At 73.5% G+C, this 55,215-nt stretch carries 55 protein-coding genes and 1 riboswitch (1 of these 56 only partly in view); of the genes, 25 read left to right on the forward strand and 30 right to left on the reverse strand.

The window, feature by feature from the left end; all coding sequences use genetic code 11:
* Positions 1-92: 92 nt before the first annotated feature.
* The 3 genes from ABZY44_RS22200 to ABZY44_RS22210 form a co-directional block, all read right to left on the reverse strand.
* A complete protein-coding gene (locus ABZY44_RS22200) occupies positions 93-743 on the reverse strand; it encodes a nuclear transport factor 2 family protein (protein ID WP_356656403.1) in 651 nt (216 codons plus the stop codon).
* Positions 744-970: 227 nt separating this feature from the next.
* Positions 971-1,591: a response regulator transcription factor gene (locus tag ABZY44_RS22205; protein WP_356656405.1), complete on the reverse strand. Its 621-nt coding sequence runs from the start codon at positions 1,589-1,591 to the stop codon at positions 971-973.
* Positions 1,588-3,012 carry a sensor histidine kinase gene (locus ABZY44_RS22210; protein WP_356656495.1) on the reverse strand — a complete coding sequence of 475 codons (1,425 nt, stop codon included), beginning with the start codon at positions 3,010-3,012 and terminating at the stop codon, positions 1,588-1,590. The genes ABZY44_RS22205 and ABZY44_RS22210 overlap by 4 nt, the downstream gene beginning before the upstream one ends.
* Positions 3,013-3,845: 833 nt before the next feature.
* Here ABZY44_RS22210 and ABZY44_RS22215 point away from each other — a divergent pair.
* Both ABZY44_RS22215 and ABZY44_RS22220 read left to right on the forward strand, forming a co-directional pair.
* Positions 3,846-4,397 carry a heme-binding protein gene (locus tag ABZY44_RS22215; protein WP_356656407.1) on the forward strand — a complete coding sequence of 184 codons (552 nt, stop codon included), beginning with the start codon at positions 3,846-3,848 and terminating at the stop codon, positions 4,395-4,397.
* 169 nt (positions 4,398-4,566) lie between these two features.
* On the forward strand, positions 4,567-6,108 hold the full coding sequence (locus ABZY44_RS22220; RefSeq protein WP_356656409.1) for a M1 family metallopeptidase: 1,542 nt from the start codon (positions 4,567-4,569) through the stop codon (positions 6,106-6,108).
* 42 nt (positions 6,109-6,150) lie between these two features.
* Here the strand turns inward: ABZY44_RS22220 and ABZY44_RS22225 are convergent, their stop codons facing one another.
* Together ABZY44_RS22225 and ABZY44_RS22230 are read right to left on the reverse strand one after the other, a co-directional pair.
* Positions 6,151-6,660 carry a GNAT family N-acetyltransferase gene (locus ABZY44_RS22225; protein WP_356656497.1) on the reverse strand — a complete coding sequence of 170 codons (510 nt, stop codon included), beginning with the start codon at positions 6,658-6,660 and terminating at the stop codon, positions 6,151-6,153.
* A gap of 147 nt (positions 6,661-6,807) precedes the next feature.
* Complete coding sequence (locus ABZY44_RS22230; RefSeq protein ID WP_356656411.1) at positions 6,808-7,383, reverse strand: TerD family protein; 576 nt, start codon at positions 7,381-7,383, stop codon at positions 6,808-6,810.
* 165 nt (positions 7,384-7,548) lie between these two features.
* Between ABZY44_RS22230 and arfB the strand changes: the two genes are divergently transcribed.
* Positions 7,549-7,974, forward strand: a complete 426-nt coding sequence (arfB, locus tag ABZY44_RS22235) for an alternative ribosome rescue aminoacyl-tRNA hydrolase ArfB (RefSeq protein WP_215023025.1) — start codon at positions 7,549-7,551, stop codon at positions 7,972-7,974.
* A 22-nt stretch (positions 7,975-7,996) separates the two neighbouring features.
* Here arfB and ABZY44_RS22240 read toward each other — a convergent pair whose 3' ends face one another.
* A complete protein-coding gene (locus ABZY44_RS22240; protein WP_356656499.1) occupies positions 7,997-8,482 on the reverse strand; it encodes a flavin reductase family protein in 486 nt (161 codons plus the stop codon).
* A gap of 420 nt (positions 8,483-8,902) precedes the next feature.
* On the opposite strand from ABZY44_RS22240, the gene cdgB reads away from it, so the two are divergent.
* Both cdgB and ABZY44_RS22250 read left to right on the forward strand, forming a co-directional pair.
* Positions 8,903-10,615: a diguanylate cyclase CdgB gene (gene cdgB / locus ABZY44_RS22245; protein ID WP_356656413.1), complete on the forward strand. Its 1,713-nt coding sequence runs from the start codon at positions 8,903-8,905 to the stop codon at positions 10,613-10,615.
* A 68-nt stretch (positions 10,616-10,683) separates the two neighbouring features.
* On the forward strand, positions 10,684-11,712 hold the full coding sequence (locus tag ABZY44_RS22250; protein WP_356656415.1) for a CBM35 domain-containing protein: 1,029 nt from the start codon (positions 10,684-10,686) through the stop codon (positions 11,710-11,712).
* A gap of 15 nt (positions 11,713-11,727) precedes the next feature.
* On the opposite strand, the gene ABZY44_RS22255 is transcribed toward ABZY44_RS22250, so the two are convergent.
* The 3 genes from ABZY44_RS22255 to ABZY44_RS22265 form a co-directional block, all read right to left on the reverse strand.
* On the reverse strand, positions 11,728-12,648 hold the full coding sequence (locus tag ABZY44_RS22255) for a 1-phosphofructokinase family hexose kinase (RefSeq protein ID WP_356656417.1): 921 nt from the start codon (positions 12,646-12,648) through the stop codon (positions 11,728-11,730).
* A 106-nt stretch (positions 12,649-12,754) separates the two neighbouring features.
* Entirely contained in the window at positions 12,755-13,924 is a 1,170-nt protein-coding gene (gene nagA, locus ABZY44_RS22260; protein WP_356656419.1) for an N-acetylglucosamine-6-phosphate deacetylase, read from the reverse strand.
* Positions 13,924-14,856 (reverse strand): ROK family protein, encoded by a 933-nt coding sequence (locus tag ABZY44_RS22265; RefSeq protein WP_356656501.1) that lies wholly within the window; start codon positions 14,854-14,856, stop codon positions 13,924-13,926. The genes nagA and ABZY44_RS22265 overlap by 1 nt, the downstream gene beginning before the upstream one ends.
* A 249-nt stretch (positions 14,857-15,105) precedes the next feature.
* Here ABZY44_RS22265 and ABZY44_RS22270 point away from each other — a divergent pair, with 249 nt between their 5' ends.
* From ABZY44_RS22270 to otsB, 3 genes are all read left to right on the forward strand, one after another.
* Positions 15,106-16,407 carry an extracellular solute-binding protein gene (locus tag ABZY44_RS22270; RefSeq protein WP_356656421.1) on the forward strand — a complete coding sequence of 434 codons (1,302 nt, stop codon included), beginning with the start codon at positions 15,106-15,108 and terminating at the stop codon, positions 16,405-16,407.
* Between the two features lie 69 nt (positions 16,408-16,476).
* On the forward strand, positions 16,477-16,725 hold the full coding sequence (locus tag ABZY44_RS22275; protein WP_356656423.1) for a DUF3263 domain-containing protein: 249 nt from the start codon (positions 16,477-16,479) through the stop codon (positions 16,723-16,725).
* Between the two features lie 53 nt (positions 16,726-16,778).
* On the forward strand, positions 16,779-17,630 hold the full coding sequence (otsB, locus tag ABZY44_RS22280; RefSeq protein WP_356656425.1) for a trehalose-phosphatase: 852 nt from the start codon (positions 16,779-16,781) through the stop codon (positions 17,628-17,630).
* A 44-nt stretch (positions 17,631-17,674) separates the two neighbouring features.
* Here otsB and ABZY44_RS22285 read toward each other — a convergent pair whose 3' ends face one another.
* Together ABZY44_RS22285 and ABZY44_RS22290 are read right to left on the reverse strand one after the other, a co-directional pair.
* The gene (locus tag ABZY44_RS22285) at positions 17,675-19,024 is read right to left on the reverse strand and encodes a trehalose-6-phosphate synthase (protein ID WP_356656427.1); all 1,350 of its coding nucleotides are present in this window, start codon (positions 19,022-19,024) and stop codon (positions 17,675-17,677) included.
* Between the two features lie 131 nt (positions 19,025-19,155).
* Complete coding sequence (locus ABZY44_RS22290) at positions 19,156-20,133, reverse strand: glucosyl-3-phosphoglycerate synthase (RefSeq protein ID WP_356656429.1); 978 nt, start codon at positions 20,131-20,133, stop codon at positions 19,156-19,158.
* 197 nt (positions 20,134-20,330) lie between these two features.
* A riboswitch (SAM riboswitch) is annotated at positions 20,331-20,488 on the forward strand.
* 17 nt (positions 20,489-20,505) lie between these two features.
* Between ABZY44_RS22290 and thrC the strand changes: the two genes are divergently transcribed.
* The 5 genes from thrC to ABZY44_RS22315 all read left to right on the forward strand — a co-directional run bounded on the left by thrC (position 20,506) and on the right by ABZY44_RS22315 (position 25,503).
* On the forward strand, positions 20,506-21,795 hold the full coding sequence (thrC, locus tag ABZY44_RS22295) for a threonine synthase (RefSeq protein ID WP_356656431.1): 1,290 nt from the start codon (positions 20,506-20,508) through the stop codon (positions 21,793-21,795).
* Positions 21,796-21,830: 35 nt separating this feature from the next.
* Positions 21,831-22,109: a MoaD/ThiS family protein gene (locus ABZY44_RS22300; protein ID WP_356656433.1), complete on the forward strand. Its 279-nt coding sequence runs from the start codon at positions 21,831-21,833 to the stop codon at positions 22,107-22,109.
* A 424-nt stretch (positions 22,110-22,533) separates the two neighbouring features.
* Complete coding sequence (locus ABZY44_RS22305; protein WP_003967346.1) at positions 22,534-22,740, forward strand: cold-shock protein; 207 nt, start codon at positions 22,534-22,536, stop codon at positions 22,738-22,740.
* 329 nt (positions 22,741-23,069) lie between these two features.
* Complete coding sequence (groL, locus tag ABZY44_RS22310) at positions 23,070-24,692, forward strand: chaperonin GroEL (protein ID WP_356656435.1); 1,623 nt, start codon at positions 23,070-23,072, stop codon at positions 24,690-24,692.
* 202 nt (positions 24,693-24,894) lie between these two features.
* Positions 24,895-25,503: a phosphoribosylanthranilate isomerase gene (locus tag ABZY44_RS22315; RefSeq protein ID WP_356656437.1), complete on the forward strand. Its 609-nt coding sequence runs from the start codon at positions 24,895-24,897 to the stop codon at positions 25,501-25,503.
* A gap of 94 nt (positions 25,504-25,597) precedes the next feature.
* On the opposite strand, the gene ABZY44_RS22320 is transcribed toward ABZY44_RS22315, so the two are convergent.
* Entirely contained in the window at positions 25,598-26,203 is a 606-nt protein-coding gene (locus ABZY44_RS22320) for a TetR/AcrR family transcriptional regulator (RefSeq protein ID WP_356656439.1), read from the reverse strand.
* A 96-nt stretch (positions 26,204-26,299) separates the two neighbouring features.
* On the opposite strand from ABZY44_RS22320, the gene ABZY44_RS22325 reads away from it, so the two are divergent.
* The 3 genes from ABZY44_RS22325 (at position 26,300) to ABZY44_RS22335 (ending at position 28,982) form a co-directional block, all read left to right on the forward strand.
* The gene (locus ABZY44_RS22325) at positions 26,300-27,121 is read left to right on the forward strand and encodes an NAD(P)H-binding protein (protein ID WP_356656441.1); all 822 of its coding nucleotides are present in this window, start codon (positions 26,300-26,302) and stop codon (positions 27,119-27,121) included.
* A 113-nt stretch (positions 27,122-27,234) separates the two neighbouring features.
* The gene (locus tag ABZY44_RS22330) at positions 27,235-28,137 is read left to right on the forward strand and encodes a haloalkane dehalogenase (RefSeq protein ID WP_356656443.1); all 903 of its coding nucleotides are present in this window, start codon (positions 27,235-27,237) and stop codon (positions 28,135-28,137) included.
* A gap of 242 nt (positions 28,138-28,379) precedes the next feature.
* Entirely contained in the window at positions 28,380-28,982 is a 603-nt protein-coding gene (locus ABZY44_RS22335; RefSeq protein ID WP_356656445.1) for a hypothetical protein, read from the forward strand.
* Between the two features lie 7 nt (positions 28,983-28,989).
* Here ABZY44_RS22335 and ABZY44_RS22340 read toward each other — a convergent pair whose 3' ends face one another.
* From ABZY44_RS22340 to ABZY44_RS22355, 4 genes are all read right to left on the reverse strand, one after another.
* A complete protein-coding gene (locus tag ABZY44_RS22340; protein ID WP_356656447.1) occupies positions 28,990-29,955 on the reverse strand; it encodes a GNAT family protein in 966 nt (321 codons plus the stop codon).
* A 234-nt stretch (positions 29,956-30,189) separates the two neighbouring features.
* Complete coding sequence (locus tag ABZY44_RS22345) at positions 30,190-31,746, reverse strand: PTS transporter subunit EIIC (protein ID WP_356656449.1); 1,557 nt, start codon at positions 31,744-31,746, stop codon at positions 30,190-30,192.
* Positions 31,747-31,815: 69 nt separating this feature from the next.
* Entirely contained in the window at positions 31,816-32,742 is a 927-nt protein-coding gene (gene murQ / locus ABZY44_RS22350) for an N-acetylmuramic acid 6-phosphate etherase (protein WP_356656451.1), read from the reverse strand.
* Between the two features lie 19 nt (positions 32,743-32,761).
* The gene (locus ABZY44_RS22355) at positions 32,762-33,757 is read right to left on the reverse strand and encodes a MurR/RpiR family transcriptional regulator (RefSeq protein WP_356656453.1); all 996 of its coding nucleotides are present in this window, start codon (positions 33,755-33,757) and stop codon (positions 32,762-32,764) included.
* A gap of 124 nt (positions 33,758-33,881) precedes the next feature.
* On the opposite strand from ABZY44_RS22355, the gene ABZY44_RS22360 reads away from it, so the two are divergent.
* Both ABZY44_RS22360 and ABZY44_RS22365 read left to right on the forward strand, forming a co-directional pair.
* Entirely contained in the window at positions 33,882-34,262 is a 381-nt protein-coding gene (locus ABZY44_RS22360) for a hypothetical protein (protein WP_356656455.1), read from the forward strand.
* Positions 34,263-34,269: 7 nt separating this feature from the next.
* A complete protein-coding gene (locus ABZY44_RS22365) occupies positions 34,270-34,536 on the forward strand; it encodes a DUF4031 domain-containing protein (protein ID WP_356656457.1) in 267 nt (88 codons plus the stop codon).
* A gap of 93 nt (positions 34,537-34,629) precedes the next feature.
* Here ABZY44_RS22365 and ABZY44_RS22370 read toward each other — a convergent pair whose 3' ends face one another.
* On the reverse strand, positions 34,630-35,880 hold the full coding sequence (locus ABZY44_RS22370) for a Cmx/CmrA family chloramphenicol efflux MFS transporter (protein WP_356656503.1): 1,251 nt from the start codon (positions 35,878-35,880) through the stop codon (positions 34,630-34,632).
* 81 nt (positions 35,881-35,961) lie between these two features.
* Positions 35,962-36,666, reverse strand: a complete 705-nt coding sequence (locus ABZY44_RS22375) for a hypothetical protein (protein ID WP_356656459.1) — start codon at positions 36,664-36,666, stop codon at positions 35,962-35,964.
* A gap of 109 nt (positions 36,667-36,775) precedes the next feature.
* Between ABZY44_RS22375 and ABZY44_RS22380 the strand changes: the two genes are divergently transcribed.
* Positions 36,776-37,471, forward strand: a complete 696-nt coding sequence (locus ABZY44_RS22380) for a copper homeostasis protein CutC (protein ID WP_356656461.1) — start codon at positions 36,776-36,778, stop codon at positions 37,469-37,471.
* Positions 37,472-37,559: 88 nt separating this feature from the next.
* Here the strand turns inward: ABZY44_RS22380 and ABZY44_RS22385 are convergent, their stop codons facing one another.
* Positions 37,560-39,650, reverse strand: coding sequence for an AAA family ATPase (locus tag ABZY44_RS22385; protein WP_356656463.1), 2,091 nt, complete (start codon positions 39,648-39,650; stop codon positions 37,560-37,562).
* Between the two features lie 368 nt (positions 39,651-40,018).
* On the opposite strand from ABZY44_RS22385, the gene ABZY44_RS22390 reads away from it, so the two are divergent.
* Positions 40,019-40,228, forward strand: a complete 210-nt coding sequence (locus ABZY44_RS22390) for a hypothetical protein (protein ID WP_356656465.1) — start codon at positions 40,019-40,021, stop codon at positions 40,226-40,228.
* A gap of 68 nt (positions 40,229-40,296) precedes the next feature.
* On the forward strand, positions 40,297-41,208 hold the full coding sequence (locus ABZY44_RS22395) for a glycosyltransferase family 87 protein (protein WP_356656467.1): 912 nt from the start codon (positions 40,297-40,299) through the stop codon (positions 41,206-41,208).
* Here ABZY44_RS22395 and ABZY44_RS22400 read toward each other — a convergent pair.
* The 3 genes from ABZY44_RS22400 to ABZY44_RS22410 form a co-directional block, all read right to left on the reverse strand.
* Positions 41,166-42,809, reverse strand: coding sequence for a DNA repair helicase XPB (locus ABZY44_RS22400; protein ID WP_356656469.1), 1,644 nt, complete (start codon positions 42,807-42,809; stop codon positions 41,166-41,168). The genes ABZY44_RS22395 and ABZY44_RS22400 overlap by 43 nt on opposite strands.
* A 179-nt stretch (positions 42,810-42,988) precedes the next feature.
* A complete protein-coding gene (locus tag ABZY44_RS22405) occupies positions 42,989-43,678 on the reverse strand; it encodes an HAD-IA family hydrolase (protein WP_356656505.1) in 690 nt (229 codons plus the stop codon).
* A gap of 94 nt (positions 43,679-43,772) precedes the next feature.
* Positions 43,773-44,381 (reverse strand): TetR/AcrR family transcriptional regulator C-terminal domain-containing protein, encoded by a 609-nt coding sequence (locus ABZY44_RS22410; RefSeq protein WP_356656471.1) that lies wholly within the window; start codon positions 44,379-44,381, stop codon positions 43,773-43,775.
* A gap of 85 nt (positions 44,382-44,466) precedes the next feature.
* Between ABZY44_RS22410 and ABZY44_RS22415 the strand changes: the two genes are divergently transcribed.
* Positions 44,467-45,045: a peroxiredoxin-like family protein gene (locus ABZY44_RS22415; protein WP_356656473.1), complete on the forward strand. Its 579-nt coding sequence runs from the start codon at positions 44,467-44,469 to the stop codon at positions 45,043-45,045.
* Positions 45,046-45,233: 188 nt separating this feature from the next.
* On the opposite strand, the gene ABZY44_RS22420 is transcribed toward ABZY44_RS22415, so the two are convergent.
* The 3 genes from ABZY44_RS22420 to ABZY44_RS22430 form a co-directional block, all read right to left on the reverse strand.
* On the reverse strand, positions 45,234-46,496 hold the full coding sequence (locus ABZY44_RS22420) for an LPXTG cell wall anchor domain-containing protein (protein ID WP_356656475.1): 1,263 nt from the start codon (positions 46,494-46,496) through the stop codon (positions 45,234-45,236).
* A 355-nt stretch (positions 46,497-46,851) separates the two neighbouring features.
* Entirely contained in the window at positions 46,852-47,478 is a 627-nt protein-coding gene (locus tag ABZY44_RS22425) for a DUF4291 domain-containing protein (RefSeq protein ID WP_356656477.1), read from the reverse strand.
* Positions 47,479-47,588: 110 nt separating this feature from the next.
* Positions 47,589-50,099 (reverse strand): helicase C-terminal domain-containing protein, encoded by a 2,511-nt coding sequence (locus ABZY44_RS22430; protein ID WP_356656479.1) that lies wholly within the window; start codon positions 50,097-50,099, stop codon positions 47,589-47,591.
* An 85-nt stretch (positions 50,100-50,184) separates the two neighbouring features.
* On the opposite strand from ABZY44_RS22430, the gene ABZY44_RS22435 reads away from it, so the two are divergent.
* Together ABZY44_RS22435 and ABZY44_RS22440 are read left to right on the forward strand one after the other, a co-directional pair.
* Entirely contained in the window at positions 50,185-51,165 is a 981-nt protein-coding gene (locus ABZY44_RS22435; protein WP_356656481.1) for a hypothetical protein, read from the forward strand.
* Between the two features lie 41 nt (positions 51,166-51,206).
* Positions 51,207-51,836: an HAD family hydrolase gene (locus ABZY44_RS22440; RefSeq protein WP_356656483.1), complete on the forward strand. Its 630-nt coding sequence runs from the start codon at positions 51,207-51,209 to the stop codon at positions 51,834-51,836.
* 79 nt (positions 51,837-51,915) lie between these two features.
* Here the strand turns inward: ABZY44_RS22440 and ABZY44_RS22445 are convergent, their stop codons facing one another.
* Positions 51,916-52,188 (reverse strand): hypothetical protein, encoded by a 273-nt coding sequence (locus tag ABZY44_RS22445; protein WP_356656485.1) that lies wholly within the window; start codon positions 52,186-52,188, stop codon positions 51,916-51,918.
* 142 nt (positions 52,189-52,330) lie between these two features.
* Here ABZY44_RS22445 and ABZY44_RS22450 point away from each other — a divergent pair, with 142 nt between their 5' ends.
* Positions 52,331-52,714, forward strand: coding sequence for a cold-shock protein (locus ABZY44_RS22450; protein ID WP_356656487.1), 384 nt, complete (start codon positions 52,331-52,333; stop codon positions 52,712-52,714).
* A gap of 55 nt (positions 52,715-52,769) precedes the next feature.
* On the opposite strand, the gene ABZY44_RS22455 is transcribed toward ABZY44_RS22450, so the two are convergent.
* The 4 genes from ABZY44_RS22455 to ABZY44_RS22470 all read right to left on the reverse strand — a co-directional run.
* Positions 52,770-53,660: a 1,4-dihydroxy-6-naphthoate synthase gene (locus ABZY44_RS22455; RefSeq protein ID WP_356656508.1), complete on the reverse strand. Its 891-nt coding sequence runs from the start codon at positions 53,658-53,660 to the stop codon at positions 52,770-52,772.
* Between the two features lie 5 nt (positions 53,661-53,665).
* Positions 53,666-54,430 (reverse strand): futalosine hydrolase, encoded by a 765-nt coding sequence (locus tag ABZY44_RS22460; RefSeq protein ID WP_356656489.1) that lies wholly within the window; start codon positions 54,428-54,430, stop codon positions 53,666-53,668.
* A 13-nt stretch (positions 54,431-54,443) separates the two neighbouring features.
* Positions 54,444-54,932, reverse strand: coding sequence for a DUF2771 domain-containing protein (locus tag ABZY44_RS22465; RefSeq protein WP_356656491.1), 489 nt, complete (start codon positions 54,930-54,932; stop codon positions 54,444-54,446).
* A gap of 221 nt (positions 54,933-55,153) precedes the next feature.
* A protein-coding gene (locus ABZY44_RS22470; protein WP_356656510.1) for an MFS transporter crosses the window boundary here: on the reverse strand, positions 55,154-55,215 show its 3' portion. It continues 1,309 nt past the right edge of the window; the window shows 62 of its 1,371 coding nt (coding positions 1,310-1,371); its start codon lies beyond the right edge, outside the window; the stop codon is at positions 55,154-55,156.

Consider the following 55,215-nt stretch of genomic DNA (forward strand, 5'->3'; position numbering starts at 1 on the left):
GATGTCCACACAGTCCGCAAAACCGACACCGCAAAACCGAAAACGAAGAAGTCCACGACCCCTCGCCCACGCCGCACGGGTTAAAGATCAAGCTAGTTCGGGTAGGCGATCTGCACGGCGGTGCCGTTGTACTGCCAGAGCGGGGAGAAGACGCGCTTGCGGATCTTCCAGACGCCCGCGGACTTCACGTACTCGTCGCGGTAGCGGATGCCGCGTACGACGACGGTCTCCGGCGCGGTCGCGGTGGCCGGGTACACGAGCTGCGCGGTGGCGTGGCTGTCGCCGGTCGCCGTCGTCCTGCCGGTGACGCGGACGTAGGCGTTGGCGGTGACGTGGGTGGAGTAGCCCCAGGCCGCGGCGCCGTCGAGGTTGGCGACGACCGCCTCGATGCCGGACTTGACGATGCCGGCGGTGCCGTCGGGGTGGGCCATCACCGTGAGGGTGGCGTCGTCGGTGAAGAGGGTCCGGAAGACCGTCTTGTCCTTGGTGTCGACGGCGAAGAGGTAGGTCTCCAGCAGGCGGTGGATCGCCAGCTCGTCCTCGGCGGAGCCGGTGGGCCCGTAGGAGGCGGTGGTGGCGGTGACGTCATCGGTGGCGGTGGCGGTGGCGGTGGCGGTGGCGGTGGCGGTGGCGGCGTTGGCGGGCGTCGCGGAGGCGATCGCGCCGAACCCGGCGGCGGCCGCACCGGCGCCCAGCATCGTGAGCATGCGGCGACGTTCGGGGGTGAACTCGGTGGACGGCATGGCGGGTTCCTCTCGACACGGCGGGTGGCGCCCTGGGCCGTGCGGGCGGTCCGGGGCACTCACGAGCCTCCCGTCCGGGCGTCGGCGGCGGATCGGCGCGGCGTACGAGTGCGATCTCGTACGGATGGACGATGTGCCCGGCCGCCGTCGGCTCGTCTCCCCCTCCGCTGCCCGCTGCGCGTCTGCCCGCTGCGCGTCTGCCCGCGCCGCGTCTCCCCGCGCCTTGCTCAGGGCAGGAGGCGTTGTTCCTTGGCCACCGCGACCGCGCCCGCGCGCGTGTCGACACCGAGCTTGTCGTAGATGCGGCCCAGGTGGGTCTTGACCGTGGCCTCGCTGATGAACAGCGCGCGGGCGATGTCGCGGTTGCCGAGGCCGCGGGCGAGCTGGCCGAGGATGTCGAGCTCACGGTCCGTCAGGGTGGGCCGCGCGCCGCGCATGTGCGCCATCACGCGGCTCGCCACCGGCGCGGACAGCGTGGTGCGTCCCTGGGCCGCCGAGTGGATCGCCGCGAAGAGTTCCTCCGGGCGTTCGGCCTTGAGGAGGTAGCCGGTGGCGCCCGCACCGATGGCCCGGGTGATGTCGGCGTCCGTGTCGTACGTGGTCAGGACCAGGACGTGCGGGGGGCGCGGGGCGGCCGTGATGCGGCGCGTGGCCTCGACCCCGTCGATGCCCTCGCCCAGCTGGAGGTCCATCAGGACCACGTCGGGGCGGAGTTTGGCCGCGAGCGCGACCGCCTCCTCGCCGCTGCCCGCCTCGCCCAGCACCTCGATGTCCGGCTCGCTGCCGAGGAGCGCGAGCAGGCCGGCGCGGACGACCACGTGGTCGTCGCACAGGAGGATCGTCGTCATGGTGTGGGCTCCAGGGGGATCGAGGCCGAGAGGACGGTGCCCTCGCCCGGGGTGGATTCGATGGTCAGGGTGCCACCGAGCTGGCGGACGCGGGCGCGCATCGCGGGGAGGCCGTGGCCCCGGTTGCCGACCCCGCTTCCGCTCCCGGTCCCGGTCCCGGTTCCGCCCCTGCCCCCTTCTTCGCCCCCGATCCCGTCTTCGGTCTGGTTGCCGGTTCCGGATCCGGTTCCGGTTCCGGTTCCGGTTCCTGATCGGGTCCCGGTCCCGGTCCCGGTCGCCGTTCCGCCGTCCGGTCGTGCGGTCTGGACGAAGCCGTGGCCGTCGTCCGCGATGTCCAGGACCACCTGGTCGCCGAGGAAGCTGAGCGTGAGGGCGGCGGTACGGGCCCCCGCGTGCTCCCGTACGTTCGCCAGCGCGCCCTGCGCGATGCGCAGCAGCGCCGACTCGGCGCGGTCGGGCAGCGCGACCGGCGTGCCCTCGAGGTGGAAGCGGACCTCGATGTCCGGGCCCGCGCCCAGCGCGCGCAGGGCGTCCGGGAGGCCTGCTCCGCCGGCGAGTTCGGGCGGGGCGAGGTCGTGGACCAGTCGGCGGGCCTCGGCGAGGCCGCGCGCGGTGATGTCGGTGGCGGTACGGACGTGCGCGCGGGCGGTGGCCGGGTCCGTGTCCCAGGTGCGTTCGGCGGCCTGCAGCAGCATCTGCTGACTGGACAGGTGCTGGGCCAGGGTGTCGTGGATCTCCATGGACAGCCGCTGCCGTTCGCCGAGGGTGCCTTCGCGGCGTTCGGTGGCGGCGAGTTCACGGCGGGTGCGGATGAGGTCGTCGATCAGCGTGCGCTGCGCGGTGGCCTGCCGCTCCATGTGGATGAAGACGGCGGTCGCGAGCGCGGCGACGGCGGGCGGGGCGAGGAGGAGGTTCGGGTCGAAGGGTTCGCCGCCGCCGGCGGTCTGCGAGAGCTTCAGCTGCGCGGCGACGACGAACACCGTCAGCAGGGCCACGAGCACGACGGCGGCGCGGGGCGGGAGGGTGCGCAGGGCGGTGTAGAAGAGCGGGACGGCGCACCAGGCGAAGCTCGGCGCGAGGACGACGAGGACGACCCAGACGGCGACGACGAGGCCGAGCCAGAGGAGGCGGCGGGGGCGGGCGGGGCCGCCTGTCCTGACGGGGTCGTAGGGGTTGGTGGGGCCGCCCTTCGTGACGGGGCCGCCTAGGCTGGTGGGGCCGTCTGTCCTGGCGGGGCCGCCTGGGCTGGTGGGTCGGGGCCCGGTGGGGCTGGAGGTGGCGCCCACGGCGGGGCCGAGGACGTACAGCACGGCCAGAGTGAGGCTGAGGGCGATGATCCACGGGGTACGGGGTTCTCCGGGGTGACGGAGGAGGAAGCGGGCCACCGAGGCGCCGAGGAGGAGGAAGAACGCGGTGTGCATGACCGTGGCCAGGGCGCGGGTGCCCTGAGGAGGTGGGGTGGGGGTCACGCTGGTCACTTGGGCTCCTGGTCGGCGTGGTGCGTCGGTGCTCGGTGCTCGGTGGTGGGTGTTGCGGTGCGGGTCCCGGCTGGGCTGGGGTGGTGGTGGGTGCCGCTGCGCGGGCCGGTCCCCTCCCCACCCTTCCACCGTTCCCCGGGCTCCGCCCGGACCCGGACACCGTGGGCTCGTCCGGGCTCCGGGCCCGTGGGTTTCGCCCGGACCCCGGCCCCTGGGCTGCGCTCGGCTCCCGGTCCACAGGCTTCGCCTGGGCTCCGGCCGCCGGGGTTTCGTCTGGGCTTCGGCCCTCTGGGCTTCGCCTGGACTCCGGTCCACCAGGCTTCGCCTGCCCCCTGGCTCCGTCGGCCCGTGCCCGCGTGCCTGTGGGCGCGTGGACCCCGGTTCGTGGGTGGCGCCCGAGGCCTGCCGGCTTCGCCCGGACCCCGGACCCCGGACCCCGGATCCGTGGCCCGTGCCCAAGTGCCCGGGGGCTCCGCCCGGACCACGTCGGCCGTGCCCCGGCAGCTGGGGTCGGGACCCGGACCTCCGGGCTACGCCGAGCCCCCGGCGCCGGGACGGCGGCGGTGGTGCCGACGGTGCCGGCAGTGGCGGTGGTGCCGGAACCAGGTAAGCCGCCGCCGGAACCATGCCGCATCAGCCGATCGGTCGACCCCGGGGTCAACCGGCGGGGTGGGCGTGAGGAGCCGGTACGGGGACGGGTGGGCGGGGGTGGCGGGGAGAGGGTGGGAACACACGGCAGGAGAGCCCGCCGCGTCGACGTCACAGGAGCAGCAGACATGAACACCCGCACGCGCGTCCTCACCGGTACCGCCCTCGCCGTAGCCCTCGGAGCCGGAACCTTCGGCGCCGTCACCGCCAACGCCGCGTCGGCTCCCGCGTCCGCCCCGGCGGCGGCCTCCGCGAAGCGGGACAGCGACCGGAACTTCACCACCTCCACCCACCTCACCGTGGACGCCGCCACCCGCGCCGCCCAGGCAGCGCTGGACGCCGCCGCGAAGGAGAACCAGAAGGTGACCGTCGCGGTCGTCGACCGCAACGGCAACACCATCGTCACCCTGCGCGGCGACGGCGCGGGCCCGCAGTCCTACGAGTCGGCGCAGCGCAAGGCCTACACGGCCGTGTCCTGGAACGCTCCGACCTCCGTCCTCGCGGGCCGCCTCGCGCAGACCCCGAACCTGAAGGACATCCCCGGCACCCTCTTCCTCGGCGGCGGCACCCCCGTGCAGGCCAAGGGCGCGCCGGTGGCGGGCATCGGCGTGGCCGGTGCCCCGAGCGGTGACCTGGACGAGAAGTACGCCAAGGCCGGCGTCGACTCCCTCGACAAGTAGCGGGGGGAGGGACGAGGCGCCGGCGCACGGGCCGCGCGAAGCCGTCGCGAGTCGGCGCCAGGACTTCGCCGCGCAGCCGTGCCCCGTCGCGAGGAGTTCGCCAGGCCGTCGCGAGGCCGTCGCGAGGCCGTCCACCGCCGGTGAGGGGCGCGGCACGTAGGCTCGGCGCGTGGATCATCGTGTTCTGCGGCGGCTCGCCGCCCTCGCCGTCGCCGTCCTGTTCGCCCTCACCACGGGGTGTACGGGCGGTTCCGTGCAGGGGCGGCCGGGTGCGTCGGGGGTGCGCGACCCCTTCTTCCCGAAGGCCGGGAACGGCGGCTACCAGGTCGACCACTACGGCCTCGATCTGGACTTCGACCCCGTCAAGGGTCAGTTGCACGGCACCGCCGTCATCACCGCTCGCGCCGAACACACGCTCAGCTCCTTCAACCTCGACCTCAGCGGCCTCGAGGTCGAGAGCGTCACCGTGCAGGGCGCCGATGCGCGCTTCAACCGGACCGGCAACGAGCTGACCATCCGGCCCGCCGAGGACGTGCGCCGCGGCGAGGTCTTCCGCACGGAGATCGACTACGGCGGCAAGCCCAAGCCCGTGACCGATCCGGACGGCTCCCAGGAGGGCTGGATCCCGCTCGCGGGCGCGAAGGGCGCGGTCGGCGTCGGGGAGCCGGTCGGGTCGATGGCCTGGTTCCCGGGCAATCACCACCCGAGTGACAAGGCCACGTACGACATCACCGTCACCGTCCCCCAGGGCTACGAGGCCGTGTCGAACGGGGAGCTGCGTTCGCGGAGCGACGCTCCGGCCGAAGGCCAGGGCCAGGGCCACGGCGACAGCCAGGAGCAGGGCCAGGAGCAGGGCCAGGGCGAAGGAGCGGGAAGCGGCGGGCGGACCGTGTTCGCCTGGCACAGCCCCGAGCCGATGGCGAGCTACCTGGCGACCGTCGCCGTCGGGAAGCTGAAGGTGACCACCGGCCGCACCCCCTCCGGGATCCCCGTCTACGACGCGGTCGCGCCCGGGGAGGCGGCCGCGAGTGCGCCCGTGCTCGGGCGGCTGCCGGAGATGGTGGAGTGGGGCAGCGGCAGGTTCGGCCCGTACCCCTTCTCCTCGACCGGCCTGATCGTGCTGCCCGAGGGGACGCTCGGCTACGCGCTGGAGACGCAGACCAGGCCCGTGGTCTCGGGGGCCCCCACCGGCGTGGAGGGCACGCTGCTGGTCGTGCACGAGCTGGCCCACCAGTGGTTCGGGGACTCGGTGTCGCCGAAGTCCTGGAAGGACATGTGGCTCAACGAGGGCTTCGCGACGTACGCCGAGTGGCTGTGGTCCGAGGACCACGGCGGGCCCAGTGCGCAGCAGCACTTCGACGCCTACCTGGCCGGGGACACCGCCGTCGACGCGGAGGCCGGTTCCGACTGGGACGCGTTCCCGCCGGCCGCCCCGCCGGGACCCGAGGACATCTCCGAGGCCCCGGTGTACGCGCGCGGCGCGATGGTCCTGCAGCGGATCCGGCAGGAGGTCGGCGACGAGAAGTTCTTCGCCCTGGTGCGGGGCTGGGCCGCCGACCACCGGCACGGGAACGCGAGCACGGCCGAATTCACCGCCTACGCGCAGGAGAAGACGGGCCACGACCTGAAGAAGGTCTGGGACGTGTGGCTGTACGGCAAGGCGCGGCCCAAGGCCCCACAGGGCGTCCGGTCACCGGCCCTGACGCCCTGACGCGCCGACGCCCCGTCGCGACGACACCCCGCAGCCGGCCGCCTACAGCGCCTTGCGCAGGACCGTGCAGGGGCGGCCGGCCTCGCGGTCGGCGCCCCGGCGCAGGGCCGTGTACCCCTGGGACCGCCAGAACGCCAGACCCTTGGGGTTGTTGTCGAGTACGGCGATCCGTACGCCCGAGCGGCCGGCGGCGCGGAAGCGGTCCTCGACCTGGGTGGCCACGGCGCGCCCGTGCCCCTGGCGGTGCGCGGTGGCGTCGACGAGCAGCAGGCCGATCCACGGGTCCGGGTCTTCGGCGGTCGGGTCCGGGTGGTGCGCGAGGGTGGCGGCCAGGCCTACGAGGCGGCCGGCGGAGCGGGCGAGGAGGATCTCGGCGCCCTCGTGGGCGAGCTCGTCGGCGAGGGCGGCCGCGACCTGTTCGACCGTGATGCGGCCGGGGTCGGGGAAATCGCCGGTGAGCTCGAAGAACGCGTGGTTGGTCGCGTAGAGCGTGGCGATCTCGGTGAGGACCGGGCCCGGCAGGGCGCCGTCCTCGACGGGGGCGAGCGGCATGAGGATCACGTGGGGAACGGTAGCGAAGCCCCCTCCCCGGACGGCCGTGAGGGGGAGGGGGCTTGGCCGCGGTGACGCCCCCGGGCCGGTGCCCGGGCCGGTGCCCGGGCCGGTTGAGAGTCGGCCCGTCGGGACGTCGGCGCCGGACTAGACGTTGACGCCGAAGTCCTGGGCGATGCCGGTCAGGCCCGAGGCGTAGCCCTGGCCGACGGCGCGGAACTTCCACTCGGCGCCGTTGCGGTAGAGCTCGCCGAAGACCATCGCGGTCTCGGTCGCGGCGTCCTCGGAGAGGTCGTAGCGGGCGATCTCGGCGCCGCCGGCCTGGTTGATCACGCGGATGTACGCGTTGCGGACCTGGCCGAAGTTCTGGCTGCGGGTGCCGGCGTCGTAGATCGAGACGGGGAAGACGATCTTGTCCACGTCGGCCGAGAGGCCGGCCAGGTTGACGTTGATCGACTCGTCGTCGCCCGAGCCCTCGCCGGTGCGGTTGTCACCGGTGTGGACGATGGTCTGGTCCGGGGTGGACTTGTTGTTGAAGAAGACGAAGTGGCCGTCGGAGACGACCTTGCCCATGGGGTTGACCGCGATGGCGGACGCGTCGAGGTCGAAGTCGACACCCGTCGTCGTGCGGACGTCCCAGCCGAGGCCGACCGTGACGGCCGTGAGGCCCGGGGCCTCCTTGCTGAGCGAGACGTTTCCGCCCTTGGAGAGGCTTACTGCCATGGTGACTGGTGTCCCTTCCTAGTCTCACTTGGACCGTGAGATGCCCAAGCCAAGTTACCGCTGACCTCCCTAACGCGGGGAGGGGGCCGGTAGGTTCCGCCGGCCGTGGATCGTCCCTCCGAAATGCGGGTGACGGGGCCGTGGCGGGGCGGGATCATAGGGGGCATGCCTGGTCCCCATGTCATCCGCGGTTCCGTCGTGCTCCCCGAGGGCGAGCTCGCCTGGCGCTTCTCGCGGTCCTCCGGGCCGGGCGGGCAGCACGTGAACACCTCCGACTCCCGCGTGGAGCTCCTCTTCGACCTGGCGGCGACGAAGTCGCTGCCGGACGTGTGGAAGGAGCGGGCGCTGGAGCGCCTCGCGTCGCGTCTGGTCGACGGGGTGGTGACGGTGCGGGCCTCCGAGCACCGCTCGCAGCTGCGCAACCGGGAGATGGCGCTGGTCCGGCTGACCTCGCTGCTGGCGGAGGCGACGGCGCCGCCGCCGAAGGCGCGGCGGGCGACGAAGATCCCGCGGGGGATCAACGAGCGGCGGCTGCGCGAGAAGAAGGCCCGCGGCGAGACGAAGCGGGGACGCACCGCGCGGGACTGGTGACCCCGGGCCCGGTCTCCGGCGGCTACGGCGCCAGGTGGCGGTAGCGGCCGCGGAAGTACGTCAGGGGCGGGGCGTCCGGCGAGGGCTGGGCGGCGCCCAGGACGCGGCCGATGACGAGGGTGTGGTCCCCGGCCTCGACGCGGTTCTCGGTACGGCATTCCAGGGTGGCGAGGGCGTCGGTCAGGACCGGGGCTCCGGAGAACTCGCCCCGCGTGTACGCCAGGTCCGCGAAGAGCAGGCGGTCGCTGATGCGGCCCTTCATCGAGAACCGGCCGGCGACCTGGAGCTGGTGGCCGGCGAGGACGGACACCGACCACAGCGGCTGTTCCGCCAGCAGGTCGTCCATCCGTGAGCCCTCGCGCAGACTGACCAGGACCAGGGGCGGGTCCATGGACACGGACAGGAAGGCGGTCGCCGTCATGCCGACGTCCTCGCCGGGGCGGCCGCCGGCCCGCAGCGGGGGTTCGGTCGCGGTGATCAGGCAGACGCCCGCCGCCAGTCGGGACATCGCGGCCCGGAACTCGTCGTTGCTCACTCCCTCAGGATGGGGCGTGAGCGGGGGAAGGGTGGTCGCGGGGGTCGTTTTCAACACGGGGACGACGCTACTGTCGCCCTCCTGCGCCGCACATCGGGCTCAGGTCCGAGCCGCGCCCCCGCCCCTCGGCCTAGTCCCCCGCGTATCTTTTGCTCCCGGGAACGGACCGGACACAGAGGGGAGCGCTCCCAGTCGGCACGGGTGCGGAGCGGGTGCGGAAGGGGTCGCGCGGTGCACCTTTTTTCCTCTCATGTGACTTGAGTCACAGAGGGCAAGATTTGTTGACCCTGTGTACCTGCCGCACAGCTCACTGTGATTCAGTGGACGGGACACCGCAACGAAACGCCGATGACAAACCTGGAGTTGCTGTCGAGGTCTCGGGGAGAGCGAGCAATGGAGACCGAGTCGGAGCCGTACGTCCGTCTTGCGACCCTGCGGCAGCTGCACCAGGTGGTGGCCGAGCTCAATACGGCCAGGAGCCTGGCTGACACCCTGCAGACCGTCGTGGACGGCATCGTCGTGGGACTCGGCTACGAACTCGCCTGTGTCAATCTCGTGCGCCCGGACGGAGATCTCGTCGTCGCCGCCTTCGCCGGCGACGCTGCCGCCGAGGCCCTGATCACCGGCCGCGTCGGCTCGCGGCCCTCCTGGGAACGCCGCCTGACGATGGGCGAGAACTGGGACGGGCTCCGCTTCATCCCGCACACCGAGGGCTGGGTCCTCATGGAGGACGACGTCCCCCAGTGGCACACCGAGGGCCCCGACCCGCGCTTCGAGGACGAGTGGCACCCCGAGGACCGGCTCTACGCGCCCATGTACGCGTCCGGCGGCGAGCTCCTCGGCGTGATCTCCGTGGACCGGCCGCGCAACGGGCGCCGGCCCGGCGCCTGGGGCCGCGAAGCCCTCCAGATGTACGCCTTCCAAGCCGCGATCGCGATCAGCAACGCCCGGCTCCGCGCGAACATGCAGCGCGCCCTGGTGCGGCTCGAGCGCGAACAGCAGGCGCTGCGCGCCAGCGAGGAGTCGTTCCGCCAGGCCTTCGAGTACGCACCCAGCGGCATGGCCATCGCCGAGATGGGCGGCGACCAGCACGGCCGCCTGCTGCGCACCAACGACGCGCTGTGCCGGCTCCTGGGGCGGCCCGCCTCCGTGCTGCGCCGGTACTCCTTCTCCGACCTCGTCCACCCCGAGGACATCGGCACCCTGCTGCGCACCTCCGCCGAGGGCGGCCGCGCCGAGCTGCGGCTCGGCCGGCGCGACGGCACGTACGTATGGGTCTCCCTGCGCAACTCCGTCGTCGCCGACGCCGCCGACGGTCCCCGTTTCCTCCTCACCCACGTCGAGGACATCGAGGAGCGCAAGCGGCACGAGCTCCAGCTCGCCCACCGGGCCAGCCACGACTCGCTGACCGGCCTGCCCAACAGCGCCGAGCTGCGCTCCCGGCTCGGCGCCCGGCTCTGCCGGCTGCCGCAGTCCGTGCGGGCCACCGCCGTCGAGGCGCTGGACGCGGCCTTCGAGACGCGGCCCCCGGTGGACGGGGGAACCGGCGAGCACGGCTTCAGGCCCGACGGCTTCCCCGACCCCTTCGAGTACCCCGGAGCACCGGGGGGAGCGGGCCCCGGGTCCGGCGGCCCCGGCTCCGCCGCGGTGGGCCCGTACGACCACCACGTGCACACGGTCGCGCCCGCGACCGACATCGACGACGGGACGAAGGGGCTCGCGGTGCTGTTCTGCGACCTCGACGGCTTCAAGTCGATCAACGACCGGTTCGGGCACCACACCGGGGACGCGGTCCTGATCGAGGTCGCCCGGCGCCTGACGACGGGCGTCAGGGACGGGGACACCGTCGCCCGGCTGGGTGGTGACGAGTTCGTCGTCCTCGCGGACGGACTGGGCGCCGCCGACGCCGCCGACCTCGCCGTCCGGCTGCGCAACGCGATCATCCCGCCGATCCGGGTGGACGGCCGCGCGGTCCGGGTGGGGGCCAGTTTCGGCATCGGATGGGCGAGCTGCGGCATGTCCGCGGACGAGGTCCTGCGCTCAGCCGACCAGCGGATGTACATCGAGAAGCGATCCCGGTCGAAGGCCCACCGCCGGGCCGGGTGAGGCTGCCGGACACCCGTGGGTGCACCTGTTCGGGGTAGGCTCGCCGCGGTCGAAAGGAGTGACCTGCGATGACGACGCCCGCGAACAACAGCTCGAACGGTGGGGCGAACAAGCCCGAGGACGAGGATCCGTTCGGTTACCTCTACGAGGACGGCCAGGCCGCGGGAGCCACCCCGCCCGGCCAGGGCGGCGGGTACGGCTACCCCGGGGCGGTCGGCAATCAGCCGGGCGTGCCCCGGACCTCGTACAACCAGGTCCGCACGGTCGGTGACCGGCCCTACGGCGGCCAGCGAGGCCAGGTCCCGCAGCAGCAGCCTCCGGCCTACCAGGCGCAGTACCAGGCCCCCGAGGCGCTCCAGGCGGGCGGCTACGGCGTCCCCCCGCAGCAGCAGCCCTCGGCGTCGTACACCCAGCCGATCGCGCCTCCGGGCGGCGGTCACGGCGGTGGTCACGGCAACGGTGGCGGGTCGAGCCGCAAGGGCATGCTCATCGCGGCCGTCGCGGTGGTCGCCGCGGTGGCGATCGGCATCGGCGCCGCGCTGGCCTTCGGCGGCGACGACAAGGGCAAGGACGACAAGAACGAGGCCAAGCCGGGCGCGAGCCAGCCGTCCGTGCCGCAGCCCTCGGCCGGCCAGCCCAGCGGCTCGGCGACGCCGGAGCCCGAGTTGCCCAAGGGCGACGCGGGCGGTCCGGGCATGGTGATCAGCGGCGGGGCGGCGCTGTCGAACGCGGTGCCGGGCGCGAAGAGCGCGAGCGGCCAGTACGTCGGCAACTTCAACCAGCCGGGCGCCGCGGTGACGTGGACGCTGGACCTGCCCAAGGAGGGCACCTACCGCCTCTACGTGCGCTTCGGCATCCCCGGCGAGGACGCGAACGGCACCCTCGCGGTCAACGGCAAGCCCAACGGCTCGCCGCTGAGCATGCGCAACTTCGCCAACTCGCCCAAGGGCGACTGGGAGAAGGGCTGGCAGACCACCTGGGGCCCGGTGACCCTCAACAAGGGCACCAACACGATCAAGCTGTCGTGCGAGGCCGGCAACAAGTGCCAGGTCAACATCGACCAGCTCTGGCTGCAAGAGGGATCTCCCAACCCCTGATCACCGGTCCCCGCACTAGCCCGCCGTGACCTTCACCGACCCCCGTAGCTCCTCGTAGGTGCGGGGGTCGAACTCTCCCGCCGCGGGGGCGCGGACCGTGGCCGCCGAGAGGGCCACCGCGCGGACGAGGCGGTCCGGCCAGTCCAGGCCCTCGACGAGGGCGGAGAGCAGGCCCGCGACGGCGGAGTCCCCGGCGCCCGTGGGGTTGCCCGCCAGCGTCCGGGGCGGGGCGGCCTGCCAGGTGCCCCGCTCGGTGGCGGCGATCAGGCCGGCCGGGCCGAGCGAGGTGACCACCGTGCGGGCGCCGCGGCGGCGGGCGTCCCGGGTGGCGGGCAGCGGGTCCCGGGATCCGGTCAGCTCCGCGAGCTCGGCGGCGTTTGGCTTGATCATCTCGGGGCGGGCGGCGACCCCGCGGCGCAGCGCCTCTCCGCTGGTGTCCAGGAGGACGGGCACGCCGGCCGCGCGGGCCGCCCGTACGAGGGTGGCGTAGGCCCCGACGGGTACGCCGGGGGGCAGGCTGCCGCACAGGGCCACCGCGCGGGCGCCGTCCGCGAGCAGGGCCTCGTAGCGGGAGAGGAACTGGGACCACTCGGCGGAGGTGATGAGCGGGCCGGGCTCGTTGAACTGCGTGGTGTCCCCGGAGGCCTCGTCGACGACGGCGAGGGTGCGGCGGGTGGTGCCCGCGCAGGGCACCAGTTCGTCGCGGACCCCGGTGGAGGCGGCGAGCAGGTCGCGGACGACGGCCCCGGTGGGGCCGCCCGCGAAGCCGGTCGCGGTGACCTCGTGGCCGAGGGCGGCGAGGACGCGGGCGACGTTGAGGCCCTTGCCGCCGGGCCGCTCCCCCACGTCGCCGACGCGGTGGGAGGCGTGCGCCAGCAGGCGCGGAACGCGGTAGGTGACGTCGAGTGCGGTGTTGAGCGTCACGGTAAGGATCATGGCGTGCCCCGGTCTCGGTGTGTGCCGGGATCATGCCAGGGGGCACCTCCCAGCGGTAGCCGGGGGCGGAGAGCGGCCGGCCCGGTACGGGGGCCGACCGCTCTGCTCAGCCCTGTGCCGCGAGCGGTTCGACGATCCATTCGCCGCGCCGCATGACGCCCTTGACGTCGAAGGCGGCGTCGAGGACGACGAGGTCCGCGTCCTTGCCGGGCTCCAGCGAGCCGACCCGGTCGTAGAGGCCGATGAGCCGGGCGGGGTTGGCGGAGATCGCCTGGACCACGGATTCGACGGGGAGCCTGTCGATGGTGACGGACCGTTTGAAGGCGGTGTCCAGGGTGAGGGTGGAGCCGGCGATGGAGCCGCCCTCGACGAGGCGGGCGACGCCCTGCTTGACCTCGACCTCGAGCGGCCCGAGGTGGTAGATCCCGTCGCCGAAGCCGGCCGCGTCCATCGCGTCGGTGATCAGCGCCACGCGGTGCGCGCCCGCGTGGTGGAAGGCCAGCTCCAGCATGGCCGGGTGCAGGTGGGTGCCGTCGTTGATCAGCTCGACGGTGACCCGTTCGTCCTCCAGCAGCGCGGCGATGGGTCCGGGGGCGCGGTGTTCCAGGCCCGGCATCGCGTTGTACAGGTGGGTGGCCACGGTCGCGCCCGCGTCGATGGCCTCGCGCGTCTGGTCGTACGTGGAGTCCGTGTGGCCGATCGCGGCGATGACCCCGTGCTCGGCCAGCAGCCGTACGGAGTCCAGGCCGCCCGGGAGCTCGGTGGCGAGGGTGAACATGCGGGCGGCGCCGTGCGCGGCGTCGATCAGCTTGCGGACCTCGGCCGGGTCGGGGTCGCGCAGGAGGTCCTCCTTGTGCGCGCCCTTGCGGCAGGGGTTGATGAACGGCCCCTCGAAGTGGATGCCCGCGATCTCGCCCTGCTGGGTCAGTTCGGCGAGCAGTGCGGCCCGGCGGGCCAGTTCGTCGAGGTCCCCGGTGACGGTGGAGGCGACGACGGTGGTCGTGCCGTGCTCGCGGTGGGTCCGTACGCCCTTGAGGACTTCCTCGGCGGTGCCGGAGGTGAAGGAGGCGCCGCCGCCGCCGTGGTTGTGCATGTCGACGAAGCCGGGGACGATCCAGTGCCCGGAGAGGTCGAGGACGCGGGCGTTCTCGTGGGCGCTGCCGGCGATGCGCTCGCCCTCGACGATGAGGCGCCCGCCCCGCACGGTGCCGGTGGGCAGCACCACGCTGGCACCGGAGAGAACGGTACTGCGGCCCACATGTGCGCTTCCGGACATCAGGCAGGTACCTCCGTGGCGAGTAGATCCCAGGCGAGCAGCCCTGCGCCCAGGCATCCGGCGGTGTCCCCTAGGGCCGCCGGAACGATGTGGGGCAGCCGCTGGAACGTGACGCGTTCCTCCACGGCCGTCCGGAGTGGTGTGAACAAGGTTTCCCCGGCCTCCGCCAGGCCGCCACCGATGATCAGCGTGCGCGGGTCCAGCAGTGTGATCGCGGTGACGAGGCCGTCGGCGAGCGCGCCGATGGCGGCGAGCCAGATCTCCTCCGCCGCGGCGTCACCGGATTCGACGGCCTTGGCGCAGTCGGCGGCGTCGGCCTCGGGGTCGCCGGAGGCGGCCGCCCAGGCGCGGCTGACGGCGGAGGCGGACGCGAGGGTCTCCAGGCAGCCGTACTGGCCGCAGCCGCAGGCGGGGCCGCCGGGGCGGACCACGATGTGGCCGATCTCGCCGGCGTAGCCGTGCGCGCCGGCCTCGATGCGGCCGGCGATGCCGATGGCGCCGGCGATCCCGGTGCCGAGGGGGACGAACAGGAAGCGGTCGGCGCCGCGGCCCGCGCCGATGCGGCCCTCGGCGAGTCCGCCCGTGCGGACGTCGTGGCCGAGCGCCACCGGGATGCCGCCGAGGCGTCTGCTGAGCAGTCGGCGCATCGGTACGTCGCGCCAGCCCAGGTTCGCCGCGTAGACGGCGATCCCGTTCTCGGCGTCGACGATGCCGGGGACGGCGACGCCGGCGGCGGAGGCGGCGCGGCCGAAGCGCTCCCGGCCGAGGTCGAGGAGCTCGGCGGCGAAGTCCTGGATCGTCTCGACGACGGCTTCGGGGCCACGCTCGCGGCCGGTGGCGCGGCGCGCTTCGTGGAGGAGGCTGCCGTCGTCGGCGACGAGGGCGGCCTTCATCCCGGTGCCGCCCACATCGAGGGCGATGACGTGTTTCACGGGTTTCACGGGTGACAGTCTCGCGTGCTCGGAGGGGAAAGGTCTAGTCCACTGGGAGGGATTGTTGAGCAGCCATACAAATTCGGGACCGAGGCCGGTGCGCGGGCCGGTTCGCGGCGGTCGGCGGGACCTCGCGTGCGGGCCGCGTGGGGGCCGTGTGCACGTTCGGGGCCGGGTGTTGACGGGGGGCGGGGGTGGTGTAGACCTTTATGCGAACCGAACGGACCAACCTGGGGTGGAACGAGAACTGTGAAGGCCCGATACCTGAACCTGGCCGCATCCGGCGTCGCGCTGTGCCTGACCACCGTGACGCTGAGCGGCTGCGGAGCCGTCTCGGGCCTCGCCGGGAACAACGAGGTCACCCTGCGGGTCGTGGCGGCCGACTACGGAGACAATGCGGAGAACTCCTCCAAGGGCTACTGGAAGGCCCTCGCCGCGTCCTTCGAGAAGACCCACCCCGACATCAAGGTCCAGGTCGACGTCTACTCCTGGTCCGAGGTGGACGCCAAGGTCGCCGCGATGGTCAAGGACGGAAACGCCCCCGACGTCGCCCAGATCGGCGCCTACGCCGACTACGCCTCCGAGGGCAAGCTCTACTCCGCCGACGAGCTGCTCTCCGTGCAGACCGAGGCCGACTTCCTCGCGCCGCTCGCCGAGGCCGGCAAGGTCAGGCGCGTCCAGTACGGCCTGCCCTTCGTGGCCAGCACGCGGCTGATGTTCTACAACGAGAAGCTGCTCACCGACGCCGGGGTCATCGGCAAGGACGCCAAGGGTCCCTGGCAGCCCAAGAGCTGGACGGAACTGGAGGCGGCCGCCAAGAAGCTCAAGGCCGCCGGGGTCCCCACCCCCTTCGCGCTGCCCCTGGGCCGCGAGGAGGCGCAGGCCGAGACGATGCAGTGGATGCTCGCGGGCGGCGGCGGTTACAGCGACAACGAAGAGCAGTACTCGATCGACTCCGCAGACAACGTGAAGACCCTCGAGTTCCTGCGCGACAAGCTCGTCGGCGGGGGCCTGACCGGCCCCGTGGAGCCCGCCAAGCTCGACCGGCAGGCCGCTTTCGACTCCTTCACGCGCGGCGAGGTCGGCATGCTCAACGGCCACCCGACGCTGATCAAGCAGGCCGCGGCCAAGGGCGTGAAGTACGGCATGGTCCCCATGCCGACCGCCGACGGCACCGAGCACTCGACGATGGGCGTCGCCGACTGGGTGATGGCCTTCAAGAACGGCCACCCCAAGGAGGCCGGGAGCTTCCTGGACTTCCTGTACGAGCCGAACAACGTGACCGCCTTCACCGAGAAGTACGACCTCCTCCCGGTCACCACCAGCGGCTACCGCCAGACCGAGGCGTCCACCGGAGCCTCGTCGGCGCAGCTGAAGACCTTCCTGCACGCGCTGCCGAACGCCCGGCTGTACCCGGTGGGCAAGAAGTCCTGGGCGGGCGTGAGCGAAGAGATCAAGAAGAACATCGGCACGACCGTGCAGCCGGGCGGACAGCCGGCGAAGGTCCTCGGGGACATCGCGGACGCGGGCCGCAAGGCCGACACGCACTGAGCACGGGCGCGCCGCCCGCTCGGGCGGCGCGCCCGGGTCGGTGTCGGTGCGCGGCGTTAATCTGGCCGTATGACGGACGACGGGCGGCCGGCGGCCGGGCTGACCGCGGAGGAAGCGGCGGTGCTCGCCTACGAGGGCCGGACCTGGCCCGGCCCCGGGGCCAAGGAGCGGGCCATAAGGGAAGGACTGGGGATGCCCCCGGTCCGGTACTACCAGCTGCTCAACGCGCTGATGGACGACCCGAGGGCGCTGCGGCACGCGCCGGGCACGGTGAACCGCCTGCGGCGCATCCGTGAAGCCCAGCGGGCCAGGCGGTAGCGGCGTTCCACGCGCCGTAGCCGTGGCCCGGCGGGGCCGTTAGGGTCGACGGTATGGGGAGCGATCCGCACGACCTGCCGATGCCCGAGACCGCCGCCGGACGCGAGGGACTCGAGGCCCTCCTGCGCGCACCGCGCCGATCCGTCGTCGCCCTCGACTTCGACGGCACCCTCGCCGAGATCGTTCCCGACCCCGGCCGGGCCCGTGCCCATCCCGGCGCCGTCGCCGCGCTGTCCGCGCTCGCGCCCGAGGTCGGATCGGTGGCCGTCGTCACCGGCCGGCCGGCCGGGGTCGCCGTCCGCTTCGGGGGCTTCGCCGGGGTCCCCGGCCTGGAGCACCTGGTGGTCCTCGGTCACTACGGAGCCGAGCGCTGGGACGCCGTGAGCGGCATCGTGCGCGCTCCGGCGGAGCATCCGGGAGTGGCGGCGCTCCGGGCGGAGCTGCCGGGGTTCCTGGACACGATCGGCGCGTGGCGGGGGACGTGGATCGAGGAGAAGGGCCAGGCCCTGGCCGTCCACACCCGCCGCGCACAGGACCCGGAGGCCGCCTTCGAGGCGCTGCGCGAGCCCCTGGCGGGGCTGGCGGCGCGGCACGGCCTGATGGTCGAGCCGGGCCGGGCCGTACTGGAACTGCGGCCTCCGGGGATGGACAAGGGCGTCGCCCTGACGGAGTACCTCACGGAGGTCGGGGCGCAGTGCGTGGTGTACGCCGGGGACGACCTGGGGGACCTCGCGGCGTTCTCGGCGGTCGAGAAGCTGCGCGCGGGAGGCGTACCGGGGCTGCTCGTGTGCAGCGGCTCGGCCGAGGTGCCGGAGCTGTCGGCGCGGGCGGATCTGACCTTGTCGGGGCCGGCGGAGGTCGTGGCGTTCCTCGCCGCCCTGGCCGCGGCCATCGGGCCCTCCTGACACGGCACTAGGCAGGGCCCGGCGGGGCCCTGCCCGGGCCGGAGCTACAGGCGGTCCAGCTGGGCGCGGAACCAGGGGGCCGGGGGAAGGGCCGTGGCGGCCGCGGCCAGGCGCTTCGTGCGCTCCGCCCGCTCCTCCTGCGGCATCGACAGCGCCGCGTGCAACGCCTCCGCCGTCTCCGTGACGTCGTACGGGTTCAGCGTCAGCGCGTCCCCGCGGAGCTCCTCGTACGCCCCCGCCCCCGTCGACAGCACCAGCGCGCATCCCGCGTCCGAGACGACCGGGATCTCCTTCGCCACCAGGTTCATCCCGTCCCGGACCGGATTGACCAGCGCCACGTCCGCCAGCCGGTAGGCCGCCAGCGAACGCGCGAAGTCGTCCTGCACCGAGACGAGCACCGGCTGCCAGTCCGGCGTGCCGAACTCCGCGTTGAGCGAGGCCGCGAGCTCCCTCACGTCCTGCGTGTACGCGCGGTACACCGCCAGGTCCTGCCGCGAGGGATAGGCGGAGGCCAGGTGGACCACCCGGCCGCGCCACTCGGGGTGGGTGGTCAGCAGCTCCCGGTACGCCAGCAGGCCGCGCAGGATGTTCTTCGACAGCTCCGTCCGGTCCACCCGGACGATCGTCTTCAGGCCTCCGACCTCCGCGCGCAGCGCCGCCAGCTTGTCGTTCACCTCGGGCCGGTGCGCGAGCGAGCGCAGCTCGTCCCCGTCCACGCCCAGCGGGAACACCGCCACCGGGGCCCCCGCCCCCGCCGAGGCGGTGAACTCCCGGGCCCAGGCGTCGGTGTGGAAGCCCACCAGGTCCGCTCCGAGCATGCCCCGCAGCAGCTGCTCGCGGATGTCGGCGGGGAGTAGCCCCAGATAGTCCGGCGAGGCCCACGGGGTGTGGGTGAAGTGGCCGATCCTCAGGTCCGGCCGGAGCTCGCGCAGCAGTCCGGGGGCGAGCGCCAGGTGGTAGTCCTGGATCAGGACCTTCGCGCCCTCGGCGGCCTCCTCGGCCAGGGCCCGGGCGAAGGCCTCGTTGTAGGTGACGTACGACTGCCAGCGCCGCCGGAACTCCGCGTCGAAGACCGGCTCGCGCGGGACGTCGTACAGGTGGTGGTGCAGGAACCACAGCACCGAGTTCGCGATGCCGTTGTACGCGTCGTCGTACACCGCCGGGTCGATGTCGAGCATCCGCACGCCCGGCTCGGCCACGCCCCGCCGTACCGCCTCCCGGTCGGCGTCCGAGAGCGCGGCGCAGATCCACAGTGCGCCCGGCTGTTCCGCGAGGGCGGTGGAGAGACCGGAGACGAGGCCGCCCCCGCCGCGGCGGGCGCCGAGCGTGCCGTCCGGGGCGAGGGCGTACGAGAGCGGGCCGCGATTCGCGGCGACGAGAACCTGGGAAGCCATGCGGCGAACCTAGCCCGACCCGTGCGCGATCAAACGTCGGTGCCCGCGCGTCCGGCGTACCGAGACGAAGACCACGCCGCAGGGGCCGCCCCGGGCGCGGGCGCGGACGCCGGGATCCCCGGGGGCGCCGCTCACGCCACGCGACGGCGCGCGTACTCCTCCATGTCCCGCATCGGCGGCCGCTCCTCGGTGTCCACGGCGTAGGTGTGCGGGACGAAGCCGTCCGGTCCGCGCTCGAACTGCGTGAGCTCCGGCCGTACGAGGTGGCCGCGCGAGAGCCGCAGCAGCGCCGTCCGGTAGATGGCCGCGGCCATCCGGCCCAGCGCCTGGCCGTCCTGGTGGCGGTGGAGCCGTACGCCCACGTCCACCTGGCCCAGCGCGTCCAGGCCGACCGTGTGCAGGGCGTCCACCAGCAGGCCCAGCTCGACGCCGTACCCGACGGGGAACGGCAGCCGCTCCAGCAGGTCGCGGCGCACGGCGTACTCGCCGCCCAGCGGCTGGACGAAGCCCGCCAGCTGGGGCCAGTGCAGGTTGAGGAGGGGGCGGGCGACCAGCTCGGTGACCCGGCCGCCCTGGCCGTGGGTCCCGGCCGCGGCGAGCCCGCCGAACTCCGGGCCCAGCGGGCGGTCGTACATCGCCTTGACGAAGTGGACCTCCGGATCGGTCAGCAGCGGGCCCACCGTCCCGGACACGAAGGAGGCCGAGAAGTCCCGCAGGTCGGCGTCCACGAAACAGACGACGTCCCCGCTGGTGACCAGCAGCGAGCGCCACAGCACCTCGCCCTTCCCGGGCAGGGCCGGCAGCCGGGGCAGGATCTCGTCACGGTGCACCACCCGGGCTCCGGCCTCGGCCGCGACCTCGGACGTACGATCGGTGGAGCCCGAGTCGATCACGACCAGGTCGTCGACCAGCGGCGTGCCCGTCCCGTCCATCAGATCGCGCCGGATCACCTCGACGATGGCCCCGACCGTGGCCTCCTCGTCGAGCGCGGGCAGCACCACGCTGACCGTCGTGCCGGCTGCCCGTTTGGCGGAAAGCAGCTGGTCGAGCGGTCGGTCGGCGGCGGACCAGGAGCGGGCGGCAAGCCAGCGCTCCACCTCTTCCAGCACCTTCGGGACTCCTCTTTCGGTCGGTGGAGCACCGGCATTTTCAGCCGAATTGTGATCCATCTCGCGGTTCGGACGGCTGTCTCAACCATCCGGGCCTTCGGTTACAGTCTTGAACAACGCGAAGGCCCACCGCATGCCGGGGGGCCTCGCGCACAAACGCCCAGGCGCGCCGCAGAGCGTGTCGCCTGGTGCCATACCGCTCATCCAGAGGGGCAGAGGGACACGGCCCGTTGAAGCCCCGGCAACCCTCCAGTCGGTTCTCGCGATCGCCTACGCGGCAGATCGGTCGAGGTCCCCGGCTAGGGAAGGTGCCAATTCCGTCTCATGGCGACGTTCGTCATGGGGAAGATGAGGAGAAAGGGCCTCGCCATCATGGCTGCACAGACTGCCGAAACCTCCGCTCCCGGCGCCACCGTCGATCTCGGTCCCGCCAACGGCCTCTCCTGTCGCGAGTGCGGCACCCGCTTCGCGCTCGGCCCGATCTTCGCCTGCGCGGAGTGCTTCGGCCCGCTCGAAGTCGCGTACGACCTGCCCCTCGGTGATCCCGAGGCGCTGCGCGCCGCGATCGAGGCCGGCCCCCAGAACATCTGGCGCTACGCGCCGCTGCTGCCCGTCCCGGCGGACGTGGCCTCCAAGCCGAGCCTGAACCCGGGCTTCACCAAGCTCGTGGACGCGCGCAACCTGGCCAAGGAGCTGGGGGTGACCGGCGAGCTCTACGTCAAGGACGACTCCGGCAACCCGACGCACTCCTTCAAGGACCGCGTCGTGGCCATCGCCGTCGAGGCCGCCCGCGCGTTCGGCTTCACCACGCTCTCCTGCTCCTCCACCGGCAACCTGGCCGGCGCCGTCGGCGCCGCGGCGGCCCGCGCCGGTTTCCGCTCCTGCGTCTTCATCCCGCACGACCTGGAGCAGGGCAAGGTCGTCATGGCCGGTGTCTACGGCGGCGAACTGGTCGGCATCGAGGGCAACTACGACGACGTCAACCGCTTCTGCTCGGAGCTCATCGGCGACCCGCTGGGCGAGGGCTGGGGCTTCGTCAACGTCAACCTGCGGCCGTACTACGGCGAGGGCTCCAAGACCCTGGCCTACGAGATCTGCGAGCAGCTCGGCTGGCGGCTGCCCGACCAGATCGTCATCCCGATCGCGTCCGGGTCGCAGCTCACGAAGATCGACAAGGGTCTGCAGGAGCTGATCAAGCTCGGCCTCGTCGAGGACAAGCCGTACAAGATCTTCGGCGCCCAGGCCGAGGGCTGCTCGCCCGTCTCGACGGCCTTCAAGGCCGGTCACGAGGTCGTGCGCCCGCAGAAGCCGAACACCATCGCCAAGTCGCTGGCCATCGGCAACCCGGCGGACGGCCCGTACGTCCTGGACATCGCGCGCCGCACCGGCGGCTTCGTCGAGGACGTCAACGACGAGCAGGTCGTCGAGGCCATCAAGATCCTCGCGCAGACCGAGGGCATCTTCGCCGAGACCGCGGGCGGCGTGACCGTCGGCGTGACCAAGAAGCTCATCGAGAACGGCCAGCTCGACCCGACGCTGACCACGGTGGTCCTGAACACCGGCGACGGACTCAAGACCCTGGAGGCGGTGGCCGCCGACAGCGGGCAGACCGCCACCATCCGTCCGAGCCTGGAAGCGTTCCGCGCCGCCAACCTGGCCTGATCTCCCTCCCTGCACACCGGAAAGGCAGTAGCGCCATGAGCGTCAACGTCCGCATCCCCACCATCCTGCGCACCTACACCGGCGGCAAGGCCGAGGTCCCCGCCGAGGGCGCGACCCTCGCCGAGGTCATCGAGTCCCTGGAGAAGAGCCACCCGGGCATCGCCGCCCGCGTCCTGGACGACCAGGGCAAGCTGCGCCGCTTCGTGAACGTCTACGTCAACGACGACGACGTGCGCTTCGAGGGCGGGCTGCAGGCGTCCACGCCGGACGGCGCCGGCGTCTCGATCATCCCGGCCGTCGCGGGCGGCTGCTGACCTCTCGGGCCCTCCGATCGGTCCGGCGGGCGCGCGCCCCGCACGCACGACCCTGAATTGCCCCCTCCGTTAATAAACGGAGGGGGCAATTCTGCTTGATTGGGCGCGGTAGGCTTGGGGAAGTCCCCGCCGCTGCTCTTGCCCGCCGCATATGAGCGGGCCGCGGAAGGGTTGACATTGAGTCAACATGCGTGCGCGCTATGGGGTGTTGGCGCGGTTTGTCCGGCCCGAGTTGCCCTGGAATATTCCTGGTTTTCACCCTATTTCAATCTTTTGCCGTGTCCAGAATTCTCGTCGGAATGACCTGTTGCAGACAGCAGCGGTGCGGATACATTCAGCCCCGGTCGAGGCGTTCCGGCGCAAGTTCTGACCCGGGACCGCGAAGTGCGGTCCTGCGCAAGGGCCAGTAATAGGGGAGTTAGGCATGGCTCAGGGCACCGTCAAGTGGTTCAACGCGGAGAAGGGCTACGGCTTCATCGCGGTCGACGGTGGTGCGGATGTGTTCGTCCACTACAGCGCCATCCAGATGGACGGGTACCGCACCCTTGAAGAGGGTCAGCGGGTCGAGTTCGAGATCTCGCAGGGCCAGAAGGGTCCGCAGGCGGACATGGTCAAGCTCGCCGTCGGCTAGTCCGGGCGCGACCGACCACCGACACGCACGTATACGAGGGGCCCACATCCTGGACACGGGATGCGGGCCCCTCGTGCTGCGCGGGGGCTCCGAGCCCTTGCGAGGCCCGGGTGTTCATCCCGGGTTGCCCGAAGCCGCTTGCACTCGGGGGTGCCGAGTGCTAATCATTGGCGTTAGCACTCTCCAGGTGAGAGTGCTGATATTCGAGGACCGGGTCGGTGAGGCCCGCAGGGTCCGGCGGGAAGGAACCGCCGGGCACTCAGGCCGTCCGTCGCGGGCGCGGGCGCGGTCCGGGAGCAATCCACCGCTGTCCGGGAGGACCACTTCAGATGGCCAAGATCATTGCGTTCAACGAGGAGGCCCGGCGCGGTCTCGAGCGAGGCATGAACCAGCTCGCCGACGCCGTCAAGGTCACCCTTGGCCCCAAGGGTCGCAACGTCGTCCTTGAGAAGAAGTGGGGCGCCCCCACGATCACCAACGATGGTGTCTCCATCGCCAAGGAGATCGAGCTCGAGGACCCGTACGAGAAGATCGGCGCCGAGCTGGTCAAGGAAGTCGCCAAGAAGACGGACGACGTCGCCGGCGACGGTACGACCACCGCCACCGTTCTCGCCCAGGCGCTCGTCCGCGAGGGCCTGCGCAACGTGGCCGCCGGTGCGAACCCGATGGCCCTCAAGCGCGGTATCGAGAAGGCCGTCGAGGCCGTCTCCGCCGCCCTGCTGTCGCAGGCCAAGGACGTGGAGACCAAGGAGCAGATCGCTTCGACGGCCTCCATCTCCGCCGCCGACACCCAGATCGGCGAGCTCATCGCCGAGGCCATGGACAAGGTCGGCAAGGAAGGCGTCATCACGGTCGAGGAGTCGCAGACCTTCGGGCTCGAGCTCGAGCTCACCGAGGGCATGCGCTTCGACAAGGGCTACATCTCGGCGTACTTCGCCACCGACATGGAGCGCATGGAGTCGTCCCTCGACGACCCGTACATCCTGATCGTCAACTCGAAGATCGGCTCGGTCAAGGACCTGCTGCCGCTCCTCGAGAAGGTCATGCAGTCCGGCAAGCCGCTGCTGATCATCGCCGAGGACGTCGAGGGCGAGGCCCTGTCGACCCTGGTCGTCAACAAGATCCGCGGCACCTTCAAGTCCGTCGCCGTCAAGGCTCCGGGCTTCGGCGACCGCCGCAAGGCCATGCTCGGCGACATCGCCATCCTCACGGGCGGCACGGTCATCTCCGAGGAGGTCGGCCTCAAGCTCGAGAACGCCGGTCTCGACCTGCTCGGCCGCGCCCGCAAGGTCGTCATCACCAAGGACGAGACCACCATCGTCGACGGTGCCGGTGACAGCGACCAGGTCCAGGGTCGCGTCAACCAGATCCGCGCCGAGATCGAGAACTCCGACTCGGACTACGACCGCGAGAAGCTCCAGGAGCGCCTCGCGAAGCTGGCCGGCGGCGTGGCCGTCATCAAGGCCGGCGCCGCGACCGAGGTCGAGCTCAAGGAGCGCAAGCACCGCATCGAGGACGCCGTCCGCAACGCGAAGGCGGCCGTCGAAGAGGGCATCGTCGCCGGTGGCGGCGTGGCCCTGCTCCAGGCTTCCTCGGTCTTCGAGAAGCTCGAGCTCACCGGCGACGAGGCGACCGGCGCCAACGCCGTCAAGCTCGCGCTGGAGGCCCCGCTCAAGCAGATCGCCGTCAACGGTGGTCTCGAGGGTGGCGTCGTCGTGGAGAAGGTCCGCAACCTGCCCATCGGTCACGGCCTGAACGCCGCGACCGGCGAGTACGTCGACATGATCGCCGAGGGCATCATCGACCCGGCGAAGGTCACCCGCTCCGCGCTGCAGAACGCGGCGTCGATCGCGGCCCTCTTCCTCACCACCGAGGCCGTCATCGCCGACAAGCCCGAGAAGGCCGGCGCCGGCGCCGGTGGCGGCATGCCGGGCGGTGACATGGACTTCTGATCCGCCCCGGGCTCCGGCCCGCAGCAGATCGGCTGTTCTTCACGTACCGAGGGCGGCGCTCCTTCTCCACGAAGGGGTGCCGCCCTCGGGCGTTTCCGGGCGGCCGGAGGCGCGAGGCCGCGTCCGCGACGAGGGGGCCGGGTCCGTGCCCGGACCGTGGGACGCGGCGCCGTGGGTGCGCGGCGTTTGGTTGACTTCTGTCATGACGGACGCGACGAACGTATTCATCAAGATCTGCGGGCTGCGGACCGTGCGGGACGTCGAGGCGGCCGTGGCGGCCGGAGCCGACGCCCTCGGGTTCGTCTTCGCCCCCGGGAGTCCGCGGACCGTCGACGCCGCCGCGGCGCGGAAGCTGATCGCCGGGGTGCCGGACGGGGTGCTGACCGTCGGGGTGTTCCGGGGGCAGCCGGTGGACGAGGTGCGGCGCTTCGCCGAGGAGAGCGGCGTGCGCTCCGTGCAGTTGCACGGGGACGAGGGCGCCGCGTACTACGAGGAGCTGCGGGCGCCCGGCCGGACGCTGATCCGTGCCACGGCCCGCGCGGTGGCCGCCGTCGGGGAGTACGGGGAGGACCTGCTCCTCATCGACGCCCCCGACCCCGGCTCCGGCAAGCCCTGGAACTGGGCTTCGGAGGAGTTCACCGCACCCGCGGGCCGGTGGCTCCTGGCGGGCGGGCTGACCCCGGACACCGTGCGGGAGGCCGTGGAGGTCACCGGGGCGTGGGGCGTGGACGTGTCCAGCGGGGTCGAGCGGGAGCGCGGCGTGAAGTCCCCGGAGCTGATCCGCGCGTTCATCGAGGCCGCGCGGAGCTAGTGCCGCGGCCCGGTGGACCTTTCCGGTCGGCACCAGCCGTATTCCGCCGACGGGGGGCGCGTCCCGAGACCCGGGGTTTCCGGGGGGCAGGGGGTCAGGGGGTCAGTGAGTCGATCCAGCGTTCCAGCCGGCGGCCCTCGGAGGTCATCAGCCCGGGGTCGCGCAGGGTGTTGGTGAGCAGCGAGATGCCCTGGTAGCCGGCGATCAGGGCGACGGCCAGCTCGCGGGCGTCGGCGGTCCGGCCCAGGCCGTGGAACTGCTGCTCGGCCCAGTCGAGGAGGACCCGCATGACCTTGGCGAGCGCCTGGTCGAGGCCGTCCTCGCGCTTGTCGAGCTCCGAGGCGAGGCTGCCGGTCGGGCAGCCGTAGCGGGCGGTGACCTCGCGCTGGTCCACCCAGCCGGCCAGGAGCGCCTTCAGGCGGTCCTGGGGGGTGGGGAGCGCGTCGAGGGCGGTGATCAGGTCCGCGAGTGTCCGTGCGTGGGCGTCGATGGCCGCCTCGACCAGCTGGTCCTTGGTCTTGAAGTAGTAGTAGACGTTGCCGAGCGGGACGTCGGCCGCGCGCGCGATGTCGGCGATCGTCGTCTTCTCCACGCCCTGTTCGTGCAGGACCTGGGCCGCCGCCGCGGCGAGCCGTTCGCGCTTTCCGCCGCGCCTGCCCGCGGGCTTGTCCCCGGGCTCGGCAGATTTTGAGTGAGTCACCTGACTGACTGTAGACGGGCGCGCCCCGGGAGGCTATGGTCGGCACACGAGTTAGTCAGTCGACTAACTTAGAAATTCCGACGGCAGGAGACTTTCATGATCGTCATCACGGGCGCGACGGGGAACGTCGGCAGCGAACTGGTGCGCGTCCTCGCGGCGGCGGGAGAGCGGGTCACGGCCGTCTCCCGCCGGGCACCCGAGCACGCCCTGCCCGCCGGTGTCCGCCACCACCGGGCCGACCTCGCCGACCCCGAAAGCCTGCGCCCGGCCCTCGAGGGGGCCGAGGCGCTGTTCCTGCTCGTCGCGGGCGAGGACCCGCGAGGCGTCCTCGACCTGGCGCGGTCCGCCGGCGTACGCAGGGTCGTGCTGCTGTCCTCGCTCGGGGCCGGGACCCGGCCCGAGCTCTACGCGCACCCGGCCGCCTTCGAGGAGGCGGTGCGCGACGCGGGCCTCGAGTGGACGATCCTGCGCTCCGGCGGGCTGCACTCCAACGCCTTCGCGTGGGCCGAGTCCGTCCGGACCCACCGCACGGCGGCCGCGCCCTTCGGGGACGTCGGACTGCCGACGGTCGACCCGGCGGACGTGGCCGAGGTAGCGGCGGTTGTGCTGCGCGGGGCGGGCCATGCGGGAGCCGTGTACGACCTGACCGGACCCGTCCTGACCACGCCGCGCGAGCGGGCCGGCGCGATCGCCGGGGCGATCGGCGAGCCCGTGCGGTTCGTGGAGCAGAGTCCCGGCGAGGCGCGGGCGCAGATGCTGGCCTTCATGCCCGAGCCGGCGGTCGAGGGCACCCTGTCGATCCTGGGCGCGCCCCTCGCCGCCGAGCTCGCGGTGAGCCCCGCCGTCGAACGGATCCTGGGCCGTGCCCCGCGCCCCTTCGCCGCCTGGGCGGACCGCACGGCCCCGGCCTTCCGCTGACGCCGCCCGCCGCCCGCCGCCCGCCGCCCGCCGCCCGCCGCCCGCCGCCCGCCGCCCGCCGTCCGCCGTCCGGTCCGCGTCCCCGTCCGTCCCTTTCCGAAGGAGCAGCAGCCGTGCCCGTACAGCCCGTACTCGACTCGACGATGTACTACCGGGAGGCCGGTGCCGGTGCCGGCGCCGGAACGGATGCCGGTGACCCCGCGCCCACGGTCTTCCTGCACGGGAACCCCACCTCCTCCCACCTCTGGCGCGGGGTCCTGCCCGCGGTCGCCGGCCCCGGCCGCCGGGTGCTCGCACCGGACCTGATCGGCATGGGGGAGTCCGGCAAGCCCGCCGTGGGCTACACCTTCGCCGACCACGCCCGCTACCTCGACGCCTGGTTCGACGCGCTCGGCCTCGACGGGGTGGTGCTGGTCGGGCACGACTGGGGCGGCGCGCTCGCCTTCGACTGGGCCGCCCGCCACCCGGAGCGGGTGCGCGGGATCGCCTTCACCGAGACCATCGTCAAGCCGATGACCTGGGAGGAGTTTCCCGAGGGCGGCCGCGGGCTGTTCCGGGCGGTCAAGACGCCAGGCGTCGGCGAGGCCATGGTCCTGGACGAGAACGCCTTCATCGAGCAGGCGTTGCCCGGTACCGTCGCGTTCCCCTTCGACCCGCGCGACCTCGACGCGTACCGGGCCCCGTACCCGACGCCCGAGAGTCGGCGCCCGCTCCTCCAGTGGGCGCGGTCGATGCCGCTCGGCGGGGAGCCCGCCGAGGTGGTGGCCCGCGTCGCGGCGTACGGCGGCTGGCTCGCGGCGAGCCCGGAGGTACCCAAGCTGCTGATGACCTTCGCCCCCGGCCCCGGGGCCATGACGGGCCCGGAGACCGTCGACTGGTGCGTGGCGAACGTCGCGGGCCTGGAGCTCGCCCGGCACGACGACGTGCGCGCCGGACACCACACCCCCGAGGACCACCCGCTGCTGATCGCCGCGGCGGTGGCGGACTGGGCCGGACGGCACGGCCTGTGGCGTTGACCGCAGGCGGTGGGTCCTGCCGGGCAGGTGCGGCCGGGGGCTCCGGGTGGGTCACGGGGCGTCGTCCGTCGTCCTGCGCGGGGTCGGCCCCCTGCACGTACGGGGACGCGGCGGAGGCGAACGGCGGTCACGGCGGTACGTGTTCCCGCTCCTCGCGGCCGCTCTCGGGGTGACCTCTCAGGGGGATCTCAGGGGTGGGTGCCGGATGTGGCCCGGGGGTCCGTACCCGTACGTTCGTCAGCATGACCAATGCGCGAACTGCCTTCCTCGCAGCACCCGTTCTGATGGGCGCCTACGGCGTCGTCCGCATCATCGACGGCCTCGACGGCAGCCGCGGGCCGGGGCCCGCGTGGAGCCTGGGCCACCTGTGCTTCCTCGGCGCGCTCTTCTTCTTCGTCCAGGGCTTCGCCGCGATGCGCACGGCGGCCGGCCGCAACCGGCTGTCCACCGTGGGTCTGTGGACCGGGGCGGCGGGAGCGGCCGCCGTGGGGGTGCAGTTCGCCATCGACCTGGTGGTCGGGTTCCTGTCGGAGGACCGGGGCGCCATGGAGGAGCTGTTCGCCCGGGTCCAGGACATACCCGGCGTGCTCCCGGTGTTCTACGACTTCGGCCCGATGCTGTTCTTCGCCGGCCAGTTGGTCCTGGTCTCCCAGCTCGCCAGGCGCCGCGTCCTCAGGGCGTGGGCCCCGGTCCTGGTCCTCGTCGACACCACCCTGCCCTTCGCCGACAAGGACCTCATACCCCTCGGAGCCGTCCTGCTCCTGGTCTCCTTCGCCCCGCTCTGGCGCACCCGCGAGGTCGCCGCGGACGTCGTGGCCGACGCGAAGGCGCCGGCCACGAACTGACGCGTGCTCAGTGACTGTCCGCGCCGGGTGGTCCGTCCGTGCGCAGGCGGGCGTGGAGGTGTTCGTCGTGCCAGCCGTCCGCGTGGAGGAGGGCTCCGCGCATGGTGCCCTCCAGGGGGTAGCCGGCCTTCAGGGCGACGCGGCAGGAGGCAGGGTTGGCCACCGAGTGGGTGATGCGTACGCGGTGCAGGCCGAGTTCCGCGAAGGCCCAGCGGGTCACGGAGGTCACCGCCTCGGTCATGACCCGGCTGCCGCGTCCGGCGGGCAGGAGCCAGTACATGATCTCGCCGCTGCCGCCGTGCAGATCGAGGTCGGCCAGCCCGATCAGGCCGAGGGCCTGCCCTCCGGCGGCGGGGGCGACGGCCCAGGCCGCGGCCTTCTCCGTCTCCCAGCGGCGACCGTAGCGCGCGATCCGCTTCTCGGCCTCGGCCAGGGTGAACCGGTCCGTGCGGTTCCAGTGCCGGATGTCCGGTTCGAGGCCGGCCCGGATCAGCGCGGGGGCGTCGTCGGGCTCCCACGGGCGCAGGTGGAGGCCCCCGGTGCCGGGTAGGTCGAGCACCGGCTGGGGGAGGGCGCTCATCCGCCCGGCGGGAACGACCGCGGGTATCTCCTCGCAGGCGCGGAACAGGGACAGGAGCGCCTGGGCCGCGGGGCTCTCGCCGTCGAAACCGTGGCTGCGGCCCAGCTGTTCGGGGACCGCCGGGCCGGTGAGGAGGACCCGGTTGCAGGAGAAGCAGGGGGTGACGTCGTAGAGGTGGTTCAGCTCCGCGTCGTGGGCGCGGAGGCCCCAGGTGGGCGTGAAGCACCGCGCCGGTTCCCCCGGGGGCAGGCTCGCGACGAGGGCGAGGGCTCCGGCGGCCTCGGCGCCGGTCCACACGCCGACGGTGGTGCCGCCGGCTGTCGGACCCCACGGATCGGCCTGGCGGTCGAGGCGGACGACTTCGAGGGCTTCGGCCCCAGGGGGGATCTCCATGCCCCGAGTATGCCGAAGGCCCTGTCCGGGCAGGGCGTACGCGGCTTGGGGCAGGGGGTCCGGTCGGCCGTCCGGGACGACGGCGGGTGTCGGGACGGACGGGGCCGGGGGGATCTGCTCCGCGACACGAACCTGACACGAGGCGGCGTACCCGGGCGTACCCGCGAAGGCTCCCGGCCGGTGGGCCACACCGGCCGGGAGCCTTCGTACGTCAGGGGCGGGTGCTGCCCGGGGTCACCTGCCCACGCCCACCGGTGCGGGGCTGGCGGGCTCGGTCGCCGGGGCCGGGGACGCGGTCCCCGGGGCGGCGTCCTCGTCCGGGTCCGCGTTGAAGTCGGTCAGCATCTGCTGGGTGAAGCCGAAGAAGTACGTGGCGGCGAAGCCGACGAGGTAGCCGACGGCCAGGCCGCCCGCGTAGATCACGATCGTCATGCCCATCCCCGACTTGCCGTCCAGCAGCGGGAACAGCGCCCAGCCCGAGGGGCCGATGGCGGTGGATCCGAAGGCCGTGCCCAGCTGGTTGAAGAGGCCGACGAAGGCTCCGCCCGCCGCGCCGCCGACGCAGGCGGTGACGAAGGGCCGGCCCAGCGGCAGGGAGACGCCGTAGATCAGGGGTTCCCCGACGCCCAGGAAGCCGGCGGGGAGGGCGGACTTGATGGTGGTGCGGATCGAGCGGTTGCGCGGGAGGCGGTAGTAGACGGCGATGGCCGCGCCGACCTGGCCGGCGCCCGCCATCGCGAGGATGGGGAGCAGGACGGTGTAGCCGGTCTGTTCGATCAGGGTGGTGTGGATGGGGATCAGGGCCTGGTGCAGGCCCAGCATGACCAGCGGGAGGAAGAGCCCGCCGAGGACCAGTCCGGCGAAGGCGCCCCCGGTGGCGAGCAGCCATGTGGCGAACGTACCGATGGCGGTGGACACCTCGCCCGCGACGAACATCAGGCCGAAGAGGGTGACCAGGCCGGAGACGAGGACCGTGAGGGTGGGGGTGACGAGGACGTCGAGCGCCTCGGGGACCCACGTGCGGCACCACTTCTCCACCTGGACGGCGAGGAGCGCGGCCGCGAGCGCGCCGAGGACGCCGCCCTGGCCGGGGGAGAGGGGCTGGCCGAAGGCGTCGATCTTCGCGACGCCGGGGAAGACGATGATCGCGGCGACGGCGCCGCCGAGGATGGCCGTGCCGCCGAACTCCTTGGCCGTGTTGTAGCCGACGAAGACGGCGATCAGGGACATGAAGCCGCTGGCGATCGCGGCGAGGGCCGGTACGACGGCGGGCAGCCAGCCCATGTTCGTGAGGAAGCCGTTCAGGCCGGCGATGATGCCGCAGCCGATCAGGGCGGGGATCAGCGGGACGAAGATGTTCGCGACGCGGCGCAGGAACAGTTTGAAGGGGGTGGAGTTCTTCGCCTTCTGCGCGGTCTTGATGGCCGCGCCCTGGGCGGCGAGTTCGTCGGCGGTGGCGGCGCCGCCACCGGCCCGGACCCCGGGGGCCGGACCGGGAGCGGGGGCGGGGGCCGGGGCGGGGGCGGCCGAGCGGCCCTCCTCGACCAGGGCCTCGAACTCGGGCGTGACGCGGGCGACGGTGCCCGGTCCCAGCACGATCTGGTAGGTGTCGTCCTCGACCACGCCCATCACGGCGGGCACGGCTTTGAGTGCCTCGTCCTGGACCAGCGATCGGTCGCGCAGGGTGATGCGCAGGCGCGTCATGCAGTGCGCGACGGACAGGATGTTGTCCGGACCGCCGACCAGAGGAAGGATCGCGGCGGCGGTGGCGCGGTTCTTGTCAGTGGACATGTCGTGGTCTCGCCTTGCTGCTCGGGTTGTCGCGGGGGGTCGGCGGAAGGTCGGCGGGGGCCGTGCGGGTCAGGGGGAGGTCTGGGCGAGGGCGGCCCGGAGGTGGCCCCCGGAAGCGGTGAGCAGTTCGCCGGCCGTGGGGCCGTCGACGCCGCCGAGGACGACGAGGATGGCCTGCTTCACCTCGCCGTCGCAGGCGCTGAGCGCGGCCTCGATCTCGGCGTCCGGGGCGCCGGTGGCCAGGGAGACGATGCGGCGGGCGCGGGCGCGCAGCTTCTCGTTGGAGGAGCGCATGTCGACCATCAGGTTTCCGTACGTCTTGCCGAGCCGGATCATCGTGAGGGTCGAGATGAGGTTGAGTACGAGCTTCTGCGCGGTGCCGGCCTTCAAGCGGGTCGATCCGGTGAGGAGTTCGGGGCCGACGACGACCTCGATGCCGTGGTCGGCGGCCGCGGCGAGCGCGGAGCCGGCGTTGCAGGACAGGCCGACGCTCAGCGCGCCGCGGCCGCGGGCGAACTCGACGGCGCCGATGGCGTACGGGGTGCGGCCGGAGGCGGAGATCCCGATGACGGTGTCGTCGGCGGTCAGGGCCAGCGCCGTCAGGTCCTCGGCGGCCAGTTCCTTGGAGTCCTCGGCGCCTTCGACGGCCTTGACCATGGCGGCGGGGCCGCCCGCGATCAGGCCGACGACCTGGGAGGGGTCGGTGTTGAAGGTGGGCGGGCACTCGCTGGCGTCCAGGACGCCCATCCGGCCGGCGGTTCCGGCCCCCGCGTAGACCAGGCGCCCGCCGCGGGCCATCCGCTCGGCGATCGCGTCGATGGCGGCGGCGATCTGCTCCAGCTGACCGGCGACGGCGGCCGGGACGGTGGCGTCCTCGGCGTTCATGAGGCGGGCGATCTCGAGGGTGGACAGCCGGTCGATCTCGGCCAGTTCGGGGCGGAAGGCCTCGGTGGTCAGGGTGGCGAGCTGGGCGCGGAGTTCGGCGTACGCGGTCATGAGGGGAGCTCCTGAGCTGCTAGCGGGTGCCGCTGGTGCGCTTGACGGTGGGTACGGGGGAGTGGTGCCGGGGCGCGAGCGCCTCGTACGAGGCCGCGAGCGCGGGCGCGGCGGTCTCGTAGGTCCGCTGCGCGACGCCGACGAAGAGGCAGTCGACGACGAGGAGCTGACTGGTCCGGCTCGACATGGCGGCCGGCCGCAGCTGCGTCTCGCGGGCGGCGGAGGTGGCCAGTACGAGGTCGGCGTAGTGGGTCACGGGGGCGTTCGGGCGGCCGGTGAGCGCGAGGGTGGTGGCGCCGTGCTCGAAGGCGATCCGCAGGGGTTCGATGACGTCGTCGGTGCCGCCGGAGTGGGTGACGGCGACGGCCACGTCGCCGGGGCGGAGCAGGACGGCGGTGGTGACGGCGAGGTGCGGGTCGCTGTGCGCGTGGGCGAGGAGGCCGATGCGCTGGAGTTTCTGGGCGAGGTCCTGGGCGACGAGGCCTGAGGCGCCGACTCCGTAGATCTCGATGCGGCGGGCCGCCGCGAGGGCGGAGACGGCGGCGCCGAGGGCGGCGACGTCGAGGCCGGCGGCGGTGTCGGCGAGGGTCTGGGCCTCTTCGCGGGCCAGCTTGGCGACGACGTCCGCGAGGGAGTCGTCGACCGCTATGTCCACGGTGACGGCGGGGGCCGCGCCCGACTCCTGCTGCGCGGCGAGGGCGGCGAGCGCGAGGCGCAGGTCGCGGTAGCCGGCGTAGCCGAGCAGGCGGGCGGTGCGGACGACGGTGGCCTCGCTGGTGCCGGTGCGGGCGGCGAGGTCGGTGACGGTGAGCGCGGCGCAGGCGGCGGGGTCGGCGGCGACGGCTTCGGCGACGGCCTGCATGGAGCGGGTCATCGAGGGGCCGAGGCTGCGCACGCGGGCCCGCAGGGCGGCGGGTGCGGGGACGGGGACGGGGACGGGGGGCCCGGATGCCGGCCCGGCCGGGGCCGGCGGGGAACCGCCATCGCTGAAGGTTTCTTTCATTCTCTCGCTCACGCCTGAAATCTATTTTCAGACACCGGTGGGCGTCAAGACGCCACAAGGCACCTTCGGAAGGGGCCGTTCGCGGACGGGAAAGGGGACCTTCGCCACTTGGCCCGCACGGGTCCACAATGTGTCCATGGACCACGCCACCCCCCTGGAACAGGCGCTGCACGCCGCCCGCGCCCTGGTGCTCGCCGATCTCGTCGCGGGCCAGGTCGCCGAGGCCGATGTCGTCTCCCTCGTCGAGGACTCGGTCACGCACCGCCGGTGGTGGGTGGAACAGTGGCCGGAGGGTGCCGACTACCTCGCCGGACTCGTCGCCCAGGACGTCAAGGACGCGCTGCTGGAGAAGTACGGGCGCTGGCCGCTGTGCCCGGTCTGCCACCACGGCGAGCCGCACGCGCTGGACGTGGAGCCCGAGCTCGGACCGGACCCGATGTGGGTGTGCTCGGAGGCCGGCGTGCGGGTGGCGCCGGTGGGCGGACTCGGACCGGTCTTCGGCGGGCGCGCCGAATGAGCCGCCGGTGACCGTCTACATCGACCCCCCGACCTGGCCGGGCCACGGCCGGATGTGGTCGCACCTGGTCAGCGACGTCTCGTACGAGGAACTGCACGCCTTCGCGGCGTCGATCGGCTGCCCGCCGAAGGCCTTCGAGCGCGACCACTACGACGTGCCCGAGCAGCGCTACGAGGATGCGGTGGCCGCGGGCGCGGTCGAGATCGGCAGCAAGGAACTGGTCCGGCGGCTGACGGCGGCGGGGCTGCGCCGGCCGAAGGGGAGGCCGGCCTAGCGCTGTGACCGGCGGATGGGCCCCGGGGCCGCCGGTCGTCGGGTGCCGGTCGTCGGAGCCGAAGGGGTCAGCGCCCTCCGGCCGCCGACGGGGTCAGCGGCCGGAGGGTTGCCCGGTTTCGGCCAGGCGGGGCGTGTCGGCGGCGGCGGATCGCGCCGAGGACGTCACGACGCGGGTCGCGCGGGGCCCCGTACGGCGGCTGCGGCGGTCCAGGCGCAGGGCCGCGAGGCCGAGCCCGATGGCGGTGACGGTCATCGCGGCGCCCGCCCAGGCCGTGGCGGAGAAGCCGTGGCCGGCGTCGATGACGGTGCCCCCGAGCCAGGGGCCGCCCGTGTTGCCGAGGTTGAACGCGGCCGTCGTCGTCGCGCCGGCCAGGGTCGGGGCGGCGCCCGCGACGTTGAACATGCGGGCGTTGAGCGCCGGGGCGGTGAAGAACGCCGAGAAGCCGATCAGGAAGGACAGGGCGATCGCGGCCGCGGCCGTGGAGGCCAGCAGGGCCAGCGCCGCCAGGAAGGCGGTGGAGGCGGTGATCCCCCACAGCATCACGCCGAAGAGGTGCGCGTCGGCGATCCGCCCGCCCAGGGTGGTGCCCAGCAGCGCGCCCACCCCGAAGAGGCCGAGGATCCACGGCACCCAGCCGGAATCCAGCCCGGCCACGTCCGTGAGCAGCGGGGACAGGTAGCTGAAGGCGCAGAACACGCCGCCCGCGGCGAGCGCGGTGACGCCGATGGACAGCCAGACCTGGCGGTCGCGGTAGATGCGCAGCTCGCGGGAGAGCGTCGGCTTCTCGGCGGGCAGCGGGATCTTCGGGATCAGGGTGAGGATGCCGACGAGCGCGACGGCGGAGGCCGCGGCGACGGCCCAGAAGGCGGAGCGCCAGCCGAACTGCTCGCCGAGGAACGCACCGGCCGGGACGCCGAGGACGTTGGCGATGGAGAGCCCGCCGATCATGACGGCCATGGCGCGGGCGCGCTGGTGCTGCTCGACCATGGCGATGGCCACGGCCGCGCCCACGGCCCAGAATCCGGCGCAGGCGAGCGCGGAGACGATGCGGGAGGCGAAGAGCAGCTCGTAGGAGGGGGCCAGCGCACCCGCGACCTGCCCGAGGCCGAAGAGGCTGATGAGCGAGACGAGGGTGGTGCGGCGGGGCAGCCGCAGCGTGGCGACGGCCAGCAGGGGCGCACCGACGACCATGCCGATCGCGAAGGCGGATATGAGCAGGCCCGCCTGCGGGATCGTGACGCCCATGTCCTCGGCGATGGGCGGCAGGAGCCCGGAGAGCATGAACTCGCTGGTGCCGAGCGCGAAGACGGAGAGGCCGAGGACGTAGACGGCGACGGGCATGCGGGCGCGGGTTCGTGCGGCTGCTACGGGCATGAACTACATCAACGGCCGTGCCCGGGATCGAATTCCCCCCGTTTCGTGTCAGGTGTATGAAATGAGCCTCTCGAGCTCCTCCGCCAGGTTGGCGCGGGCCGGGGCCTCCCAGTGCGCCGTCCCGTACGGGGTGCGGAAGAGGCGGGGCAGGCCGAGCAGCTGGCGCAGGACGGCGGCGCGGCCCTCGCGGAAGGCCTCGTCGGGGACGAATCCGTACTCGGCGCGCACGGCCGCCGCGTACGCCGCGTACTCGGCCGGGGTGCCCGCGAGGACGGCCAGGTCCGCGTCGCACAGGACCTCGCCGTTGGTGTCGCCGGGCGCGGGGTCGTGGGTGACGGTGAGGCGGACGAGGCGGGCCACCTCGGCGGTGGTGGCCGCGCCGATGCCGAGCTCGGGGAGGGCGCGCTCGGCGAGGGCGGCGCTGCGTTCCTCGTTCTCGGAGCGGTCGGGACGGTAGACGGCGTCGTGGAACCAGGCGGCGAGCTCGACGGCGGCCGCGTCCGGGGCGTCCGGGGCGTCCGCGCCGTCGGCCGTGTCCGCGCCCTGCGCCGTGTGCGGGGCGAGTACGTCGATCCGTGCGAGGACGTCGGCGAGGTGAGCGGTGGTGTGGTACTTGCGCTGCGGCTCCGCCCAGGCCGCCAGGAGGCGGTCGGCGTAGGGGGCGGGGTCACGGCCGGCCGCGGCCCCGGCGGCGGTGGTGGCGTTCTGCCAGCGGGCGCGGAGGATCTTCTCGCGGTGCGCGTCGGATGTCATGCGCACATTGTGGTGGGGGCGTGATGGTGCTGGTGAAGCGCGGGCGAGGGCCCGTACCCTGGATATTGGACTAGACCTATTTCCATTACGGGACTAAGGATGGGATTACATGAGCAACCGTGCGCTCCTGGAGGTGATCGCCCTCGACGTGGAGGACGCGGTCGCGGCCCGGGCCGGTGGGGCGGACCGACTCGAACTGGTCACCGACATGGCCGCCGACGGGCTCACCCCGCCGCGCGAGACCTTCGCGGCGATCAGGGCGGCGGTCGACATCCCGCTGCGCGTGATGCTCCGCAGGGCCGACGGCTTCTCGGCGGGATCCGCCGAGGACGTGGAGCGGCTGGTCGCGGATGCGCGGGCGCTGCGCGCGGAGGGCGCGGACGAGTTCGTGCTCGGCTTCCTGAACCCGGACGGCAGCCCCGACCTGGCCGCCGTCGAGGCGGTCGTGGCGGAGCTCGACGGCTGCCCCTGGACGTTCCACCGGGCGATCGACCGGGCCGGTGACCGTGACCGGCTCCGCAAGGCGCTGGCCGGGCTGCCCGGCCTGGACACGTACCTGACGGCGGGCGCGGCGGGCGGCGTCGACGAGGGCCTGCCGGTGCTGCTGGCGGAGGCGGCGAGGGCGGGCGCGCCCGGCTACGAACAGCGGATCCTGGTCGGCGGCGGCCTGGTGCTGCCGCACGTCCCGGGGCTGCGCGAGGCGGGCATCGACGGCTTCCACATCGGCGGCGCGGCGAGGCCCTCGGGGTGGGGACACCCGGTCTCCCCGTCCGCGGTCGCGGACTGGCGGGCGGCCCTCGGCTGACCCCGCGCGGCGGGGCCGGCCCCGGCGCGCGGTGGGGGCGGGCCCCGGCGCGGTGCGGCCCGCCCCGAGCGGTGGAGCCGGGGGCCGGTCAGGACAGGGCGGCCGGCAGCGGTGCGGCGTGCAGGAGGGTCAGCCCGGAGACGGCCCGGGTGAGGCAGACGTACAGGCGGCGCAGGCCGGTGCGTTCGTCGGGCTCGCCGTCCACCACCGCCGACGGCTCGTCCAGGACGACGTAGTCGTACTCCAGACCCTTGGCCAGCGACGCCGGCACCAGCGTCAGCCGCGACTGCGCCGTGGTCTCCTCGCCGGGCGAGAGGTACGGGAGCCCCGCGGCGGCCAGGGCCTGCGCCAGCTCCGGGATCCGCGCGTCCGCCGCGATCAGGCCGATCGACCCCTCGTGCGCCAGTGACGACCGGCAGGCCTCGATCACCGCCCCGGTGAGGCCGGACGACGACGCGACCGGGGTGAGGACCAGCGACCCCGGGGTCTCGCGGACCGAGGAGACCGGGGCCAGACCCGGGGAGATCGACGGGAGCAGACGGGACGCGTAGGCGATCACCTCGCGCGGCACGCGGAAGCCCGCCGTCAGCTCCTCCAGCACCGCGCCCGGCTTGCCCAGGTGCTCGAGCGCCTCGTCCCAGCTGCGCGTCGCCCACGGCGTCGTGCCCTGCGCGAGGTCGCCGAGGACGGTCGCCGAGCCGGTCGTGCAGCGGCGGCCGACCGCCCGGTACTGCATCGGCGACAGGTCCTGCGCCTCGTCGAGGACCACGTGGCCGAGCGAGTGCGTGCGCTCCACCAGGTCCGTGGCCTCGTCGATGAGGACGAGGTCCGCCGCCGACCACTTCGCCGACTTCACGCTGCGCTGCGGCTTGGCCCACAGCAGCAGCCGCTGTTCGTCCGGCGACAGGATCCCGTCCGCCTGCGCCGCCAGGAACTCCGGATCGGAGAGGAGGCGCAGGACCAGCTTGGCCGGTTCCACCAGCGGCCACACCGCCTTGACCACGGCCTTGACGGCCGCGTCGCGGGCCACCGCGTCCTGGACCCGGTCGTCCGGGGCCTCGCCGGCCTGCTCCATCCGGACGAGGACGGCGTGCGCGATCCGCTGCGGCAGGGCGTCGCGGGCCGCGCCGTAGCGGATGTCGCGGTTCTGGAGCTCGGTGACCATCTCGGCGATCTCGTACGCCGGCACGCGCCAGCGGCGCGACCCGCGGACCACCATCAGCGGTTCCACGGGCTGCGTCACGTGGGAGTGGACCGCGCGCCGCAGCACCTGCGCCATGCGGGCGTCGCCCTTGACGACGGCGGTCTCGGCGGAGTCCGCGCCCCGCACCTCGGTGCCCGCGCGGGCGACCAGGTCGTCGACCGTGGCCTGCTTGACCTCCAGCTCGCCCAGTGCGGGCAGGACCTGCTCGATGTAGTGGAGGAAGGACCGGTTCGGCCCGATGACCAGGGTGCCGGTGCGGGCGAGGCGGTCGCGGTGCGCGTAGAGGAGGTACGCGACACGGTGCAGGCCGACGGCCGTCTTCCCGGTGCCGGGACCGCCCTGGACGCAGACCGAGCCGGACAGCCCGGACCGGACGATCTCGTCCTGCTCCGGCTGGATCGTCGCGACGATGTCGCGCATGGGACCGACGCGCGGCCGCTCGATCTCCTGCTGGAGCAGCTTGCTGACGGCCGTCGCCTCGGCCGGATCGGAGAGGTGCTCGTCCTCGTACGCGGTCAGCTCGCCGCCCGTGTAACCGAAGCGGCGGCGCAGCGAGACGTCCTGCGGGTCGGCCTTCGAGGCCCGGTAGAAGGGCTGGGAGACGGGGGCGCGCCAGTCGATGACCATCGGGTCGCCGCCCGCGTCGTGGACGTGGCGGCGGCCGATGTAGAACTGCTCGCCCTCCGCGCCTTCGGCGAGCTCGGCGCCGGGCGCGTGCAGGTAGTCGAGGCGGCCGAAGAAGAGGGGGGTGTGGGCGAGGTCGGCGAGGGCCTTGATCCGGTCGTCGATCTGGGCCTGGAGGACGATCGCGTTGACCCAGTTCGCGGTGACGTCGCGGATGTCGAGGGCCTCGACGTCCTCGCGCATCGCGCGGAGCGCGGAGCGGGACGCGGCGAGGTGGGACCGCTCGCGGCCCAGGGGACCGGCGGCGGCGTGTGGGTCGGTGGGGACGTCTGCGGGGGCGTGCGCGGGCACGGAACTGCCTCCTGCTGCTGGGCGACTGCGAGATGCGGGCGGACAGGCCCGCCGGTTTCCGTCCGGCGGGCGGCTCTCCCCGGTGCGGCAGCGGGAGGCGGCAAGAGCGCAGATTGTAGTCACCGGGCCGGTGGCGCGCGAGCGGATAACCCGACGGCCGGGGCGAAGGGAGCCGGACGTGCGGAGCCCGTCGCAGGTCCCCTCCCCCGATGCCCCCGAACGGGTGCCGTAGGGGTGTCGTTCGGTGGTCCTCCTCCTTCGGGCAGAGCCCGTAGGGGGACGCATGGGCCGGGAGTCGTAGGCGGGAGGCCCGCGGGCTCCGCCCCGCGGGCGATGTGCCGGGCGGCGCGAAGAGCCACCATGAACACATGAGCACCGCAACCTTCACCCCGATTCCGGGCACGCGCCCCGGGGGCACCTCGCGGCCGAAGGCCGCAGGAGCCACCGCCACCTCCGACTCCCGTCCGCGCCACCGCGTCGGTGGCGTCCTGCGGGCGGCCAAGGTCTTCGCGGCGACCGCCGTGAGCGTCGTCGTCCTCGGCGAATACGGCGAGGACGCGGGCGTCATACGCCGCTGACGCCGTACCCGGCCCCGCCGCTCGCGCAGCGCTCGGGCGCCGGAGTGCTGATCCACTAAGGTCACGCCGTGACCCGGAGTTCCCGCACCAGCCGTCTGCCGTCGCCCCGCTCCGGTGTGCTGGTCACGGGCCTGCTGCTCGCGCTCGGCGTGCTCCGCATCGCCCCGCGCGTCCCCATGGCCGACGCCCTCGTCCACGGCTTCTCCGCCGCCGAGTGGAGTCCGCCCGCCGTGTACCCGCCGTTCGCGGCGATCCTTTTCATGCCGGCCGCCTGGCTGCCGACCGGGGTACTGAAAGCCGTCCTGATCCTGGGCAACGCCGGTCTGCTCGCCCTGCTGATCCTGCTGTCCTGCCGCCTGGCGGGACTGCGGCCCCGCCCGGGCCCCGTCATGGCCGCCACCATCGCCGGACTGTGGCTGGAGCCGCTGTTCCAGACCCCGCTGCCGGGCCAGATCAGCCTGGGCCTCGCCTGTGTGGTCCTGTGGGACCTGCGCCGCCCGCGCGCCGCGCTCGGCAAGGGCTTCGCCCTGGGCACCGCCGCCGGGATCACCCTGACCCCGGCGCTCCTGATCCCGTACCTCCTGCTCACCGGCCGTGTCCGAGCCGGCCTGACCGCGCTGGCCGCCCTCGCCGGTACCGGCCTGCTCGGCCTGCTGGTGCTGCCGCGGGCCTCCACCGAGTTCTGGTCCCGCCACCTGGCCACCGGGGGCCGCGCCCTGCTCGTGGACTGGCCCCACCTGTGGGTCTGGGCCGTCCCCCTGCTCGTGGCCCTCCTCGGCGCGGCCTGCCGCGCCGCCGCCTTCCGGACCCGGGCGCGGACCTCCGCCCCGACGCCGGCCCCCCGGGAACGGATCCGGGTGCGGGCCCGCACTCCGGCACCCGGACGCGGACCCCGACCCGGACCCGGGCCCGGCGAGCAGGGCGGGGCGGCCGCCGGTCAGTCGGTCGCCAGCAGCTCGTCCGCGTCCATGATCCGGTAGGCGTAGCCCTGTTCGGCCAGGAAGCGCTGGCGGTGCGCGGCGAAGTCCTGGTCGATGGTGTCGCGCGCCACGACCGAGTAGAAGCGCGCCTCGTGGCCGTCGGCCTTCGGGCGCAGCACGCGGCCCAGGCGCTGGGCCTCCTCCTGGCGGGAACCGAAGGTGCCGGACACCTGGATGGCGACCGTGGCCTCGGGCAGGTCGATGGAGAAGTTCGCGACCTTCGAGACGACCAGCACGCTGATCTCGCCCTCGCGGAAGGCGTTGAAGAGCTTCTCGCGCTGCGCGTTGGAGGTCTCGCCCTTGATGACGGGCGCGTTCAGGTGCTCGCCGAGCTCGTCGAGCTGGTCGATGTACTGCCCGATGACCAGGGTCTGCTCGCCGGCGTGCTTGCGCACCAGCGCCTCGGTGACCTTCCGCTTGGTGGCGGTGGTCGCGCAGAAGCGGTACTTCTCCTCCGTCTCGGCGGTCGCGTACGCGAGGCGCTCCGACTCGGTGAGGTTGACCCGGACCTCGACGCAGTCCGCCGGCGCGATGTAACCCTGCGCCTCGATCTCCTTCCACGGGGCGTCGAACCGCTTCGGGCCGATCAGCGAGAACACGTCCGACTCGCGGCCGTCCTCGCGCACCAGCGTCGCGGTCAGCCCGAGGCGGCGGCGCGCCTGGAGGTCGGCGGTGAACTTGAACACCGGCGCCGGCAGCAGGTGCACCTCGTCGTAGAGGATCAGGCCCCAGTCCCGGGAGTCGAAGAGCTCCAGGTGCGGATAGATGCCCTTCCGCTTCGTCGTCAGGACCTGGTACGTGGCGATCGTGACGGGCCGGATCTCCTTGCGGGTGCCGGAGTACTCGCCGATCTCCTCCTCCGTCAGCGAGGTCCGCTTGATCAGCTCGTGCTTCCACTGGCGGGCGGAGACGGTGTTCGTGACCAGGATCAGCGTGGTCGCCTTGGCCTTCGCCATCGCGCCCGCGCCGACCAGGGTCTTGCCGGCGCCGCAGGGCAGCACGACCACGCCGGAGCCGCCGTGCCAGAAGCCTTCGACGGCCTGCTGCTGGTAGGGGCGCAGGGCCCAGCCGTTCTCGTCCAGTTCGATGGGGTGCGCTTCGCCGTCCACGTACCCGGCGAGGTCCTCGGCCGGCCAGCCCAGCTTGAGCAGGGTCTGCTTGATCTGTCCGCGCTCGGAGGGGTGCACGGCCACGGTGTCGGCGTCGAGCCGGGCGCCCACGAGCGGGGCGATCCGCTTGGACCGCAGGATCTCCTCGAGCACCGGCCGGTCGGTGCTGGTCAGGACCAGCCCGTGGACGGGGTGCTTGGAAAGGGTGAGCCGGCCGTAGCGGGCCATGGTCTCGGCGACGTCGACGAGCAGGGCGTGCGGGACGGGGTAGCGGGAGAACTCCACGAGCGCGTCCACGACCTGCTCCGCGTCGTGGCCGGCGGCCCGCGCGTTCCACAGGCCGAGCGGGGTGATGCGGTACGTGTGGATGTGCTCCGGAGCGCGCTCCAGCTCCGCGAATGGCGCGATGGCACGGCGCGCGGCGCCCGAGAGCTCGTGGTCGATCTCGAGGAGGAGCGTTTTGTCGCTTTGAACGATGAGGGGCCCGTTCACACACGTCCCTTTCCTGCGGCGGAGGGCCGCCCGGGCGCGGGCGGCCAAACCTCCAGTCTGCCGTATCGCTCCGCGGGGTGGGTGGTTCTGGGCTGTACGGGGCTGCCGGGCGGGGCCCCGGCGACCCCGGGGGGCCGGGTGCGGCGCCGTTGCTGGGGCTCCGCCCCAGGCCCCGCGCCTCAAACGCCGGCGGGGCTGAATCCGCTGGTGGTGAAGGCGAGGATCTCCGGGGCGGCCTCGCGGAGGGTCGGGAAGTGGCGGTGGGCGTCGGCCGCCGGGGTCGGGCTGTTGACGGACCAGACCGTCATGCCGGCCCGGAGCCCCGACCGGATGCCCGACGGGGCGTCCTCGATGACCAGGCAGTCCTGTGGTGCCGCGCCGAGGAGGGCCGCCCCCAGCAGGTACGGGACCGGGGAGGGCTTGCCTTCGCTCACGCGGGCCGCGTCGACGAGGACCGGGGGGACCGGCAGGCCGGTGCGGGCGAAGCGGCCGCGCACGCGGTGCTCGTAGTTCGAGGTGACCAGTCCCCAGCTGTCCGGGGGCAGGGCGGCCAGCAGCTCGGCCGCGCCGTCGAAGGCCGCGTAGACGCCGGTGCGCACGTCCTCGTCCTCCAGCGCGTGGAGCGTGGCCAGGCACGCGTGCGGGTCCTGGTCGGGGGCGACGGCCGCGAAGGTCTCCAGGGGCCGGGTCCGCAGCGCCACCGCGTGGACCTCGTCCGGGTCCAGGCCGTACCGGTCCGCCCAGGCCGCCCAGACCCGGCGCTGGTTGGCGACGGCGTCGACGAGGGTGCCGTCGACGTCGAACAGGACGTACCGGGGAGCGGGAGCGGACGCGGCCGTGGATCCGGCCGTGGATCCGTCCGTGGACAGGGGCGTGGATCCGTCCGTGGACACGGGCCTGGATCCGTCCGCGGAGGCGGCCGCGGATCCGTCCGCGGAGGCGTATGCGCTGGTCACGACCGGATCATGTCAGGCCGCGCAGGAGCAGGGCCAGGCCTCCGCCGAACTCCCGCTCCGGGCTGACGGAGCGGGCGTCGCGCGCGGTCGCCGTCATGTACGGGAACGCGTGCGCGGGCAGACCGGCGATGGCGGTGGTGCCGGGCCCTTCGAGCGGGCCGAGGTGTTCCAGCTGGAGGGCGCCGATCACGTAGGCGATGACCGCGCGCAGCGCGATGACCCGCTCCTCGCCCTCGATGCCGGCCTCCGTGAGCACCCCCAGCATCGTCTCCGACCAGCGCAGTGCGCTTTCCGAGCGGGGCCGGTGGGTGAGGGTGAGCGGCAGCACGGCCGGGTGGGCGCCCACGACCTCGCGCATCCGGGTGGCCAGGAGCGTGATCCGGTCCTGCCAGGGCCCGGGGGGCGGCGGGGCGGTGTCGATGCCGCCGAGGACGAGCTCGACGACGAGCGCCTCGAGTTCCTCGCGGTCCCGGACGTAGCGGTACAGCGCCATCGTGCTGATGCCGAGTTCGGTGGAGACGGCGCGCATGGACAGGCCGGGGAGCCCGTCGCGGTCGATGACGGCGAGGGCGGCGGCGGCCAGTTGGTCCGGGGTGTGGGAGCGGGGACGCGGCATGACGGTTGACAGCGTACGGCATACGCCTACGCTGGAGGTGTAGGCGTACGGCATACGCCTACGTCGCCCGAGAGAGGGATGCCCCATGCTCGAACCAGGTTCCGTCGTGCCCGCCCGCGCCCTCGCCGCCCTCGGGGGAGAGGCCGTGCCCGTCCCCGACCCCGGGCGGATGGTCCACCTCCAGTTCCGGCGCTTCGCCGGGTGCCCCGTCTGCCATCTCCACCTGCGCTCCGTCGTCCGGCGCCACGCGGAGATCGAGGCCGCCGGGATCCGCGAGGTCGTGCTCTTCCATTCCACCGCCGCGGAACTGCGGCCGCACACGGCCGACTTCCCCTTCGCCGTGGTCGCGGATCCGGAGCAGCGGCTGTACCGGGAGTTCGGCGTCGAGTCCTCCCCGCGCTCGCTGCTGCACCCGCGGGCCTGGTGGCCGGTGCTGCGGGCGATCGCCCGGTCGGCCGTCGCCGTGGCGCGCTGCCGGGAGCGGCTCCCGGACCGGCGGCCGCGGGGCGGCCGGTTCGGGCTGCCCGCGGACCTGCTGATCGCACCGGACGGCCGGGTGCTGGCCGCCAAGTACGGGGAGCACGTCTACGACCAGTGGTCCGTCGACGAGCTGCTCCGGCTGGCGGGACGGAGTCCGGTGGGGGCCGGGGGAGGGGCCGCGTAGGGTCGCCGCATGGCGACCGGTCAGCAAGGATCGGTGCCGGAAGCAGACGCGTTCGAGGTGCCCGCAGGGCTCGTCGGGGACGGCTCGCGGCTGGAGCCCCTCGGGCCGGAGCGCAACGCGGGAACACGACGGCGAGGGGGCCCGGCACATGGTGTGCCGGGCCCCCGCGCCGTTGTCGAAGGGTGGGACTAGCCGCGGACGGCCTTGCGGCGCCGGGCGCCGAGCCAGGCAGCCGCTCCGCCCAGAGCGATGAACACGGCGGCGAGGCCGGTGTACAGGCCGGTGTTGGAGTCGGATCCGGTGTGCGCGAGGGAGCCGGTCGCGGCGGGGGCGTTCGCCGCGGTCGGGGTCGTGGAGGCCACCGGGGTCGTGGTCGCGGAGCCGGTCGGGGCCGGAGTGGTGGACGCGGGGGTGGCCGGAGCCGGGCTGGTCGGGGCCGGGGTGGAGGGCGTGGGGGCGGCGGGGCCGAGCGAGAACTGCTGCGAGTCCTCCACGAAGCCGAAGACGAGACCCTCGGTCAGGTGGACCTGGGCGGTCGCGTTGACCTTGGTGAGCTTCTTGATCTGGGACTTCGGGCCGAGCTTGAGCTGCACGTAAGTGACGCGGTCGCCGGAGGCGGCGCCGAAGCCCTTCGGGATGACCGGCATGTCGACCTCGCCGTGCGCGACGTTCACGTCCTTCCACTGGCCGTCGACCTTGACGCGCGCCTGGAGGTCGGCCTTGGCGGGGTCCTCGTCGGGCAGGTTGACTGAGAACCAGGTGCCGAGGGCGGAGTTGAACTCGCCGTCGCCGGTGACCGAGTAGCGCACGGCCATCATCCGGCAGTCGTCACCGCCGTTGACCTCGCAGGGGCCGAGCTCCTCGAACGCGGCTTTGAGGGTGCCGGGCTTCGTCGTCGGGCTGGTCTTGAAGGTCAGGGAGGGGACGTCGCCGCTCGGGTGGCTGTAGCTCGGTACGGTCAGCGTGAAGTCGCCGTTGACCGTCGGGTAGCTCAAGCCGAGGCCGAGGGTGATCTTCCAGGTCAGCTTCCCGCCCGCGGGGATCTCGAAGGGCTGGTACGCCTTCGAGTCGGCCGGGTAGAACAGGCCCTGCCAGCCGCCGTCCTGGTGTCCGATGCTGGCGGCGGTCGCCGGGGCGTTCACCGCTTCGACCTTGAAAGACACGTCGCTGTCCTGGAGAGGGCTGTTGCCGGTGTGCTCGAGGAGCGCCCACGGGTGGTAGGCGGAGGCCTTGTCCGTCGGGTTGGCCACCGTCAGCTCGAAGGTCTGCGTCGCACCGCCGCGGGTCAGCGGGCCGCTCGGCACCGGGGCGCTCATCGTGGTCTTCAGTTCCGTGGAACCCTCTTCGCTCCCGGCGGCGTGGGCCGACAGCGGCATCAGGACGGTACCGGCGATGGCGGCGGCGACGACGGCGGCGGAGGCGTTGCGCAGGGCGGCGGTGCGAGCGGACATGGTGGACTCCCCCAGGAATCTTCAAGATCAGATGGCAGTGGCGGCCGAGAGGCCGAGAGGCCGATCAGAGGCTGAGCGGCCGGGCGAGATGGCAGGGGCACCTCCCGGCGGTATCTGCGGGAGGTTGAACGCCTGGCCTGTGGTGCGGTTCTCGCCGGCGGCCCGGTTTCTTTCTCCCGGTCGCCGCTGCGATGAGCTGATCTTCACACAGGACGCATCTTCAATCCGTCGTCGGAACGTCACCGCTGTGCAACAGGCCCCGGAGGTCCTCCCGTACCTCCTGACCTGCGAAAACGGAACCATCTCGACCTGTTTGGCCCCGGGCTCCGATGCCCGGAAGCGTCACAGGAACCGGCTATGCGCCCAGGTGCTCCAGCGGCCCCGCCGGATAGGGCGTCTCCAGCGGGAGGAGGGCGCGCGCAGACTTCGGTTCGCCGCCCCGCAGCAGGCCGTGGATCTCCCGCGCCAGCGGGGTCACGTCGCGGACGGAGACCGTCCACTCGTCGGCGTACGCACGCGAGAACGGTCCGGACAGGCCCAGTTGGAGCGAGCGGTACGGCAACGGGTCCAGGTGCAGGTCCCGTTCCGGGTCCCACTGCACCCGGGCGGGCGCGGTGCGCAGCGCCGTCTTCCAGGCCGCCCGGTCGGGGTGCACGGCGGGGGCGTAGTGGGACAGGCAGGCGTCGCGCAGCGCCCGTTCGAAGCCGGTGCGGGTGATCTCGACGGCCAGGACCGTCTCCTGATCGGCCTTGGTGGCCCAGCCGCAGCGGTACATCATCCACAGGAACGACGGCTTGACCCAGGTCATCCGGTCCCGCTTCCAGTCGGGCGGGAAGCGGCCGTCCCGGGCGGCGGGGAGCCCCAGCCGAGGGGCGTACGCCTGGTAGACGGTGACGGTGGCGTCGGTGTGGGACGCCCGGATCTGGTGCTGCGGAGTGAGGGACGGGCCGGTGGACGGGCCGGGGGGCAGGGTCTCGGACATGGCCCCAGCCTGCGGCGCCGGACACCCGCCCGGCCAGCGGTTTTCCCCGCGGGGCCAGGGCTCGATCGGCCGCCCCCCGCTCGACCTGGTCCTCCCAGACCTGGTCCTCCTCAGACCTGGTCCTCCTCCAGTTCCGCGACGCCCGTGATCCGGTGCAGCGCGTACGTCCGTACCTCGTCCGCCGTGTGGTCGTAGCCGGTGACGAAGCCGCCCTCCACCCGCACCGGGGCGATGACCCGCTGACTCGCCGCCCCGTCGGCGTTGACGTACCCGATCCACACCGCCGAGCCGGTCATCGCGGCCGCCTGCACCGTCGCCAGGGTCTCCGCCGCGCTGGTGCGCGGGAGTGCGCCCGGCGCCCCGGCCGAAGTCCCGGAAGCCCCCGAAGCCCCGGAAGCCCCCGAGGACGCGGGCTCCTTGCGCACCGCCGTCGCCGCCGCGTCGCCCGCGCGGATCGCACGCAGCGCCGCGCCGAGCAGCGTCGCGTCCGGCACCGGCGGCCCGTCCGGGACGGGTACGGGCGCCGAGCGGGGCGGCGTGCGGTGGGCATCGGCGCGGGAGACGAGGACGTCACCCGTACGGGATTCCGCGGCCGGGGCGTACCCCATGCCCCGCAACCCGTCGAGCAGCGCGGCGGGTTCGGCCTGCGCCGCCAGCACGGTCGGCGCGAGGCGGCGCAGTCCGAGGCCCGTCGAGCGCTTGTCGGCCAGGATCTCGTTGAGCATGCCGTCGTCGTCGCAGCGCACGTACGAGGAGGCCGCGCCGACCCGGAGGTGGCCGTGGCGGCGCGCCACGTCGTCGATGAGGTACGAGAGCGGCTGCGGCACGGGGGTGCGGCTGTGCTCGGTCAGGAACGCCTGAAGGTCGACGGCCGTGTGGCCGGCGTCCAGGGCGCGGCGCACCGATCCGGGCGTGAAGCGGTACACCGTGGCCCCGCCCTTGGACTCCACGTCGGCCAGCACGGCCAGGACGTCGGCGAGCGCCCGGCGCAGCGGGCCCGGAGCCACCGCCGTCAGGTCCGCCTGCAGCAGGACGTGGTCCACCGGCTCGGGCAGCAGCGGCGCGAGCAGTGGCGCCGGGTCCCCGCCCGCCAGCAGGACGCGGCCGTGCGCGGCGAGCGCGCCGCGGCCGGTGACGCCGAGGACCTCGGCCTCGGTCAGCGCCCAGTGGGCCAGACGGGCGCGCAGCTCGCTCGTGCCGCGCACCGGGCGCTCCCAGGCGAGACGGGCCTGGAGCGCGGCCGTGTCCGGGGCGCCGCCCTCGGGGAGGCCGGCGAGGAGGTGGAGGACGCGGCGGCGCACCTCGGGAGCGGCGGAGCGGTCCAGATCCGGGCCGAGGACCGACAACGTACGGCCCTTCGTGTCCTGTTCGCCGACCAGGCCGGCGGTCCGGGTCGCGGCCAGCCAGGCCGTCGCCAGCACCGTCCAGCGCTCGGCGGGCGGCAGTTCGCACCAGCCGTCGAAGGCGGGGGTCGGCGCGTACCGCTCGTCGGCCTCGCCGTCGCTGGCCAGCAGGCCCGCGGCGTAGGCGAGTTCGATCCAGAACGCCGCCGACGGCTCGTTCGTGTCCAGGGCCGCCGCGGTCCGCTTCAGGTCGCGCACGGAGAGCCCGCCCGCCCGCAGCACGGGCGGACCGGTGTACTCCCAGGACTTCACCAGCTCTTCGACGGTGGACAGCGAGGTCAGCGCCTGGCCGGCCGCGTTCGCGTCCACAAGCTGTGGACGGTGCTCGCGGTGCGCGGGAACGGGCGGTGCCAGCGGCTCCGTCGCCCGGTGCGCGAGGCCGCCGCGCAGGTGGAGGGCCACCTCCCGGGGCAGCAGGACCGTCCGCGCCGAAGCCGGCAGCAGCAGGCCCCGGTCGCGCAGCCAGCGCACGGGGGGCGTCGGATTCGGGGTCACCTCCCCGTACGGCGGCCCCCAGACGAGGCGCCCCAGCACCTGATGTGCCTCGGCCGGGGCCTCGTCGAGCAGCGCCGACATCCGGACCGGGTCCGTGAACAGGGCCGTCAGCGCGGTCACCGCCGACACCGGATCGTGAGTGGGCGTCAGCCCGGCCGCCGCGACGATCTCCTGGATCCGGGTCGGCGACATGCCCGCGGTGGCTTCGGCGACGGTCGGGCCGAGCCCGGTGGGGGAAGGTCTGGACGCCGAGGGGGCGAGCAGCTCGCGGGCGGTGCGCACCAGGCGCAGCCGTTCGTCGTCGCCCCAGACGAGGGCCTGGTCGCGCAGGGTCGCGAGGGCGCGGGGCAGTTCGGCGCGGGCCCCGTTGTCCCTGACGGACGTGGTGCCCGTGTCACCGCTGAGCAGCGTCTCCAGGACCCGGTAGGGGCAGGGCTCGGGGGCCACGACCAGGGCCTCTGCCGTCTGCAGCGCGAAGCGGTCGAGGCGGTCCAGGGCGCGCGCCACCGAGGCCCGGGTCCCGGCCCGCGTCGCCAGCTGCGTCACGTCGCCGGGGACCGGGCTCAGCAGGTCGGGCCGGGCGCGCAGCAGGGCGGCGAGGCCCTCGTCGTCACGGGCGCGCAGCTCTTCGGCGAGGGAGCGCGGAGCGCTTCCCGCGGTGCTCGGGTCAGGCACGGTCGTCGCCTCCTGGTCGCGTCGGCCGGTCAGTCGGCCGGTCCCCATCCGGTCAACGGTATCCGCTGTGCCCTCGGCAGCTCCACGGGCGCACGCGCTACCTTCGCTTCAGGTGGTACGGGAGGAGCCGGGCGTGGGGATCGAGAGCGACCATCTGGTCTACGAATATCTGAGCCGGGTCGGGGACTTGGCACAGCGCAGGCACGTGTCGTCGGGGGACCGGATGCGGCTGGTGTCGGGGCTGCGCGACGAGATCGACCGGCGGCGGGCCAGGTACGAACCGGAGACGCCGGCGGCGGTACGCCGGATCCTGGAGCGCATCGGCACGCCGGAGGAGGTCGTCGGCACGCTGTCGCAGGCCCGTGCCGCGGCCCCGGGGGCGGATCCGGGGGCGGATCCGGTGCCGGCGGTGCCGACGCAGCGGGGGGCCGCGCCGCCGCACCTGGCCGGACTGGACGAGCTCGGCCCCGGCGAGAAGATGGAGCCGGACTGGTGGCGGGTCGCGCCGGGGTCCTCGGTGGAGGGCTTCGCGGGCGGGATCGAGATCCCGGAGCTCTTCGCAGGGCCGGGCGCGGAGCCGGAACCGAAGGACCCGAACGCCCCGGACGCCGCCACCGCGGGAGGTCCGGGAGGTCCGGGAGATCCGAAAGGTCCGGGGGAGCCGGGGGAGGCGACGCGGCGGACGCTCCTGCGCTTCCTGCGGGAGCGGCGGCGCGCGAAGGCGGAGGCGAAGACCGCGGCGGCCGGGGAGGTGGCGGCCGCGGCGCGGCCGAAGCCGCACGCGTTCCTGCTGCTCGCGGCGGTCACGCTGGTCGCGGGCGCCGCCTCCGGCTACTGGCTGCTGCTCGCGGCGGGCTGGCTGCTCGCGTACGCCTCGCGCGTGCTGGGGCCCGCGGAGCGGAAGTGGGTGGTCTTCGGGCTGCCGGGGGTGGTGTTCGCGACGGCGGTGGTGTGGCTGTGGGGCCGGCTGAACGGGCGGTGGGGGGCGCCGCTCACGGACGAGGGCCTGGGCGTGGTCTTCCAGGACATGCTGCCCTGGCTGGCGCGGTCGGCGGCCGTCGTCTCGGCGCTCTACCTCTTCTGGCGTTCGCGCCGGGGCGTTCCTCCGTCCTGAGCCGTTCCCGTCCGCCGTGGCCGTCTCGGCACAATGGACGCATGAGCTCTTCAACGCTTCTGACCGTCGGCTTCGACCTCGACATGACCCTCATCGACTCCCGGCCGGGCATCAAGGCCGCCTTCCGGGCGCTGTCGGCCGAGACGGGGACCTTCGTCGACGCCGACGCCGCCGTCGGGCGCCTCGGCCCGCCGCTGGAACAGGAGCTCGCGTACTGGTTCCCGCAGGCGGAGGTCCCGGACGTGGCCGACCGGTACCGGGAGATCTATCCCGCACACGCGATCGCGCCGAGCCCGGCGATGCCGGGAGCCCGCGAGGCGATAGAGGCCGTGCAGGCCCTCGGCGGCCGCGTGATCGTCGTCACCGCCAAGCACGAGCCGAACGCCCGTCTCCACCTGGACCACCTGGGCATGAAGCCCGACGCGGTGGTCGGCTGGCTGTGGGCGGAGGCCAAGGCGGGAGCCCTGCGCGAGTACGGCGCCCAGGTCTACGTCGGCGACCACGTCGGCGACGTACGGGGCGCCCGCGCGGCCGGCGCGCTGTCGGTGACGGTCCCGACCGGCCCGTGCCCGGAGCACGAGCTGCGGGAGGCGGGCGCCGACGTGGTGCTGGGGGACCTCACGGAACTGCCGCGCTGGCTCGAGGAGTACGCCCGCACGCGGACGGCGTAGCCCGCACCGCGGGCCGGAGCCCGGCGCGGCCGAAGACCGCCCCGCCGGAGCCCGCCCGCGCCGGCGCGTACGCCGGGGCCTACGCCTGGGACGCGCGGGCGGCCCTGCGCTGCGAGGCGGCCGAGCGCACCACGCCCGCCGCCGAGAGGGCGAAGCCGACGCCCATGAGCATGCACACGGCCCACGCGTACGACGGGAACGGGTCGGTGTCGATGAACAGGGGGGCCATCGTGGCGAGGGTGGCGACGGCGCCGAGGACGAAGACGATGCCGCCGGCCTTGACGAGCGCGTCGCCGGGTCGGGGCGCGTCGGGGTCGGTGTCCGCGGGCTCGGGCTGAGGAGTAACAGTCACCCGACCAGGGTAGTTCCCTGGCCGGAGCGGTCATCCGCGAAGGACCGGGGAACGTCTTGTCACCCGGATCCTGACTACTAGCCTGAGAGGTGCGGGTCGGTGACCCGCTCACATCCGACGAGAGCAAGGACAGAGGGCGGACGTGCCTACCGGCAAGGTCAAGTGGTTCAACAGCGAGAAGGGCTTCGGCTTCCTCTCCCGCGACGACGGCGGCGACGTGTTCGTCCACTCGTCGGTGCTGCCCGACGGGGTGGACGCGCTCAAGCCCGGCCAGCGCGTGGAGTTCGGCGTCGTCGCCGGGCAACGCGGTGACCAGGCACTTTCGGTGATCGTGCTGGATCCCGCGCCGTCGGTCGCGGCCGCGCAGCGACGCAAGCCGGACGAGCTCGCCTCCATCGTGCAGGACCTCACGACCCTGCTGGAGAACGTCACGCAGCAGCTGGAGCGGGGCCGTTACCCCGACAAGGCGCACGGTGCGCAGATCGCCGGGATGCTGCGCGCGGTCGCCGACCAGATGGACGTCTGAGCCGCTGACACCCACGGTGCCCCGTCCCCTCCGGGAGGCGGGGCACCGTCGTCGGCTACGGAAAGACCAGCGCGTCGGCGGCGATGGCCGGAACCAGACCCTCCGCGGCTGCCCGCGTGAGCAGTCCGCGGACCGCCGCGTAACCGTCGTCGCCCAGGCCGGCGGTGAACTCGTTGACGTACAGCCCGATGTGCTGGTCGGCGACGGCCGGGTCCAGCTCCTGCGCGTGCGCCCGGACGTACGGGCGGGAAGCCTCCGGGTCGTCCCAGGCCATGCGGACCGAGGTCCGGGCCGACTCGGCCAGTACGCGCAGCGCGTCCGCGCCCAGCGAGCGCTTGGCGATGATCGCGCCGAGCGGGATCGGCAGACCGGTCGTGGACTCCCAGTGCACGCCCATGTCGGCCAGGCAGTGCAGCCCGTAGTCCTGATAGGTGAACCGGGCCTCGTGGATGACCAGTCCGGCGTCCACGCGCCCGTCGCGCACGGCCGGCATGATCTCGTGGAACGGCAGCACGACCACCTTGCCGACACCCTCCGGCGGCAGCACGTCGGCGGCCCACAGCCGGAACAGCAGGTAGGCCGTGGAGCGTTCGCTCGGGACGGCGACCGTCCTGCCGGTCAGGTCCAGGCCCGGCTCGCGGGTGAGGACGAGGGGACCGCAGCCGCGGCCGAGCGCACCGCCGCAGGGCAGCAGCGCGTACTCGTCGAGGACCCACGGCAGGACGGCGTAGGAGACCTTCAGGACGTCCAGCTCGCCGCGCTCGGCCATGCCGTTGGTGAGGTCGATGTCCGCGAAGGTGACGTCGAGGGCGGGCGCGCCGGGGACGCGGCCGTGCGCCCAGGCGTCGAAGACGAAGGTGTCGTTCGGGCAGGGTGAGTAGGCGATCCGCACGGGCTTCACGGCGTCGGGGGAGTCCGGGGGGTTCGGGGAGTCCGGGGGGTTCAGCGCGTTCACGAGGTGCCTTCCCAAGCGGCGAGTACGGGTCCCAGCGCCCGGAAGCCGTCGGCCAGGGCGGTCAGCGCGTCACCGATCCGCCAGGCGGCCCGGTCGCGGGGCCCGACGGCGTTGGAGACGGCCCGGACCTCCAGGACGGGGAGCCCGTGCGCGGCGGCGGCCTCCGCCACCCCGAAGCCCTCCATGGCCTCGGCCCCGGCGAGGGGGTGGAGGCCGGCGAGGCCGGCCGCGCGGGCGGCCGTGCCGGTGACGGTGGAAACGCTCAGCACGGGTGCGAGCAGCGCACCGGTCGCCTCGGCGGCGCGGGCGGCGAGCGCGGCGGGGGGCAGGTGCACGCTCCGGCCGAAGCCGAGTTCCGTGACGGTCAGGAACCCCTGCGGGGTTTCGGCGCCCAGGTCGGCGGCGACGATCGCGTCGGCGACCACGAGGGAGCCGGTCGGCGCGGCGGGCAGGAACCCGCCGCCGATGCCGGCGGAGACGACGAGGGAGTAGCCGTCGGCGGCTGGAGCTGGAGCCGGAGCCGGGTCCCGGGTGGGCGCCGCGGCCAGGGCCAGGGCGGTCGCCGTCCCGGCCGCCGCGGCGGCCGGGCCGACACCGGCCACGAGGACGTCGAAGTCTCCCCGGCGGTGGATGAGGTAACCACCGGGGAGGGTGCGCGGCCCGGGACCGGAGGTGTGGTCCGGATGCGGGGTGGGCTCGGACAGACCGGCGACGACGGAGTCCGCCTCCGCCGTCACCGCGGTCACGATGAGCACGCGCACGGTGGGTACGCGACTAGTTCTTGAGCTTGAGGTTGAACGCCCAGACGGCGAGCGGCTTGCCGTCCTCGCCGACCTGCACGATGTTCAGCTTCTTCGAGGCCGGGGCCTCGCCCTGGCCGCCCGTCGAGAAGACGTCGGCGCCCGGGAAGCTGCGGTAGGTGTTGGAGGAGGGCTCGGTGATGGGCTGTCCGTCGAGGACGGCCTGCCACTTCTTGCCGTCCTTGACGACGTCCGGCTCGACGCCGAGACGGAGGGTGTCGCCGCGGGCGTACTCGATGCTCTTGGCGCCCTTGAGGTCGGTGAAGCACTCCTGGACCTTCTCCGCCGTGAGCTCCTTGCCGTCTTGGCAGGCGGACTCGGTGGATACCGACGAACTGCCGACCGTCACGGTCGCCAGCGGCGTCGGCTTGTCACAGGCGGAGAGGAGGAGGAGGCCGGCGGATACGGCTCCGAGGGCCGCGACGCTGCGGCGGGCCCTACCCGAGAAAAGCGGTGCGGTCATGAGCCGAAGGCTATCGGGCCGGTGCCCTGCGCTGCTGCACGGGGTCCCGGTGTGGCTTCACCGAGCGGCCGGGATGTGGGATTCGGTCACGGCGCCGTCGCGCGTGGCCCCGTCCCGGACGCCGCGCCCCGGCCGCAGGCGGGCCGGATCCGCCCCCGCCGCCGCCGGACGCGGATCCGCACCCGGAGGGGACGGCGGCCGACGTGGCCGCAGGGCCGGAGCTACGCCACCCGTGGGCGGGACGGCGTGGGGGTGTGGCTGGGGTGGCTGAGGACGCCGCGCA

Source organism: Streptomyces sp. NPDC006544 (assembly GCF_040611715.1).
Classification (GTDB): domain Bacteria; phylum Actinomycetota; class Actinomycetes; order Streptomycetales; family Streptomycetaceae; genus Streptomyces.

Coding starts and splice junctions, on each gene's coding strand:
- ABZY44_RS22315 (WP_356656437.1), top strand. CDS start 24,895: ATGACGGACGCGACGAACGTATTCATCAAGATCTGCGGGCTGCGGACC.
- ABZY44_RS22390 (WP_356656465.1), top strand. CDS start 40,019: ATGAGCACCGCAACCTTCACCCCGATTCCGGGCACGCGCCCCGGGGGC.
- groL (WP_356656435.1), top strand. CDS start 23,070: ATGGCCAAGATCATTGCGTTCAACGAGGAGGCCCGGCGCGGTCTCGAG.
- ABZY44_RS22215 (WP_356656407.1), top strand. CDS start 3,846: ATGAACACCCGCACGCGCGTCCTCACCGGTACCGCCCTCGCCGTAGCC.
- ABZY44_RS22375 (WP_356656459.1), bottom strand. CDS start 36,666: ATGACATCCGACGCGCACCGCGAGAAGATCCTCCGCGCCCGCTGGCAG.
- ABZY44_RS22200 (WP_356656403.1), bottom strand. CDS start 743: ATGCCGTCCACCGAGTTCACCCCCGAACGTCGCCGCATGCTCACGATG.
- ABZY44_RS22420 (WP_356656475.1), bottom strand. CDS start 46,496: ATGTCCGCTCGCACCGCCGCCCTGCGCAACGCCTCCGCCGCCGTCGTC.
- ABZY44_RS22230 (WP_356656411.1), bottom strand. CDS start 7,383: ATGGCAGTAAGCCTCTCCAAGGGCGGAAACGTCTCGCTCAGCAAGGAG.
- ABZY44_RS22380 (WP_356656461.1), top strand. CDS start 36,776: ATGAGCAACCGTGCGCTCCTGGAGGTGATCGCCCTCGACGTGGAGGAC.
- ABZY44_RS22425 (WP_356656477.1), bottom strand. CDS start 47,478: ATGTCCGAGACCCTGCCCCCCGGCCCGTCCACCGGCCCGTCCCTCACT.
- ABZY44_RS22285 (WP_356656427.1), bottom strand. CDS start 19,024: ATGGCTTCCCAGGTTCTCGTCGCCGCGAATCGCGGCCCGCTCTCGTAC.
- otsB (WP_356656425.1), top strand. CDS start 16,779: ATGGGGAGCGATCCGCACGACCTGCCGATGCCCGAGACCGCCGCCGGA.
- nagA (WP_356656419.1), bottom strand. CDS start 13,924: ATGTCCGGAAGCGCACATGTGGGCCGCAGTACCGTTCTCTCCGGTGCC.
- ABZY44_RS22430 (WP_356656479.1), bottom strand. CDS start 50,099: ATGGGGACCGGCCGACTGACCGGCCGACGCGACCAGGAGGCGACGACC.
- ABZY44_RS22300 (WP_356656433.1), top strand. CDS start 21,831: ATGAGCGTCAACGTCCGCATCCCCACCATCCTGCGCACCTACACCGGC.
- cdgB (WP_356656413.1), top strand. CDS start 8,903: ATGGAGACCGAGTCGGAGCCGTACGTCCGTCTTGCGACCCTGCGGCAG.
- ABZY44_RS22440 (WP_356656483.1), top strand. CDS start 51,207: ATGAGCTCTTCAACGCTTCTGACCGTCGGCTTCGACCTCGACATGACC.
- ABZY44_RS22345 (WP_356656449.1), bottom strand. CDS start 31,746: ATGTCCACTGACAAGAACCGCGCCACCGCCGCCGCGATCCTTCCTCTG.
- ABZY44_RS22465 (WP_356656491.1), bottom strand. CDS start 54,932: ATGACCGCACCGCTTTTCTCGGGTAGGGCCCGCCGCAGCGTCGCGGCC.
- arfB (WP_215023025.1), top strand. CDS start 7,549: ATGCCTGGTCCCCATGTCATCCGCGGTTCCGTCGTGCTCCCCGAGGGC.
- ABZY44_RS22370 (WP_356656503.1), bottom strand. CDS start 35,880: ATGCCCGTCGCCGTCTACGTCCTCGGCCTCTCCGTCTTCGCGCTCGGC.
- ABZY44_RS22205 (WP_356656405.1), bottom strand. CDS start 1,591: ATGACGACGATCCTCCTGTGCGACGACCACGTGGTCGTCCGCGCCGGC.
- ABZY44_RS22255 (WP_356656417.1), bottom strand. CDS start 12,648: ATGATCCTTACCGTGACGCTCAACACCGCACTCGACGTCACCTACCGC.
- ABZY44_RS22415 (WP_356656473.1), top strand. CDS start 44,467: ATGCTCGAACCAGGTTCCGTCGTGCCCGCCCGCGCCCTCGCCGCCCTC.
- ABZY44_RS22210 (WP_356656495.1), bottom strand. CDS start 3,012: ATGCACACCGCGTTCTTCCTCCTCCTCGGCGCCTCGGTGGCCCGCTTC.
- ABZY44_RS22335 (WP_356656445.1), top strand. CDS start 28,380: ATGACCAATGCGCGAACTGCCTTCCTCGCAGCACCCGTTCTGATGGGC.
- ABZY44_RS22325 (WP_356656441.1), top strand. CDS start 26,300: ATGATCGTCATCACGGGCGCGACGGGGAACGTCGGCAGCGAACTGGTG.
- ABZY44_RS22240 (WP_356656499.1), bottom strand. CDS start 8,482: ATGTCCCGACTGGCGGCGGGCGTCTGCCTGATCACCGCGACCGAACCC.
- ABZY44_RS22225 (WP_356656497.1), bottom strand. CDS start 6,660: ATGCCGCTCGCCCCCGTCGAGGACGGCGCCCTGCCGGGCCCGGTCCTC.
- ABZY44_RS22275 (WP_356656423.1), top strand. CDS start 16,477: ATGACGGACGACGGGCGGCCGGCGGCCGGGCTGACCGCGGAGGAAGCG.
- ABZY44_RS22340 (WP_356656447.1), bottom strand. CDS start 29,955: ATGGAGATCCCCCCTGGGGCCGAAGCCCTCGAAGTCGTCCGCCTCGAC.
- ABZY44_RS22360 (WP_356656455.1), top strand. CDS start 33,882: ATGGACCACGCCACCCCCCTGGAACAGGCGCTGCACGCCGCCCGCGCC.
- thrC (WP_356656431.1), top strand. CDS start 20,506: ATGGCTGCACAGACTGCCGAAACCTCCGCTCCCGGCGCCACCGTCGAT.
- ABZY44_RS22305 (WP_003967346.1), top strand. CDS start 22,534: ATGGCTCAGGGCACCGTCAAGTGGTTCAACGCGGAGAAGGGCTACGGC.
- ABZY44_RS22250 (WP_356656415.1), top strand. CDS start 10,684: ATGACGACGCCCGCGAACAACAGCTCGAACGGTGGGGCGAACAAGCCC.
- ABZY44_RS22410 (WP_356656471.1), bottom strand. CDS start 44,381: ATGCCGCGTCCCCGCTCCCACACCCCGGACCAACTGGCCGCCGCCGCC.
- murQ (WP_356656451.1), bottom strand. CDS start 32,742: ATGACCGCGTACGCCGAACTCCGCGCCCAGCTCGCCACCCTGACCACC.